The sequence below is a fragment of the Nocardioides luteus genome, assembly GCF_000960475.2.
GTDB lineage: Bacteria > Actinomycetota > Actinomycetes > Propionibacteriales > Nocardioidaceae > Nocardioides > Nocardioides luteus_A.
The window spans coordinates 111601-168310 of record NZ_JZDQ02000009.1 but is presented as its reverse complement, the minus strand read 5'-3'; the positions used below and the strand labels follow the sequence as shown (position 1 = coordinate 168310).

Below are 56710 nucleotides of genomic sequence, written 5' to 3'. Positions count from 1 at the left end.
AGGGGGAAGCTCGTCGCGCGAACCAGCTGCCGAGGCTGGCTCAGACTGACGAGAAACGGCGTCGAGCCGGCTCGTCATGACGAGCCGACTCGACGGGGAGTTCGGTCAGAACGAGCCGACTCGGCTTCAGCCGAGGAGGTCCGAGACGGAGGTGCGTACCTGGTCGAAGGCGAGCCAGGCGAAGAGCAGGGCGCAGATGATGAGGCCGATGTTGGAGACCCACTTGTTGCGCCACTCCGCGGGCGTGTGGCCCGTGTTGAGCAGCCAGAGCAGGGTGACGGCCAGGAACGGCATGAAGAAGGCGCCCAGCACTCCGTAGATGAGGATCAGCCAGGCGGGCTCGTCGGCGAGCAGCAGCCAGATCATCGGGGGGAAGGTGAGCCAGAGGATGTAGGAGCGGTACCAGATGCCGCCGCTCTGCGCCTCGGGCTGGTCAGCGCGGCCACGGATGGTCCCCATGAAGTCGGCGAACATCAGGCTCACACCGTTCCAGACACCGACGAGCGAGGACATCGCCGCGGCCCAGAAACCGATCAGGAAGAGCTTGCCGAACCAGTTGCCGTAGCGATCGGCGAGCACCTTCGACAGGTCGAGCATGCCCTGGTCGCCGGTGCCGATCGCGATACTGGCCGAGTAGAGCAGCTCGGCGCCCACGATGAGGGTGGCGATCACGAAGATGCCGGTCACGACGTACGCGGTGGTGTTGTCGAGGCGCATGACACGCATGAAGCTCGGGGTGCTCCAGCCCTTCTCACGCAGCCAGTAGCCGTAGGCGGCCAGGGTGATCGTGCCACCGACACCGCCGGCTACCGAGAGGAGGTTGACCAGCGAGCCCTCGGGGATGGTCGGGACCAGGCCGAGCAGGATCTCGGGGAGGTTGGGCAGCGTCACCAGGGCGGCGCCGACCATCGTGACGAACATGATCCCGACCAGAACGGCGAGGAACTTCTCGAAGAGGCCGTAACGGCCGGTCCACACGATGGCGAGACCGATCAGCCCGGAGGCGATGCCCCAGACCTTCACCGAGGCGAACGAGAAGAGCGCTGCCAGAGCCAGGCCGGTGCCGGCCATCGCGGCGGCGCCGTAGATGAAGCCCCAGATGACGATGTAGGGGCCGAAGTAGAGCGTCGTCCAGATGCCCAGACGCCGCCAGCCCTGGAAGATCGTCTCGCCGGTGGCCAGGCTGTAGCGCCCGGCGCCCTCGACGAGCACGACCTTCAGCACGCAGCCGACGACCACCGCCCACAGCAGGGCGTAGCCGTACTTGCTGCCCGCGATCAGGGTGGCGACCAGGTCGGCGGCGCCGACACCGGTCGCGGCCACGACGAGGCCGGGACCCAGGATCCGCCAGCGTGGGGTTTCAGTCGTCTCTGTCCTCGCGGCTTGTGACATGGGGCACAGGTATACCCGCTTTTAGGTAAGGTCCGCGAGCTTTTGCCGAAGGACGGCACGCTCTCGCTCGTTCGTGCACATCTCCGCCGCCCGCTCCAGCTCCGCGCGCGCCTCGACGGTCCGGCCCAGACGGCGCAGCAGCTCGCCGCGTACGGTCGGCAGCAGGTGGGTGTGGTCGAGTCGTTTGTCCTCGGCGATCCGATCGACGATCTCCAGCGCTCGCAGCGGCCCATGAGCCATCGCCACCGCCACGGAACGGTTGAGGTCGACGATCGGGTTGGGCGCGATGCGGCCCAGGGCCTCGTAGAGGACGATGATCCGCTCCCAGTCGGTGTTCTCGACCGAGTCGGCGACCGCGTGGGTCGCGGCGATCGCGGCCTGGAGCCCATAGGGGCCGAGACCACGTGGGGTCGCCTGGTCGAGGGCGGCCAGGCCGCGGCGTACGGCTCCCTGGTCCCACCTGGTGCGGTCCTGGTCCTCGAGGAGGACCGGGTCGCCGGCAGCGTCGGTGCGTGCCGGGAAGCGGGAGGCGGTCAGCTCCATGAGCGCGAGCAGCCCGTACGCCTCGGGCTCGTCGGGCAGCACGCCGATCAGCACGCGCGTCAGTCTCCGTGCCTCGCGCGCGAGGTCGGTGCGGATCAGGTCCTCGCCGGACGTGGCGGTCGAGCCCTCGGTGAAGATCAGATAGAGGACGTTGAGCACGCCGGCGAGCCGCTCCCGACGCTGGTCGGGCGAGGGCACCTCGAAGGGAATCTTCGCGGCCGCGATCGTCTTCTTGGCGCGGGTGATCCGGGCCTGGATCGTCGGCACCGGCACCAGGAACGCCCGAGCGATCTCCTCGCTGCTGAGTCCGCCGACGACCCTGAGCGTCAGGGCCACCCGGGCCTCCTTGGACAGCACCGGGTGGCAGGAGACGAACATCAGCGCCAGGACGTCGTCGTCGATCCGCTCCACGTCCAGGTCGTCGGCGTACGCCTCGTCCTGGTCGTGGGCGATGGCCTCGTACTTCTCGCGCTGGACCCCGGCACGGCGGATCGTGTCGATGGCCCGCCGCTTCGCGGTGGTCATCAGCCAGCCGACCGGGTTGGCCGGCTGCCCGTGCTCCGGCCAGGACACCAGGGCCTCGGCGAGAGCCTCCTGGGCGGCGTCCTCGGCAAGGGCGAAGTCGCCGGTGTAGCGCGCGAGCGCGCCGACGATGCGGGCGGACTCGATGCGCCAGATCGCCTCGACGGCGCGCGTCGCGTCACTCATCGGTGTCTCCTCGGTGACGTCGGACCTCAGAGCTGCCCGTTCTTGGTCCGCCAGTCGAGCTCCTTCTGGATCCACGGGTTGTCCTGCGGAAACTCGTCGATCGTCGGCACCCGGCGGACCTCGACGGCCGAGCCGGGGAAGTAGCTGAGCCGCTTCGCCCACTCGATCGCCTCCTCCTTCGAGGCGACCGAGATCAGGTAGAAGCCTCCGAAGAGCTCCTTGGTCTCGCCGTAGGGACCGTCGGTGACGACCGGCGCCTCCTCGGCATCGGCGTAGGTGACGACCGTGTGCTCCTCGGGGTCCAGGCCCTCCATGGCGAGCAGCACACCCGCCTTGATGAGCTCGTCGTTGAGCTGACCCATCTTCTCGAGCATCTGCTCGAAGGGGATGGCGGCCATCGCGGCGTTCTGCTTCTCCTCGTCGACGGTGCGCCAGATCAGCATGTACTTCGGCATCTCGGTATCTCCTGTGTCTGTGGGGCCGTCTGCCGGCCCGTTCACCCCTTGGTCGAACGAGGTCTACGCGGGATCGACAACGCTGCCAAGAATATTTCTGGGGTCTCGGTAGGTTGGGAACGTGAAGATCTCGCTGTGGCCCAACCTCGTCTTCCCCACCGCCGACATCCTCGCCGAGGCGCAGGCCGCCGACCAGGCCGGTTGGTACGGCGTCTGGGTCGCGGACCACTACATGCCCAACACCGGCTCCGAGGAGGTCGACGACGGGCCGATGCACGAGGTCTGGGGGATCCTGCCGGCGCTGGCCGCGACCACCCAGAACGTACGCATCGGGCCCCTCGTCTCGCCGACGACCATCCATCACCCGGCGCTGCTCGCCAACCGGTCCGCGACCATCGACCACATCGCGGGCGGCCGCTTCGTGCTCGGCATGGGTGCCGGCTGGCAGATCAACGAGCACAAGGCGTACGGCTTCGACCTGCCGGGGGCGAAGGTGCTCGTCGACAGGTTCGAGGAGGCGATCGAGGTCACCCGGTCGCTGCTCGACAAGCCGCGCACGACGTTCGAGGGCACGCACTTCCAGCTCACCGACGCCCCGTGCGAGCCGAAGCCGGTGGCCTCGCCGCTCCCGATCCTCGTCGGTGCCAAGGGACCGCGCATGCTGCGGGTCGTCGCCCGGCACGCCGACGAGTGGAACACCTGGGGCACGCCCGAGAGTGCCGGTGCGGTGCGGGCCAAGCTCCTGGAGGCGTGCGAGCAGGTCGGCCGCGACCCGTCCACGATCAGGACGACCACCAACCTCATGCTCGACCTCGACGGCGCGAACCCGGGCTTCGCGAGGACGCAGACCGGTTCGGCCGGCGAGCTCCAGGACCTGATCGGGCGCTACGTCGAGGCCGGGTTCGACGAGTTCATCATGCCGACGTGGAACCTCGGTGAGACCGGCGCGGAGCGGATCGAGCGGGCCGCCCAGATCAAGGCCGAGGTGCTCGACCCGGCTCTGTAGGCCGGGCGAGGATGGCGCTGTTGATCACGTCGGTCCCGGGAGCGTCGACCTCGGGGTCGGCCTCGTCGACCACGGTCAGGCCGGCCAACGCCTCGGGGCCGACCCGCGGATAGAGCAGCGTACGCAGCCCCCGGGCGCTCCGGGCCAGGACGAGACCGTTCGGACCGAGGTGGGTGACCGCCTTGTCGAGCACCGCGGCCTTCGCGGCGTCGTCGGCGCCGACCAGGCCGGCGAGGAGCACGACGTCGACGGGTCGCGGCGGGTTCGCGGCCGCGGCCTCGGCGTGCTCGAAGGTCACGCCGACGGCTCCCAGACGTCCGAACGCGGCGGAGGAGAGCCTGATCGCCTCGGCGTCGTGGTCGACGCAGTGCACCGCGATGCCGTGCTCGGCCAGGCAGAGCGCGGTCAGCGGAAGCGGCCCCGAGCCGAGGAGCAGCACCTGTCGTGGCGTGGTGCCCTGGCGGCGTACGGCCTGCAGCTCCATCTCGACGAGGAGCCGGTAGTTCTCGCGGTAGGGGAAGCGGGCGAACGTCTCCGCGGGGTCGGGCGAGCTCGCGATCCGATCGGCCCAGACCCGCTCGAGGGCGTGCTCACCGGCCGACGCGACGGCGCGGAAGACGGCCGGGGGACGCGACGGCGGCAGGGCCGCCAGCACGGTCTCGGCGGCGGACTCGGGCACGCTCAGGACCGCGGTCACCAACCGGTTGAAGAGTGCGTTGACGACGATGCCGGGTGCCAGCGACTGCTGGTCGAGCAGGTCGTCGAGGGTGGAGACCAGGCGTTCGTCGACGGCTTCGAACGCTCCCGGATTCACATCGGGCAACCCTTCCACATCGGCGGCGCCCGCTGCAGGGAGTTCCGTCGAGGCGACTCACTCCGCGGCACGGATGTTTCTGGGACGATGTAGAACCACGCCGGCCGGCTACGACGTACCCCCGTAAGCACGCCTACGGAAGGCGCCCAGCAGGCGCCGTTGAAAGGGAAGTCATGAAGTACGTCATCCTCATCCACTCCAACCCGCAGCCGTGGGGTCACCCCACGGGTGACTTCACCCCCGAGATCCAGTCGCTGCCGCAGGAGGCGAGGGAGAAGCTCAACGCGGCCTTCGAGGGGATCTTGGAGGAGCTCTCGGCCAACGGAGAGCTCCTCGGCGGGCAGCCGCTCGCGGACCCGGCCTCGGCCAAGCTCTACCGCTGGGACGCCGGCGAGCCGATCGTCACCGACGGTCCCTACTCCGAGGCGAAGGAGCACCTGGCCGGTTTCTTCCTGATCGACGTCGAGTCCCAGGAGCGGGCCGAAGAGGTCGTACGCAGCTTCAGCGGCCCCGGTGAGACGGTCGAGCTGCGGCCGGTGGCAACCTACTGACATGACGGTGACGGGAGTCGAGGATGTGTGGCGGCAGGAGTCCGCCCACGTCCTCGGCGCCCTGCTGCGGGTCCATCCGGACCTGCCCGACTGCGAGGACGCCGCCCAGGAGGCCCTGATCGCGGCCAGTCAGCAGTGGACTCGCGACGGCCTGCCGGCAGACCCGCGGGCGTGGTTGATCCGGGTCGCCCACCGGCGGCTGATCGACCAGATGCGGTCGGATGCCGCCCGGACCCGACGCGAGGTCGCCGACGGGATGGCCCGGCGGCTCGACGACCCCGACCCGGCCGCCGTGGAGATCGGCTCGGCCTACGACGACTCGCTGCGGCTGATGATGATGTGCGCCCATCCCGCGCTGCGCCGCCCTTCCCAGGTGGCGATCACCTTGCGGTGCGTGGGCGGCCTGACGACGGCGGAGATCGCGGCTGCGTACCTGGTTCCGGAGGCGACCATGGCGCAGCGCCTCAGCCGGGCGAGGGCGACGTTGAAGGACGAGGAGTTCTGCTCGCCCGCCCCCGACGAGCTGCCCGAGCGGATCGCGTGCGTGCTCGACGTCTGCCACCTGATCTTCAACGAGGGCCACACCCGCACCAGCGGCCCGGACCTGCAGGGCATCGAGCTCACCGACGAGGCGATCCGGCTGACCCGGATGGTGCGCGGCATCCTGCCCGAGCACGACGAGGCCACCGGCCTGCTGGCGCTCATGCTGCTGACCCAGGCGCGCTCGTGCGGGCGCGTCGACCACCTCGGTGACCTCATCCCGCTCAAGGACCAGGACCGTTCGCAGTGGGACCGCGAGCTGATCCGAGAGGGTGTCGCGCTGCTGGAGGAGGTCCTCCCCGAGGGGCCGGTGGGCCGCTACCAGCTGCAGGCGGCGATCGCCGCGGTCCATGCCGGGGCCGAGTCGTACGAAGCCACCGACTGGCTCCAGATCAACCTGCTCTACGGGATGCTCGCCCAGGTCGCGCCCTCGCCCGCGGTCACGCTCAACCGGGCCGTCGCCGTGGCGATGAGCCTCGGCCCCGAGCACGGGATCGAGATCGTACGCGAGCTGCTGGAGCACCCGGCGATGCAGCGGCACCACCGGGCCCATGCCGTGCTGGCCCACCTGCTCGAGCAGTCCGGCGACCTCGCCGCGGCCCGGGAGCACTACGTGCTCGCGGCCCGGCTGACCCAGAGCGTGCCCGAGCAGCGCTATCTGAACCGCCGGGTCGAGGCCCTCGATCACCGCTGACGGCCACCCGGCTGAGCGATCAGAGCTGACGGATCACATCTGCAGGGCCCCGTCGATGACGAGGATGATCCCGAAGACGGCGAACAGGGCGGCGGCGCCGTACTTGATCACCTTCTCGGGGAGATTGCGGCCGAGCAGGGCACCGACCCCGATCGCGAGGGCGTCGGCCGCGACCATCCCGACGGTGGAGCCGATCCAGGTGCCGAGCCAGCCCTCCTGGGTGGCCAGGGTGATCGTCGCGAGCATCGTCTTGTCGCCGAGCTCGGCCAGGAAGAACGCGATCCCGACGGCGAAGATCGCCATTCCCCGGCTGTTGCGGGCCTTCTTGGCCTCGTCCTCGGTGAGCTCGTCGCCTCGCAGGGTCCAGCCGGCGAAGAACAGGAAGGCGATCCCGGCGACGATGGTGATGTAGTGCTGGTGCTCGGCGAAGGCGTCTCCGATGAGCGCGCCGATCCCGACCGAGGCGAGATGGACGATCGCGGTGGCGGCCGTGATCCCGAGGATCACGTCCCGGGCCCGATAGCGGGTGGCGAAGGTCATCGCCATCAGCTGGCTCTTGTCGCCGAGCTCGGCGACGAAGATGACCGCGGTCGAAAGCAGGAAGGCGTACACAGGGTTCCTCTCCGGCACCGGCCGGAGGCATCCGCAGACGGGGTGGACATCCTTCGACCAGCACCGTCACGTAGACATACGGGTGCTTGGTCGAAGGTCTCGTCCGCCACTCGCGTGGCCGATCGCGCCGGGCCCGGGGGCCAGTGTGTCGACGCGACTGTTGAGGACTACTCCCCTTCGTGGTCCTCAGTCTAGGCCACGGCCCCGGCGCCGCCCGATTCGGGCCGCCGAGGCCGGTTCGGCGAATTCCCCCGGTGAGGATCCGATCCTGGTTAGGCTGAGGTCATGGAGGAGGCCGGGGTGCGCGCGCTCCTCTTCGACCTGCAGGACACCCTTGTCCCGAGCGGCCACCCGGCCGAGCACGCCGCGGTGTCCCGGGCGATGGGAGCCGATCTCGGCGTCGACCCGGACGCTTTCGCGGCCGCGGTCTCGGAGACGTTCGACGAACGCGTCCGCGGCTTGATGGCCGATGTCCACCACACCGTGCGCTATCTGGCCAGGCGGGTCGGCGGGTCACCCACCGAGTCCCAGGTGGAGAGCGCGATCGCGCGGCTGTACAACTACTCGCTCTCGCTCCACGCCGCGACCTGGGCGCTGCCGGCGCTGACGTCGTTGCGCACACGCGGCTTCAAGCTCGGCCTCGTCGCCGACTGCTCGGCCGAGACCGTCGCGATCTGGCCCCAGAGTCCCCTTGCCGACCACCTGGACGCCGTCTCGTTCTCCTGCCAGACAGGTGTACGCAAACCCGACTCGGGCGCCTACCTCGTCGCCGCGGCCGCGCTGCAGGTGCCGACCAGCGAGTGCGTCTACGTCGGTGACGGCGCCGACCGCGAGCTGAGCGGTGCCGAGGCGGTCGGCATGCGGGCCGTCCGGTTCCGAGGTGGCGCGCTCGAGGAGCCCGACGTCGACCTCGATCCGGACTGGAGCGGGCCGACGATCAACGACCTGGGTGACCTCGTCGGGATGATCGGGGTCCCGATGCCGCGCAAAGGGTCCGAATCGCGGACGTTCGTCTCCGGCAATGTGGTGCCGTGGGGATCGAAGAGATCCTCTCGGTGATCTCTGGCTGATCTTCGGGCCGTGCGCTGTTGACCGGCTGCCGGTGCGTGGGAGGGTGATGAGCTCGGGTCAGGGTGCCACTCCTGGGGGTCGGTGTCAGCCGAATCGGGGATCCTCCCGGCTTTCGGTCCGCTCCTCGGCACGGTTCCGGATCGCCATCGGAACGGTGTCCGATATCACACCAGACCTGTTACCTGTCCTTTGACAGATTATCCGTCCGTGTGGCTCGTCACCTTCTCGAAGACATCGCTCCATCAGGCGGCACTGCGAGCGTGAATTCGGCAGCAAATGGTCCTTCACCCCTAGCCAGTTCCCGCCGAAAACGGTAAGAATCGATCGACCGACAGGGAAGATTTCCTCCGACTCCGACCCCACATTTCGGACTCAGGTTTCCAACAGTCTTGGTTTGCCCCCGACGCCCTTGACCGACATGCTTACCTGTCAGTCGACAGGTTAATCATGCTTCAAGGAGGACCCGGGTGGCGCCAGTTGCAGACCACAGCACGGACACGGTGCTGAACGCACGGGCGGATGCTCGCGCGCAAGGGGGGCAGGTCAGCGACTGGATGCCGTACCTACCGGCGTCGACGAGTCCGTTCTGTCCGGACGACGTCGACCCGGAGAGCCTGACCTGGGCCGAGACGGTCGCGCCCGGCAGCTACACCCACAAGGTCCTCGCGCGGGGCACGCGATTCCGGCTCGAGGACCCGACCGGCGAGGCCTGCGCCCACACGCTGGTCTACAACGCCCTCGAGCCGACCGAGCGCCTCAACGTCGCCGACACCCAGAAGATCCCCTGGCAGGCCTACCTCGGCGCCGGTCACCCGCTGCTCTCCGGTGACGGCCGGGTGCTCGCCACGATCCTCACCGACACCTCCGGCCGGCACGACGCGTTCTGCGGGACGAGCACCGCAGCCTGGAACGCGCTGCGCTACGGCACCGCGCTGCCCGAGGGGCCGGCGCCCGCCGGCCGTGACCTCTTCGTGAAGGCGGCCGCCAAGCACGGGCTCGGGCCGGCCGACGTACCTCCGTCGGTGTCGTTCTTCCAGGGGGTCCGGGTGGCGGAGGACGGGAGCTTCGACTGGTTCGGTTCGTCGGGCGCCGGGACCTCGGTCGAGCTCGTGGCCGAGCTGCCCCTGATCGTGCTGATCGCCAACGTCCCGCATCCACGGGACCCACGTCCGGAGTACATCGTCGGGCCGCTGCGCGTGCACGCCTGGCGTACGCCGGAGACCACCCCGACCACCCCGGCGGACGAGCGTTTCGACGCCTCTCCCGAGGTGCGGCGGGCATACCTGAACACACTCGACTATGCGGAGGCTCGGGGCCTGTGACCACGACGATCGACAACCCGGTGATGAGGCCTGTGACGACCATTCCTGTCCCTGTGACCACCTACCTGACGCCCGACGGACAGCTGGTCTCCAGCGTCCCGGTGGGGGCGTCGTACGCAGACGGCAGCCCACTGGAGTGGGGTGACCCGCTGGTGCCGGGTGCCGTCGTGCTGGACGAGCAGGTGGCTCCGCGGGCCTCGTGGTCGGGTGTCGTACGTGCCGGGCAGGTGTTGACGATCGTCGACGTCGGGGGCAACCAGTCGGGTGACTGCCTGCTCTACAACGCCCACCACACCGACGAGCGCTACAGCGCGCCGGACACGCTCGCGTGGCAGGACAACGCCTACATCCGCACCGGGACCGTGCTGCGCAGCAACCTCGGTCGTGCCCTGATGACCGTCGTCGGCAACGAGATCGACCGCCAGGACACGATCGGGGGCGCCTGCTCGCGGGAGTCCAACACGCTGCGCTACGGCCACCACGTGATGTATCACCACGGCTGCCGGGAGAACTTCCTCACCGAGGGTGCCAAGCACGGTCTCGGCATGCGCGACATCGTCTCCAACATCAACTGGTTCATGAACGTGCCCGTCGAGGAGGACGGTGCCCTCGGCATCGTCGACGGCATGTCGGCGCCCGGCAAGCGGGTCGCGCTGCGTGCCGAGATCGACACGCTCGTGCTCATCTCCAACTGCCCGCAGATGAACAACCCCTGCAACGACTTCAACCCGACGCCCCTGCGGATGATCGTGTCCGAGCCGGACGTGGACTACGAGGCCGACGCATGACGTCTGGCCCTGAGAACGGACCGTCCTACGACACCGTCCTGGTCGCCAACCGAGGGGAGATAGCCCGCCGGGTAATGCGCTCCGCGCGCGAGCTCGGGATGCGTACGGTCGCGGTCTTCTCCGAGGCCGACCGGGCGGCACCGCACGTGCGCGAGGCCGACGAGGCCGTCTGTCTGGGCTCCGCGCCCGCGCGGGACTCCTATCTGCGCGGCGACCTCATCATCGAGGCGGCCCTGCGCACGGGCGCGGGGCTGCTCCATCCCGGCTACGGCTTCCTCTCCGAGAGCGCCGCCTTCGCTCGGGAGGTGGAGGCGGCGGGACTGCGGTTCGTCGGCCCGACGCCCGAGCAGATCAGCGCCTTCGGCGAGAAGCACTCGGCCCGTCGGCTCGCCGAGAACGCCGGGGTGCCGATGCTGGCCGGCACCGGCCTGCTCTCCGGTCCGGACGAGGCGGCCGAGGAGGCCGCCCGGATCGGGCTTCCGGTGATGGTGAAGGCGACCGGCGGTGGCGGTGGCATCGGGATGACCGCGTGCAGCTCGGAGTCCGACGTGAGGGTCGCCTTCGAGCGCGTCGCCCGGCTCGCCCAGACCAGCTTCGGGACCGCCGGGGTGTTCCTGGAGCGTCTGGTGCGGCCCGCCCGCCACGTCGAGGTGCAGATCTTCGGCGACGGCGAGGGCCAGGTCGCCGTGCTCGGCGACCGCGACTGCTCCCTGCAGCGCCGCAACCAGAAGGTGATCGAGGAGGCGCCCGCGCCCGCCCTCCCCGAGCACGTCCGCACCGTCCTGCACGACTCCGCGCGTCAGCTCGCCAAGTCCGTCTCCTACCGCTCGGCCGGCACCGTGGAGTTCGTCTACGACCCGGGCCGCGAGCAGATCTCCTTCCTGGAGATGAACACCCGCCTCCAGGTCGAGCACGCCGTCACCGAGCAGGTGATGGGCATCGACATCGTCGCGCTCATGCTGCGGCTGGCCCGCGACGGCGTCACCGCCCTGCCCGACGAGCTCTTCCGCAAGTGCCCCGCACCCCAGGCGTACGCCGTGGAAGCACGGGTGTACGCCGAGGACCCGGCCAAGGACTCGATGCCGTCGTCCGGCCTGGTCACGCGCGCCGTGCTCCCGACCGCGAGCGACACCGTCCGGGTGGACTCCTGGATCGAGACCGGGCTCGAGGTCTCGCCCCACTACGACCCGCTGCTCGCCAAGGTGATCGCCACCGGCGCGACCCGCGACGAGGCGCTGGACACGCTGGGTGAGGCGCTCGCGCAGACCCGGATCGACGGGATCGTCACCAACGTCTCGGCGCTGCGCGCGATGACGACCTATCCGGAGCTCCGATCGGCCACGCACTCGACCTCGACCCTGGCCGAACGTGCCCGGGCCGGCAGCGGTGGCGACCCCGATCCGCGCATCGACGTGCTCGACCCGGGTGTGCTCACGACCGTCCAGGACCTTCCCGGCCGGGTGGGCTACTGGCAGGTCGGCGTCCCGCCCTCGGGTCCGTTCGACCCGGTCTCCTTCGCCGAGGCCAACCTGGCCGTCGGCAACCACCGGGGTGCTCCGGGCCTGGAGGTCACGGTGCCGCTGGCGACGGGCCGGACGACGGCCGTGGGGCCGACGCTGGTCTTCTCCGATCCCGCCGTCGTCTGTGTGACCGGGGCCCCCATGCCGGTCAGCGTCGACGGCGTCCCTGCCCCGCAGTGGGAGCCGATCGAGCTCCCCGCGGGGGCGACGTTGACGCTCGGCCGCACCGACGGCCCGGGGCTGCGGACCTACATCGCGGTCCGAGGCGGCCTGGACGTACCCGAGTATCTGGGCAGCGCCTCGACGTTCACGCTCGGCGGGTTCGGCGGGCACGCCGGACGTACGCTGCAGCGCGGGGACGTGCTCCGGCCCGGGACCGCGACCGACCCGCAGGCGCAGCCGGCGGCGACGCCGCTCTCGCGACGGCCGGCCCTGACCAACAGCTGGGAGATCGGCGTCACCGAGGGCCCGCACGGTGCCCCGGAGTTCTTCACCCGCGCGGACCTGGACCAGCTCTACTCGGCGAGCTACCGGGTGCACCACAACTCGGCTCGCACCGGCGTACGTCTGATCGGGCCGAAGCCGACCTGGGCCCGGGCCGACGGTGGCGAGGCCGGTTTGCACCCCTCGAACATCCACGACACCCCGTACACGGTGGGGTCGCTCGACTTCACCGGCGACACCCCGATCATCCTCGGCCCCGACGGGCCGTCGCTGGGCGGCTTCGTCTGTCCCGCGGTGGTCGCCAGCGGTGAGCTGTGGAAGATCGGACAGCTGCGCCCGGGCGACACGGTGCGGTTCGTGCCGGTGCGGGAGGGCAAGGCGGCCGGCCTGGTCAACCATCGTTCCTCCTTCACGGTGGAGTCGACGGGTGGCGACGGAGACGACGGGGTCCTCGGCCGACTGCCGGAGACACCGGCGCGACCCGAGGTCACCTACCGGCGCAGCGGCGACAACTCCGTGCTCGTGGAGTACGGGCCGATGACGCTCGACCTGGGTCTCCGGATGCGGGTGCACGCGCTGCAGTCGGCCCTGGCAGAGCACGCGCCCGCGGGCATCATCGACGTCACGCCCGGGATCCGGTCGCTCCAGGTGCACACCGACTCCTCGGTGCTGCGGGCCGGCCAGGTCGCCGGGCTGCTGCGTGAGCTCGAGGAGGACCTGCCGGCCACCTCGGAGCTGACCGTGCCCTCGCGGCGGGTCCGGCTGCCGCTCTCCTGGGACGACCCGGCGACCCGGGAGGCGATCGAGCGCTACACCGCAGGCGTACGCAACGACGCGCCGTGGGCGCCGTGGAACATCGAGTTCATCCGCCGGATCAACGGGCTCGCCTCGGTCGAGGAGGTCCATCGGACCGTGTTCGACGCGACGTACCTGGTTCTCGGGCTGGGGGACGTCTATCTGGGGGCGCCGGTCGCGACGCCGCTGGACCCGCGGCACCGGCTGGTGACGACGAAGTACAACCCGGCGCGCACCTGGACGGCGGAGAACTCCGTCGGGATCGGCGGTGCGTACATGTGCATCTACGGCATGGAGGGGCCGGGCGGCTATCAGCTGGTCGGCCGGACGACGCAGGTCTTCAACCGGTTCCGGAGGTCGACGTCGGCCGGTGGGCTCTTCCACGAAGACCCGTGGGCGCTGCGGTTCTTCGACCGGATCGAGTGGTACCCGGTCTCCGCCGACGAGCTCCTCGAGCTGCGGGCGGAGGTCGACGCCGGTCGCGGTGAGTTCGAGACCGAGGAGGGCACGTTCTCGATCAAGGAGTACGACCGCTTCCTGAGCGCCAACGCGGACTCGATCGCGGCCTTCCGCGACCAGCAGTCCACCGCCTTCGAGGAGGAGCGTGAGCGGTGGCGGGTGGCCGGCGAGTTCGACATCTGCGATCGCATCGACGCGCGCGGCGAACCCTCGGAGGTCGAGGTGCCGGATGGCTGCGTGCAGGTGACCGCGCCGTTCACCTCGACGGTCTGGAAGGTCGTCGCGAGCCGAGGGTCGCGGCTGGCCCAGGATGCGCCGCTGATGGTCGTCGAGGCGATGAAGATGGAGGCGACCGTCCCCCTCCCTGTCGCCGGCGAGCTGGTCGAGATCTACGTGAAGCCGGGCGAGCAGATCGTCCCGGGCCAGGTCATCGCCGCGGTACGGCCCGTCGACGGGGCCGCGTCTTGATCCCTGCGATCCCCGGCGGTGCGGTCTCCCGCGCCACCGCGGCTCTCGACCGGATCGAGGCGTCGGACCGGCCGGAGATCTGGATCTCGCTGCGGACGCGTGCCGACCTGCTCGCGGAGGCCGCTGCGATCGACGCGAAGGTGGCCGGTGGTGACGTGCTGCCGCTGGCGGGACGCCTGCTGGCGGTCAAGGACAACATCGACGTCCGCGGCCTGCCGACGACCGCCGGAGCGCCCTCGTTCGCCTACAAGCCCACCGCCGACGCCACTGCCGTCGCCCGGCTGCGTGCGGCCGGAGCGCTGGTCGTGGGGAAGACCAACCTCGACCAGTTCGCGACCGGGCTGGTCGGCACCCGCAGTCCGTACGGAGCGGTCCGCAACGCCTGGGACCCGGACCGGATCTCGGGCGGCTCCTCGTCGGGCTCGGCGGTCGCGGTCGCCCTCGGTCTCGTCGACCTCGCGCTGGGGACCGACACAGCGGGCTCCGGACGTGTGCCGGCAGCGCTCAACGGCATCGTCGGGGTGAAGCCGTCGCGCGGGCTGGTGCCGGTCACCGGCGTCGTGCCCGCCTGCTACACGCTCGACTGCGTCACCGTCTTCGCCCGGGACCTCGGGTCGGCGCGGGCGGCCGCGGAGCTGATGGCCGGTCCCGATCCGTCGGATCCGTTGTCGCGTACGCTGCCGGCGGATGCCCCGCTGCCGCCGGTTCCGCGGGTGGCGGTGCCGACCGGCGAGCATCTCGACGGGCTCGCCCCGGGCTGGGCCGCCGCCTTCGCCGCCGTCGTCGAACGGCTCGCGTCCGCAGGCGTCGAGATCGTCCAGACCGACATCTCGCCGCTGCTCGACGCCGCCAGGCTGCTCTACGAGGGCGCCTTCGTCGCCGAGAGGTACGCCGCGGTCGGCTCGCACCTCGAGGCCAACCGCGACCTCGTCGGGACCGACCTGGACCCGACGGTCGCCGAGATCGTGCTCGGCGGGGCATCGGCGACCGCGGCCGACTGGGCGCGGGACGTCGCCCTGCTGGCGCGGCTCGGAGCGGCAGGCAGGGAAGCGCTCACCGGCTGCTCCGCGTTGCTCACGCCGACGACGACCTGGCATCCCACGCTGGCCGAGGTGGCCGCCGACCCGGTCGGTGCCAACGCCCGCCTGGGCCGCTACACGAACTTCGCGAACCTGCTCGACATGGCCTCGCTCGCGGTCCCGGCCGGCCAGGTCGACGGACTGCCCTTCGGGGTCATGCTGACCGGCGCGGCCGGGAGCGACCGCACCCTGGCTGCGCTCGGACACACGCTGCTCAGTCCGGCCGTCGATCTGTTCGTCGTGGGTGCTCACCTGTCGGGGATGCCGCTCAACCACCAGCTGGTCGAGGCCGGCGCGACTCTGTTGCGCCCGGTGTCGACCTCGGCCGACTACCGGCTGTTCGCGCTGGACACGGTGCCGGCGAAGCCCGGCCTGGTCCGGGTGGGCGATCACGGGACGAGCGGTCCCGGGGCCGGGGTGCGGATCGAGGGCGAGCTCTGGCGCGTGCCGGCCGCGGGCTTCGGGACATTCGTCGGTGGCGTACCTGCTCCGATGGTCATCGGAAAGGTGATGCTGGAGGACGGCTCGTCGGTATCGGGATTTCTCGTCGAGCCGATCGCGGTCGAGAAGGCCGCTGATATCTCCGCGTACGGAGGGTGGCGACGTTACCGGTCTGAGCAGGGCCTTTAACGTTTATCGCGGATATCGGTTACGGGACCGGGGTCATTCCTCCTGATGGCACACGACCCTGTTCAGGCGGAGGAATCGCCGTCACACTGGGCAGAATTCCGCCAGCATTATCGCCCCGGGAGGATGCTGTGCCATGTCTGATGGATCGTCACGCCATACACTTTGTTGACAGGGAATTCAACCCTCCCGTGGGACTTTCGACTCTATTCTTTAGGGGAACAAGACTCTTTCGAATCTTCCCCGAAACTCGGGAGGCCGCTTAGATGGCGTACATGACAACTAGGCGTTCTCGGCCCGGCCGCCCCAGGCATGTGCCCGATTCGGGTACTGCCTCACCACGTGACCAGATCCTCGATGCTGCTGCGCGACTCTTCGTGTCCCAGGGCTTCGCGGCGACGTCCACCCGCGAGATCGCCGACCAGGTCGGCATCCGTCAGGCCTCCCTCTACTACCACTTCGCAGGCAAGGACGAGATCCTCGTCGAGCTGCTCCGTAAGTCGGTCCGCCCGACCACGGACAAGGTCGACAAGATCCTCAACCAGGTGCCGCCGCTCGACTACGAGACGGCTCTTTATCTGCTGGTTCTCGTCGACGTACGGACGCTTGCCGATGTGCCGCACAACGTCGGCATGCTCTACATGCTGCCGGATGTGACCAAGGGCGAGGTCTACGACGAGTTCCGTAAGGAGCACGAGGAGCTGGCCGCGGCCTATGCCGATCTCGCCAGCAAGGTGGCCTCGGAGAAGGTGCTGGAAGGCGTCAGCCTGAAGCAGCTGGGCAACATGCTCATCCAGCAGGTCGAAGGCGTCATCAACATGCGCACCGAGATGCTCAACGAGGACTCGGTGCGGAGGATCTCGTGCCCGGAGGCATGGGCGATCGCCTCCTCGTGCCTGCGGATCTGCGGGGTCAGCCAGGAGAAGATCCAGGCCGCGAACGAGGTCGCCGTCGACATGCTCGACGACTTCCTCGAGGACAGGGTCCGCGAGCTCGCCTGACAAGGCAGGCTGACAAGACGGTAACTGGTGGGTAGGGCTTGCGCGTGTGAGTTGCCCTGTTGAGGCTTGAACGACACACTTTCCGAGCCCGTTGCCCGCTTCCCCACCGCGAGGACCCCACACGTGTGCATTGACCCTTCCGGAGGCCACTGATGGCCCGGAAGCAGACAGCCATCCTCTCCGTCACCCGCGGGGTTACGACGCTCAACGGCCTGGTGGTGGATCGGCCGTGGGGGGAGGACCCGCACCAGGCCGGCATCCGCGCCGTGCGCGAGCAGCTCGCCGGCCCGAGCCGCAAGCCCGTCCAGGTGGTCGCCACCGACGACGAGGCCCGGGTCCGGATGGTCGTCCATCCCGACGGCATGGTCACCGACGTCGAGACCCTGGAGGTCTTCGGGAGCTACGGGTCCCCCGACGACGTACCCGGCTCGGCCTGGCTCCCGGACTCCGCTGCGCCGATGGTCATCCAGGCCGTCGTCGAGCCGATGGACGAGCCCGAGGAGCCGGAGCCGTACGTGCCGCCGGTCCTCGCTGTTCCGGCGCCTGTTGTCGAGACGCCTGAGCCAGAACCGTCGCGCGAGCCGGAGCCTGAGCCGGAACCCGAGCCGGAGCCTGAGCCCGAGCCGGAACCCGAGCCGGAACCCGAGCCGGAACCCGAGCCGGCTCCGCCGCCTCCGCCGATGCCGCCGCCGGCACCTGCGCCGGTGCCCGAGCCCGAACCGGAGCCTGTCCCCGTCGCCGAGCCGGTTGCCGAGCGGATTGCCGAGCCGGTTGCCGAGCGGCCGGCGGGACCGCTGGTGCCGCTGCACCACATGGAACCTGGCCCGTACCGGCGGTCGCGGATGACCCGTCGGGGTCGGATCGTGCTGGTCGTCCTCGTCGTACTCCTGCTGATCCTGATCTATGAGCTCGTCCGCGTCGTGACGTCCGACGCGGAACCCTCGAAGGAGCCGCAGAGCCAGCAGTCGCCGAGTGCCGGGGCGAGCGACGAGGTCATCGAGCCGCCGTCGCCGAGCCCGTCGGCGTCCTCGGTACGCGTCGAGCCGACCCCGAAGCCGACACCGACGCCCAAGCCGACCAAGAAGCCGGCACAGGAGCCGACCAGGACGCTGTCGGTGAAGGCGATCGCGATGACCGAGGCCATCGGGCTGCGGATCGACGCCAGCAGGCTGCCGGTGACGGCCACGATCGCGATGGATCCGTGGGGTGCGCCGGAGCGGTTCACGCGTACGGTCACCATCACCGAGCCCAACCAGCTCGTCGTCATCAAGCCGGTCGCGTCCGGGCATGCGGCCTGGAGCGTGCGGGTCGAGGGGGCGCCGAAGGTCAGCGGCTACACGCACTCCTGGCCCAAGGGCGACCGCGAGTTCGTGCAGCGCTGACCCGCGCGACCGAGGCAGTTCGATACAGGACTGAATTGCTACCACGGTCGGATGTGTGGGACTTCCGTCCGGCGTACGCTGCACAGGAACGTGTTCCTGCGCCTCGGAGGTTTGGTATGCCGCTCAAGATCACTCCGCCCGCCGGCTCCCGCACGATCCCGGGCCGGACGCTGGGCCGGGCGCTGGGGACGGTCGAGCACACCGCCAAGCAGGGCGTGCGCTGGGCGCTGGGGCACGGGTTGCCGCGTACGGCCATCGTCCGTTCCGCCAGGAAGGGCGATCTGCAGGGGGACCTGATCTTGAGCGGGCCGGGCTCGCACACCTTCGATCTGGTCGACCTGTTCGAGGAGTTCCGTCGGCGCGGGCCGCTCTACCAGGGCGGCTTCAGCCTCCTCGCGGTCGACCACGAGGTCATCAAGGAGGTGCTGACCAGCAACGACTTCGTCACCGGGTTCTTCGCGCCCGACGAGTCGGGCACCGGCCTGCTGGCCCGAGCGGCGTCCTGGTCGGCCAGCGACGTGTTCGCGCCGCTGCAGCCGCCGTCGCTGCTGGCGACCGAGCCTCCGGAGCACACCCGCTACCGCAAGCTGGTCACCCGTGTCTTCACCGTACGTGCGGTCGAGAAGCTGCGCGCGCGCACCGAGGAGATCGCCCGCGAGCTGCTCGACGACCTGGAGAAGGAAGCCGCGTCCGGCGCCGACGTCGACCTGGTCACCCGCTACTGCGGGCTGCTGCCGATCACGGTGATCTCCGAGGTGCTCGGCGTCCCGGTCGAGCTGCGCGAACGCATGCTCGAGCTCGGCAAGGGCGCGGCGCTGAGCCTCGACATCGGGCTGGGCTGGCGCACCTTCCGGGAGATGGAAGCCTCGCTGGAGGAGTTCGACACCTGGCTGCGCGGCCATCTGGAGTACCTCGCCGACCACCCCGGCGACGACCTGCTCAGCCAGCTCGTCGCCCTCCGCGACGACGGCGACCGGCTCAGCGAGCGGGAGCTGCGCGCCATCGCCGGTCTGGTCTTCGCGGCCGGCTTCGAGACCACCGTGAACCTGATCGGCAACGGCATCGCGCTGCTCCACGACAACCCCTCGCAGCTCCAGACGCTCCAGGCGCAGCCCGAGCTGTGGTCGAACGCCGCCGACGAGATCCTGCGGCTCGACCCGCCGGTGCTGCTGACCGGCCGGGTCGCGCGTCGCGACTCCACCATCGCCGGCCAGCCGATCCCGCGCGGCACGATCATCAACACCGTGCTCGCCGCGGCCAACCGGGACCCGGACGTCTTCACCGACCCGCACACCTTCGACGTCACCCGCGAGAACGCCCGCGACCATCTCTCCTTCTCCAGCGGCCGCCACTTCTGCCTCGGTGCCGCGCTGGCCCGGATGGAGGGCGAGATCGGTCTCCGGCTCCTCTTCGAGCGCTTCCCGGACCTGAAGCTCCGCGACGACCGCGAGCGCCACCCCACCCGCATCCTCCGCGGCTACTCGCATCTTCCGGCACGGATCGCCTGACCGCCGAGGCGTCAGGTACGTCGGCCGAGACGTCACTCCCGTCGGCCGAGGTGGCACCCGGGTGCCGTCTCGGCCGACGCCGGTGACGTCTCGTCAGTGCTGGGCGGCGTCGAGGAGTCGTTGTCCGAGCTCGGCGACGCAGCGGCGTACCTCGTCGCCCTCGACCACGCGGAACGGGACGGCCTGGCGGGCGAGCTCCTGGGCGTACCAGCCCGGGCTGTTGGTGCTCCCGACGAGACGGCAGCGGTCGTCGTCGAGGGGTTCGAGACGGCCCAGGACGCGCGGCAGATAGCGGTCGACCTGGGCGAACGGCGCGTCGAAGACGACCTCGACCGGATAGGCCCAGCCCTCGCCGAGGTGTTCCTCGACCTCGGTGACGGGGTCGATCTCGGGACGTACGAAGGTGGTCTCCTCGATGTCGACCGCACCCATCCGGTCGACCCGGAGCACCCGGCGGGCCTCGGCGGTGTGCGACCAGCAGAGCAGGTACCAGCGGGCGTGGCGTACGACGACCGCCCACGGGTCGACGACCATCTTGCGCTCGTTGCCGTTCTCGGTGGTGTAGGCGATGGTGGTGCGCCGCCGGGAGTCGCAGGCCTGGACCAGGCTGGTGGTGATGTCCGGGTCGGGGGAGACGGCGCTCTGGTCGGGAACGGCCGAGATCGTACGCCGCACCGCGGCCACCGTCTGGGCCAGCGACTCGGGCAGCACCCGGCCGATCTTGCCGACGGCGCTGCCGACCGGGCCGGTGGCGTCGGCGATGTCGTGGTGGCCGTCGAGCAGGGCCATCACCAGACCGAGCGCCTCCGCGGTGGTGAAGATGAGCGGGGTGCGCATCCCGCGGCCGAGCCGGTAGCCGCCGTAGGGGCCACGCTCGGACTCGACCGGGATGCCGGCCTCGCGCAGGATCGCGACGTAGCGACGGGCGGCGCGCTCGGTCACTCGCAGCCGCTCGCCCAGGCGCTCGGCGGTGATGCCCGGGGAGGACTGCAGCAGCTCGAGGGTGAGCAGTGCTCGAGCGGTCGGGCTCTCGTCATGTCCCATCGTGGCGGCTCCCGGAAGTAGGTCGTCCGGATTCAGATTAGTCGGTGACTTCAGGCGAGGTGGGTCCCGTACCCTTACCGGCATATGAGACTTCTGCTGATCAGACACGGCCAGACCCCGAGCAACGTCTCCGGGGCGCTCGACACCGCTTTCCCCGGGGCCGGGTTGACCGAGCTGGGCCACTCCCAGGCCGCGGCGGTGCCGGACGCGCTGGTGGGGGAGCGGATCGTCGGGCTGTACGCCTCGCGCCTGGTGCGCACCCAGCTGACCGCCGCGCCGCTCTCCGCCCGGCTCGGGCTGCCGGTCGTGGTGCAGGAGGGCTTCGAGGAGATCAACGCGGGTGACCTGGAGATGGCCACCGACAAGGAGTCGGTGACGGCCTATCTCGAGGCGCTCGGCGACTGGATCGGCGGCACGCTCGAGACGCCGGTCCCGGGCGGTGAGGCGGGCCACGAGTTCCTGGCGCGCTTCGACGCCGCTGTGCAGTCCGTCGTCAAGCAGCACGAGCCCGACGACACCGTCGCGATCGTCTCGCACGGCGCGGCGATCCGGATGTGGACCGGGTTGCGCACCGCGCAGTCGCCCGCCTTCGGCGACGACAACCGGATCCGCAACACCGGGCTCGCGATCGTCGAGGGGAGCCTGGAGGAGGGCTGGACGACGGTCTCCTGGAACAACGACCCGCTCGGCGGGGCGCACCTGATCGGCGAGGGTTTTTGATCCTCCGCTCCGTCCTGCTCTTCGTGCTGGCCGCGATCGCCGAGATCGGTGGTGCCTGGCTGGTCTGGCAGGGGTTGCGGGAGCATCGCGGCTGGCTCTGGGTGGGTGCCGGATTCATCGCGCTCGGCCTCTACGGCGTCGTCGCGACGCTGCAGACCGACGCCCACTTCGGGCGGATCCTGGCGGCGTACGGCGGGGTCTTCGTCGCCGGCTCGATCGCCTGGGGGATGGCGATGGACGGCTACCGGCCCGACCGCTGGGACATCGCCGGGGCGACGCTGTGCCTGGCCGGGATGGGCGTGATCATGTACGCGCCGCGTGGGTGAGGATGGGGCCATGGCCCTCGAGGAAGACTCCCCGCGCACCTTCGTCCCCGTCCCGCCGGCGGAGCGGCCGCGCCGCAGCCGGAGCACCGCCCGCGTACTCCTGATCGACGACCGCGACCGGATCCTGCTCTTCGCCGACTCCGACCCGGGGATCCCGGGCGTGCGCTGGTGGATCACCCCGGGAGGTGGCATCGACGACGGCGAGAGCGAAGCGGTCGCCGCGGTGCGTGAGGTCGAGGAGGAGACCGGTCTGCGGATCACCGAGGCCGACCTCGTGGGGCCGACGATGCGGAGGCGGGTGGTGCACGGCTACAGCGACGTGGTCATCGACCAGCAGGACGTCTTCTACGCCTGCTGGGTGCCCGCGTTCGAGGTCTCCACTGCCGGCCACACCGAGGAGGAGCAACTCACCATGGCCGCCCACCGCTGGTGGACCCGCGAGGAGCTCGCCACGACCGATGAGGAGATCTGGCCGGCGGTCCTCCTCGACCTGTGGAAGGACGCCGACGTACGCCGCGACGCGGCCGCCTCCGCTCCCGCCGATGGCGGCCGGGTCGAGGAGTCGACGGTCCCGGCCTGAGGGCTGACCTGCAGAGACGCCGCAGCCGACCATCCCCCTCGATGGTCGGCTGCGGTCTTGCGAGATCTGGTCGACATCCCTCGGTGCGACGAGATCTCTCGCGTGTGTCGTCTGCGCGAGCGTGAATCCCCCGATCCGCTCGTGCGACGACACTCAGTCCGTGGAGCGGCCCCCCGACCGCGCCCTGGGCCTCCCCCTCAGCAGGCCCAGGGCGTCCAAGCACAGCCTCAGGCTGTGAACGACGGACCGAAGATGAAGGCGCATGATCAGCGGAAGGCGCCGAGCGCGACGATGCCGGTGGCGGCCACGGCGGCGATGCCGAACATCGTGGTGCCGACGGCCGGCGGCATCCCGCCGCGGTGCTTGTGCTCGGACGGGTCGTTCTTGCGGATGCTGCGGACGGCGTCGAGGACGTTGTTGCGGATCGACTCGACGGCGGTCAGGTCACTGCGGTGACGTGCGGTGATCGTGGTGGTAGCCATGGTGATTCCTCTTCTCGGCGGTCGGCGCTGGCCACCCGTCGTCGGCGGCCTTCACGTGAGTGGAACGGGGTCGCGGCGAGGTCATGACGCGGCTTTGCGCCACTTTGGAGTTACGAAATATCCACAACCGAGAAACATCGCGTCGAGCCGTACGCTGCGAGACCGTCATCGAGCGCAGCCGGCGTGCACGGCCTTCGAGATCGGTGCGCTGTTGTACGGCGCTGGGTTCGTGATCATCCTGCTGATGCAGGCGTTCGGGCCGTCGTTCGTGATGAACCTCGACGGCGTACTCCTGCTGCTGTGAAGCGTGGCGTGGTGCTCACGCTCCTGCTCGCGGCAGGGGTCGGCGTCGTCGTCGCGCTGGCCGGCGGGCCGTTGCCCTAGAGGTAGAGCCCGCCCGAGGAGTCGCCGTGGTCGTGCTGACCCGGCTGCTGGGGGCCACCCTGGCCCGGGGCGGGATGGCCCTCGGGGGAAAGGGTTGCGCCCGGCGGCAGGCCCTTGCGGATCTGCTCGAACTGGGCGCGCGCGGCCACCTGCTGGGCGTAGATCGCGGTCTGGATGCCGTGGAAGAGGCCCTCGAGCCAGCCGACCAGCTGGGCCTGCGCGATCCGCAGCTCGCCCTCGGACGGGGTCTGCTGCTCGGCGAAGGGCAGCGAGAGCCGCTCCAGCTCCTCGACCAGCTCGGGCGCGAGCCCGGACTCGAGTTCCTTTATCGAGGCCTGGTGGATCTCACGCAGCCGGTTGCGGGAAGCCTCGTCGAGCGGGGCGGCCTTCACCTCCTCGAGCAGCTGGCGGATCATCGATCCGATCCGCATCACCTTCGCGGGCTGCTCCACGAGGTCGGTCACGTCGCGCTCCTCGTCCCCGGCGGCCTCGGGCGCGGTGGCGTCCTTGAGTACGTCGGCGGGCACCGCGATCGGCTGCCCGTCGGGTCCGATGACCACGACTTCCCCGGTCTGCTCCTGCGTCATGCGCTCAACCCTACCTAGCCCGCGGTGGTCAGCAGGATCTTGCCGGTGTGCGTGCCGGACTCCATGAGCCGGTGCGCCTCGGCGGCCTCTGCCAGCGGAAGTACGTCCTGCACGACCGCCTTCACCTCGCCGGCCTCGACCATCGGCCAGATGCGCTCGACGACCTCGGCGCAGATCGTGGCCTTCTGCTCGACCGGGCGCCCGCGCAGGTTGGTGGCGATCACCGCGGCCCGCTTGCGGAGCAGGGCGTTGATGTCGAGCTCGGCCTTGGTGCCGCCCTGCATGCCGATGATGACCAGGCGGCCCTCGGGGTTGAGGGCCTCGATGTTGCGGGCGAGGTATTTCGCGCCCATGTTGTCGAGGATGACGTCGGCGCCGCCGTAGACCTTGGCGACCTCGACGAAGTCCTGGTCCTTGTAGTTGATGACCACCTCGGCGCCGAGCGACGTGGCCAGCTCGGCCTTCTCGGCCGAACCGACCGTCGTGATCACCCGGGCGCCGATCTGGCTGGCGATCTGGATCGCCATCGTGCCGATCCCGCCGGCGCCGCCGTGGACCAGGAACGTCTCGTCGGGGGTCAGCCCGCCGACCATGAACACGTTGGACCACACGGTGGTGGTGACCTCGGGGAGCGCCGCGGCGGTGACCAGGTCGACGCCCGCGGGCACCGGCATCACCTGACCGGCCGGGACCGCGACCTTCGTCGCGTAGCCACCGCCGGCCAGGAGCGCGCACACCTCGTCGCCCACCTGCCACTCCTCGACGCCCTCGCCGACCGCGGAGATCACGCCGCTGCACTCCATCCCGATGATGTCGCTGGCGCCCTTCGGCGGCGGGTAGAAGCCCTGCCGCTGCAGCAGGTCGGCCCGGTTGAGCCCCGCGGCGGCGACGTCGATCACGACCTCGCCAGGTGCCGGCTCCGGGTCCGGACGGTCGGTGACGGTGAGGACCTCGGGCCCTCCGGGCTGCTCGGCTACGACGGCTCGCATGGGCCCAACACTAGGGGCCTGTCGTAGGGGTGGCTGAGGGGCTGGCGGCGTGTAACACGTCGTTCGTAGGTCTTTCCGGTCGTTCAGAACGACCGGAAAGACGGTGTAACAGCGTGTTACAGCTGGCTCGCGAGCCGCCCGAGGCGATCCCTCAGAGCGACTTCAGGTCCGTCCAGGTGTCGATGTCGCGGTGCTCGTCGCCCTCGGCGGGGACCTCGACGAGGTCCAGATCGGCCAGCAGCGTACGCAGCGGCATCCCGTGCTGGCCCTCGTGGTCCGGGCGGACCTCGGCGAGCCGGGCGGTGGAGAGCACCAGGGCGAGCTGCCGGCGCTGGTCGGGCCCGACGAGCACGGCGCCGTCGCGGCCGAACGCCGCCTCCCGGAGCCGGGACAGCGTCCGCGGACGCAGGAAGGGCATGTCGACGGCGATCACGCCGACGTACGCCCTCGGGGTCAGCAGCGCGTCCACCCCGGTCAGCAGGGCGGCGACCGGACCGCCGAAGCGGGGGTCCTCGCGGACGAAGGTCACCGGGCGCTCGGTGTGCACCGGGTCGCCCACCACGACGACCTCCATCGCGTCGACGACGGCGTCCAGCGCCCAGGCCAGCATCGTGCGGCCGCCGAGCTCGATCCCGGACTTGTCGATCCCGTCGAGGCGGGAGCTGCGTCCTCCGGCGAGCAGCACGGCAGCGTACGGCTCCCATTCGTCCCAACCAGTCACATGGCAGACCCTAGTCTGGAGCCGTGACCACCTGGAACAGCCTCCGGATCAGCCTCGTGCAGCAGGCCTCGGGTCTCGAGCCCGACGCCAACAGGAAGCTCCTGGCCGAGCTGACCCCGAGCGACAGTGACCTGGTCGTCTTCCCGGAGGTCTTCGCGCGCGACTTCGGCAAGCCCGGATCCGACCTGAGCCCGTACGCCGAGAGGCCGGACGGGCCGTTCGGGACCGAGCTGTCCCGGGTCGCCGGGGAACGTGGAGCCACGGTGGTGGCCGGGATGCTCGAGACGAGCGGTGATCCCGGCGGCCGGCCGTTCAACACGCTGCTCGTGCGGGGCGGCGCGGAGGCGGCGTACCGGAAGATCCATCTCTACGACTCCTTCGGCTACAAGGAGTCCGACGCGCTGGTCGCGGGTGCGATCGAGCCGGTGGTGGTCGACATCGACGGGGTGCCGACGGGGCTGATGACCTGTTACGACCTGCGCTTCCCCGAGCTCGCGCGAGGCCTGGTCGATGCCGGTGCCGAGCTGATCGTGCTGCCGGCCGCGTGGGTGGCCGGGCCGCGCAAGGTCGACCACTGGCGCACGCTCGTGCGTGCCCGCGCGATCGAGAACACGGTCTTCATCGCGGCGGCCGCCCAGTCGGCGCCCCGCTACTGCGGACACTCGATGATCGTCGACCCCCTCGGGGACGTGCTGGTCGAGGCCGGCGACGGTGACGAGATCGTCTCCGCGACGATCGATCGGGCCGTGCTCGAGGACGCCCGCCGGACCAACCCGTCCCTGGTCAACCGCAGAATGTGACCCTGGTCAACAACTCCTCGTCACAGCGGTAAACGGATATCGATGACTCGTTAGGTTCACCCCTTCCCCGGTATCCTCGCCTGTTATGGACCGAGCCCCCCGCCGTCGCGCTGACAAGAGCAAGCGTGGCCGTCGTGCAGCCGGTCGCAGCGAGCCCACACCCGCCTACGTCGAGCCCAGCTCGAGCGAGGCGCTGGCCTATGACCAGTGGGCGGAGAACGACTGGTCCACCGGCTACGAGGAACCCGGCCAGCCCTACGGAGGGCAGAGCAACAGCCAGGGTTGGAGCGAGACCGGCTGGGCCGACGAGACGTGGTACGACGAGCGCCAGCCGTCCCAGGATCCGCCCACCCCGGGTGGTGGCCGCCGGATCGCGGGGCGCACCGAGCCGGAGCAGTTCGACGAGCCGACCGGTTACACGGGCAAGCGCGCCCGCCTGACCTCGCCGGAGCCCCCAGCCCCCGCCGGTCGTGGCTACGACGCCGACGGATTCAGCGGTGGCTACGCGGACGCCCCGGTCCGGCCCGCGCCCACGCCGGAGCCCGCGCTGAGCGGTCGGACCGCGCCGCCCCCGAGCGCGCGGCAGGCGCCGGCCTACTCCACGACGGGCACCTACACGGTCATGCCCGGCGTGGTGCAGGCGCCGCCGCAGACGCCGTCCCACATCCAGCAGCCGGCCTACCAGCCGGATCCCTACCAGGCCGACCCCTACCAGTCCGACCCGTATCAGTCGGGCCACCTCGAGCCGGTCTACGAGCCGGTGGCGCCCTACGAGTCGGAGTCCGCCGGCCGGCCCGCGACCGCTGCCAAGGTGACCTCGTTCCTCGCCCAGCCCCGGGTCCCCGGTGCCGGCGCCGCCCGCGCAGGCCTCGGGATCATCGAGAGCCTGACCGCCGGCACGGTCCGGGCGATCTGGATGGTCGCGCTCGCGGTCGGCCTGCTCGGCCTCGGGATCAGCGCCTTCGATCTGGGCCCGGAGATCTTCGGCGGCCTCGGTGCCGCCGTGGTCGGCACCGCCTACACCTTCGCGCTGGCTCACCGCACCGGTGGCCGGCCGCTGATCTTCGGTGCGCTGGCAGGCGCCGCCGGGCTCGTCGTGGTGCTCACGGACAACGAGGCGCTGCGTACGGGTGCGGCGGTTCTGGTCGCCTCGGTGGCGGCGGTCCTCGCAGTGATGGGCACGGTCCCCTCACGTCGCTTCCCGAAGACGATCCGGGAGACGTTCATCGCGGTCGGCATCGCCGCGCTCGGAAGCTTCGCCGCGCTCGGCTTCGAGCCGGTGGTGATGGTCTCCCGGTTCGAGTACGCCACGCTGGCCTGCTCGCTCGCGATCGCCTTCTTCGCGGTCTACCGCCTCGGTGCCGGCCTGCACGGCCTCGGTCGGCGCGGCGCGATCGTGGTCGGCATCGGTGGCCTGATGCTCGCGCTCACCCTGATCTACGCCGAGATGCTGCGCCGCTACGGCAGCACCGGCCTGATGGACTCGATCGACGAGATGCAGCGCTGGTGCCGCATCCACCTCGGCGGCTACCCGCACCCCATCCAGGCGCTCTTCGGAGTCCCGGCGCTGGTCTGGGGCACGCACATGCGCGCCCGGCGCCGCCAGGGCTGGTGGGTCTGCCTCTTCGGTGTCGCGCTCACCGCGCCGGTCGCCAGCACGTTCCTCAACCCCGATGTCGGGCTCGCCGAGGCCGCGCTCTCGGTCGTCTACAGCATCCTCATCGGCCTGGTGATCGCCTTCGTCATCATCCGCATCGACCTCGCGCTCACCGGCTCGACCGCTGCCGGCAGCGGCCGCAGGGCGGCGCGCGAGGCCGACGAGGCCAGTGCCGTACGCCCCGAGCCCGGCCGCACCCATGCGCTGCTCTGAGCCCGATCCGGCTAGGGATACCCTCGGGTAACCCCTACGTTCTCGGATATGAGCCGCAGAACCCCCACCACGATCGCTGCCGAGATGGTCGCGAACGTCATGAGCGTCGGAGTGCAGCCCGGAGACACGGTCGCCGCCGGGGACACCGTCGTGCTCCTGGAGTCCATGAAGATGGAGATCCCGGTCCTCGCGGAGGCGCCGGGCACCGTGGTGGCAGTCAAGGTCGCTGCAGGAGACGTCGTCCAGGAGGGCGACATCCTCGTCGAGTTGAGCGCCTGAGGTTCGGGCGCACTAGACTCGGCCACGCGCCCACGGGCGCATGGAGGGATGCCGGAGTGGCCGATCGGAACCGCCTTGAAAGCGGTCGTAGGGAGACCTACCGCGGGTTCGAATCCCGCTCCCTCTGCCAGAGCTAGACCTCTTGCAGGTGTCGATCCACGTCGATCATCAACCGCCGCAGCTCGAGGAGGAGATCCTCGAGGTCGGTGCGGTCGAGCACGTCGTCGGCGAGGACTGCGAGCCGGCTGAGCAGCGTGCCCCGGTCACGGAGCGCGCTGACGTCGGTGAGGGCATGCCACTCCTGACCCGTGTCGAGGACCATCAACGCCTCACGTACACCCCCGAGGCGCTGGCGCACCGACCAGCGCCAGAGACCGACGTTGGCCCCAGGACGGGGAGCGGCGATAGCGGTATCCAGGGCCCGAAGAGCATCCGACATATTGGGAAGCACACCTGTCATGAACGAATTGTGACCTAGGTCACGTAAAGGAGCAAGCCGATGCGGCTCCCGGCGCTCGTGTCGTCCACAATGGAGAGCGTGTCATCAGCTGAGCTCACCTACTACCGCCTCGCTCCCACCGTGCAGGCCCGCCTCCTCGGTGCCGCCGTGGTCGGCCTGGCGCTCCTGGTCTTCGCCGGCACGGCCGTCGTGATCGCGGCCCGGATCGACTTCGCGTGGCTCTTCATCCCGCTCGTCCTCGGCGTCGCCGCGGTGGCCGGGTTCGGCTGGTGGCTGCGCAACAAGGCGTACGTCCTGCGCGCCAGCGCCCAGGGCTACCGGATCGCCTTCGTGCGGGGCGCCGGTGTCCGTGAGGCCCGCTGGGCGGACATCCAGGAGGCGGTGACCACCATGCCCGCCGGCACGCCCTGTCTGGAGCTGCGGCTCAAGAAGGGCGGCGCCACCACGATCCCGGTGACCATCCTCAGCATCGATCGCGAGCAGTTCGTACGCGAGCTCCAGGGCTATCTGAAGTCCACCATCAAGCCCCTCGACCCGACTGCGGGAACTACCGAAGGGCCCTGATTGGTCCCAGGAGCGCTGGTCTTGTAGCCTGTTCGCGCAGTATGGAGGCGTCGCCTAGTCCGGTCTATGGCGCTCGACTGCTAATCGAGTTTGGGGCTTAAACCCCATCGAGGGTTCAAATCCCTCCGCCTCCGCTGGTTTCAATGAGTTTGGCCCCCTTCGCGAGGGGGCCAAACTGCTTTCTGACCTGCAGTTTTACGCACTGCAAAAGTCCGTACGACGGAACTTGGGTTACCCGAAACGCCTCAACCTGCACAATAATCATCCCGTAGGCCTCTCGGCACCAGAATCGGCCTCGAGACCAGGAAGGAACGACATGAAGCACGTACGCAAGGTGGTGGCGCTCGCGCTGGCCTCGGCAGCTGCGGTCGTCGCCATGGGTGCTCTTGGAAACGCTACGACGGCTTCCGCCGATTCGAGCTGGGGCATCACGGCTGTTGACGACTCCAGCTGGGGTGTCGCCCGGCGCTGATCTCCGGAGCGAAGCCTACTTTCTGGGACCTCGGACGGCCTGTCCGTCCGTCATCGGATCGTCCTTCCCGCTACGGCCGATTTCGTAACCCAGCTGGAAGCGGGTGTCTACGTCGAATTCTTCTTTGAGGTCTGAGACGTATCCCGCGTACGTTCGCGGGCTGACCCCGAGTCGCTTCGATGCTGCTGGATCGGAGTGTCCTTCGATCAGCATGCGAAGCGTCATCGCGCGCTGCTCGTCGGCGATGTCACGCAGCGTCGACGAGTCCGAGCTGGAGAACGGTCGGGCTCGTTCCCATGCCCGCTCGTAGACGTCGACCAGATAGGCCACGACAGAGGGTTCACGAATGGCCAAGGCGGTGTCCACCCCATCCGGGCTGGGGATCACGGCGATACGGCGGTCGAAGATCATCATGCGGTTGAAGAACTCGTCCAAGGTGCGCACCTCGCCGCCTGCTCGGGAGACAGCGGCAACGTATTCACGGGTAGCACTGTTCCGGCGTGCCGCATGCTGGTAGAGCGTGCAAACCCGCACGCCACGCTCGAGGAGGGCCGTGTCCTTCTCGATCGCCGCTGCAAGCTTGCTCCCTGTGTCGCGTCGTGTCTGCGGCTGGGCCGTCAGCATCTCGTTCTCGCACTCGGCGACGAGTGAGTCGATGAACGGCTGAATCGCCGGGGAGTGCACGTAGGCGAACGGTCCTTGCTGGTCTGCTGGTGCCGAGCGACGCCACGCGTTGCGCAGGGCGGCGAAATCGTTGGCCCACTCTGCTGACTCCTGGAGGAGGCGGACGCCTTCCTGGGTCATCGGTGTGACGACCCGGGCTTGGACCGTCGCCGGGTCGACGGTCACCCAGGTGTCCGGTGCGTCTTCAGGGTTGCGGACGAGGCCGAGCTCGGCGAGAGCGGACAGCGCTTCTGCGAACTCATCGTCCTCGCTGATTCGCGGGTCTGATGTGGAGATCCCGCCGTGGTCTGCGATGAGCTCGAAGAGCTCGATGCCCTTGGCTTCGAGCAGTGCACGCGTCCTGGGCGTGCGTCCCTCGTCCGTCACGTTCCTCTCCTCGCCGGATGGCGTGGGTTGACGCTTGCTCACGCTCCACCTCCCCGATGCTGTGGCTAGCGCCAGATCTTCTCACACGTCTCGATTTCTGGTCACGGACCATCTTCCGCTACTGTTCTACACGTTGCTTCGGTAACACTGCGCCTGTAGCTCAACGGATAGAGCATCTGACTACGGATCAGAAGGTTTGGGGTTCGAATCCCTACAGGCGCGCAGAACACAACCGCCTCTGAGTCAGCCGAAATGCTGGTTCGGAGGCGGTTCGCATTTCTGCTGAAATCCGGGACGGCCAGATCATCGTCGGCCTCAGGCGGGCCAGGTCAGCGGATCGAGCAGCAGATAGAAGCGTTGCCTCTCCTGGTCGAGGTCGATTCCATACAGGTCGGAGAACTCGTCGTCGGCCTGGCGAGCGGTCAGCTCGTCCGGCCACGTCTCGCGGGCGTTGGCCAGGAGGAGTGAGATGTCGGCGTACGGGTCAGCGACGCCGAGGCGGCCGAGGTCGATGAGTCCGGTGACGCCCATCGTGTCGGGGTCGATGAGGATGTTCGGCAGGCAGAGGTCGCCGTGGCAGACGACTCGCTCGGTCTCCTCCTGGCGCTGGCGCTGCGGCAGCTGGTCCTCGAGCTGGGCCAGGATCCGTGCCGGGGGCACCTGCTGGAGCGACACCGGAAGGAACTCGGTCTGGACCCGGTGCTCGGCAACGGTCGTACGTGCCAGCGGCATCATCGATCCGAGGCCTCGGTCGAAGGGGCAGTCCGGCGCGGGGAGGGCGTGCAGCTGCCGTGCGATCGCCGCGATCGCCGGCCAGGCCCGCCGGAGCGCTGCGGCATCGAGCTGATCGGCAGGGACACCGGGGACGGTCGTGGTGATCAGGCAGGCGCCCTCGTCGGTGGCCCGCCATGCGAGCACGGTCGCAGCGGGGAGGCCTGCCTCGCCGAGCCAGATGATCCGGTCGCGCTCCCCAGCCAGGTCACCGCTGTCCGCGGCGCGGACGAGCTTCGCGTAGCGCGCACGGTCACGATCGTGGAGCACGACGGCGCCGGATTCGCCGGCCGTGACCGGCTCCCAGCTCGTGCCGTCGGCGGGCAGCAGCCCGGCCACCGAGGAGATGTCGACCGACATGGATCCATGGTCTCCGCGCGGCCGCGCGGGGTCCAACGGTTTGCCGCGCGGATCGTGCGGCCCCGGCCGAGATCCGACCCCATAATGTCCCGGTGACCCTTCCCCAGAACCTCGGGCGTCTGCGCCAGGTCAAGCCTCTCGGCTCCGGCGGTTTCGCCGAGGTGTGGCTCTACCACGACCCGGTCCTCGACTCGCCCGTCGCGGTGAAGGTGCTCAGCGCCCAGTGGACCCAGGCCGCCGACATCCGCGAGCGGTTCCTCCAGGAGGCCCGCTTCCTCCGGTCGGTCGACTCGTCCCACGTCGTCTCGGTCCACGACATCGGCGAGACGCCGGAGGGTGCGCCGTACTTCGTGATGGCGTACGCCGACGCCGGCAGCGTCGCGGAGCTGATCACCCAGCACCCGCAGGGGATGCCCGTGCAGCTGGTGGCCGATCTGGTGACGCAGGCGGCGTCGGGGCTCGACGCACTGCACGCGCGCTCGATGATCCACCGCGACGTGAAGCCGGCCAACATCCTGCTCGCCGGTGGGTCCGACGGCCGGCTGCGTGCGATGGTCGCCGACCTCGGCGTCGCGCGGGCGCTCGACCAGCACACGGAGGTCACCAGACAGATCGGGACGCCCGCCTACATGGCGCCCGAGCAGTTCGACGAGTCGCTGCCGATCGACCATCGTGCCGACGTACGCAGCCTGGGAGCGGTCGCGTGGGCGATGTTCGCGGGCCGCTCGCCCGCGCCGGCGCTGACGGTCGCGTCCCGGGTGCCTGACCTCGGCACCGTCGCGCCCGTCCCGGCGACGGTCTCCGCGGTGATCATGCGTGCCCTCGAGCCCAGGGCCGAGGACCGCTGGCCGGATGCGGGCAGTTTCGCCGCGGCGCTCACCGCTGCGGCTGAGGGGAAGGCGGTCGCCGTACCTCCTCCGTCGGACGCGGCGACCGTGCTCCGGTCGCCCGGCCCGACCCAGCTGAGGCATACGTCGGAGCCGGCACCGCCGGCGACGCAGCCGCAACCAGGCGAGCCCCGCCGGGGCAAGGCGCTCCTCGTCGGGGTCGCCGTCGTCGCCGCCCTGGTGCTGGGCGGTGCCGCGACCTGGTTCGTGGTGCGCGGCGGCCCGGCCGAGGACCCGGCCGGCGGCGAGGAGACCGCCGAGGGGAAGCCGGTCAGCGGCGCCGAGACGGCGGCCGTCCGGTTCGTCGACGCCCTTCAGGCGGGTGACTGCGAGGCCGCGGGCCTCTACATCCCCGACCTCGCCGACCCGGCCGCGTGGAACTGCACCGATGACGCCAACGGCGGGGACGGTTTCTACTACCACCTGCTCGAGGACCTCGACGCCGACGGCGAGCGGCGGGTCGAGGACCTCGGCGACGGTCTCTTCCGGGTCGTCTGGGTCGACCAGGGATACGTCAACATGCAGCGCCAGGAAGACACGTTGTTCACGGTGCAGCAGGTCGTCTGCTGCTAGGCGCAGTGCTCAGACGCCGGCGCTCGTGGTCAGCTCGCGGAGCCGGGCGAGCATGTCGGCCGCGGATCCGGCGGGGTCGGTCACCGCTGCCTGGACGTGGCGGACCGTGCCGTCGGGGTCGAGCAGGAGCGAGACGCGCTTGAGCCGGTCGGCACCGCCGGCCCGGAAGACCGGGAGGCGGTAGGCGCTGCTCGCCACGCCGTCGGCGTCGGAGGCCAGGTCATAGGGCAGCGCGGCGTGAGCGGCGAACGCGGCGAGCTGGTCGGGCCGCTGCGTGCTCACGCCGACGACACGGGCGCCCGCGGCCGCGAGCTCCTGGTGGTGCTCGGCGTAGGTGAGGCACTCGAGGGTGCATCCGCGGGTCCCCGGGATCTCGCTCCACCCCGGCGGATAGCCGTGACTCTCCGGAGCATAGGCGCCGGGGAAGAAGAAGGCGACGGTCCACCTGTCGGTGTCGGTCAGGCGGAGGCTGTCGCCCCGATGGGAGGCGAGCTCGACGCTCGGGGGCGTCGTCCCGAGGAGGCTGTCGAGGCGGTGCTGCTCGTCGGTGCCGGCCACGGCGGTGACGCCTCCGTCGCCCATGACGTGCTGCGTACCCCACTCCTGCAGGGCCACCAGCACCGGCAGCAGTCCCTGGCCCCTCCTGGTCAGGCGGTAGTCGTAGCGGGCCGGGCGGTCGGAGTAGACGTGCTTGGCCAGGACCCCGTCGGCGACCAGGGTGGCGAGGCGCTCGGTGAGGGCTCTGCGGCTCAGGCCGAGCTCCTTGACCAGGCCCTCGAACCGGGTGACGCCGGCCGCGCACTCGCGCACGATCAGCAGGCTCTGCCAGTCACCGATGACGGCGAGCGCCTGCGCGATCCCGCAGTCGGCCTCGGCGAGGTCCTCGCGGCGCATCGGCGGCTCCTTCGGCAATCAGGTGGCGGGTTCGGCAGGACCATGGTTGCATACAGTTCCAAAATGGAACTCACTAGAGGAGGCGGGCGAGATGACAGACGTACGCGCGGCGGCGAGGTCGTTCTGGCTGTACTGGTCTGCGGGGACCTTGAGCGGGGTCGGCACGGCGGTGACCGCGGTCGCGCTGCCGCTGACCGCCGTGACCGTCCTGGACGCGAGCGCGTTCGAGATGGGGATGCTGGCCGCAGCGGCGTACCTGGCCTGGATCCTGGTCGGGCTCCCGGCGGGGGCCATCGTCCAGCGGCTTCCGCTGCGCCGGGTCCAGGTCGTCGCTGATCTGGTACGTGCCGTCGCGGTGCTCAGCGTGCCGATCGTCTGGTGGGCCGGCGGTCTCTCGTTGGCGCAGCTCCTGCTGGTCGCGCTGGCGGTGAACTTCGCCGAGGTGTTCTTCTTCGCCGCGAACACGACGTTCCTGCCGAGCGTGGTGCCGAAGGAGCAGCTGACCAGCCGGAACAGCCTGATCTCGGGTACGCACGCGGCGACCCAGCTGGGTGGCCCCTCGCTCGGTGGGCTGCTCGTCCAAGTGGTCGGTGCGGTGCCTGCGCTCGTCGTCGACGCGCTCTCCTACCTCGGGTCGGCCCTACTCCTGCGACGGCTTCCGGAGCGGAGGCAGCCGCAGCCGGACGAGCCCGTGTCGATGGCGGCGATGATCGGTGCCGGCTGGCGCTTCGTCACCCGCCATCCCGTGATGGCCCCGGCGACCTGGTGGGCCTGTGTGGTCAACTTCGTCTGCGGCGTCCAGCTGGCGCTGTTCGCCTACTACCTCGTCCACGAGCTCCACACCCCGCCCGGTCTCGTCGGACTCCTGCTGGCCGCCGAGGGGGTCGGCTCGCTGGCCTTCGCGGCGATCACGCCGTGGCTGGTCGACCGGATCGGGTCCGCGCGGGTGCTGCTGTTCGAGGGTCTCCTGGGAGCGGCCGGGGCCGCGGTGATCCCGCTGGGTTCCGGCTGGGTCGGGTGGGTGTGCTTCGCGGTCGGGAACCTGCTCTTCGCCGGCAGCGTCGTCCCGGGCAGCGTCGTGACCCGGACCTACCGCCAGGTGGCGAGCCCGCCCGAGCTCCTCTCGCGCGTGATGGTCACCGTCCGGTTCGTCTCCTGGGGCGCCATCCCGATCGGCGGTCTGCTCGCCGGGTTGAGCGCCGAGTGGATCGGCTCGCGGGCGACGCTGCTCGTCTCGGCGGCGCTGCTGCTGATCGGCCCGCTCCTCGTCTGGGCCAGCCCGATCAGGCACCTGCGCGACCTCGAGGACTTCGAGGAGGTGCCGGGACGTACGCCCGAGGTCGCGGCGGCACGGTCTTCCAGCGGGGAGTGACCTACTCCTCGCGCAGGATCTTCGGCGGGCCGGCGGGGGTGGCCTCGCCGCGGTCGACGGCGGCGGTGTGGCTGGCGAGGGCGCGCTCGAGGAGCTCCATGAGCGGGGTCTCCTCGCGGGCGAGCTGCAGGTACTTCGGGCCGAGGGAGACGATGATGTCGCGCTCGGCGAGGAGGGCGTTGTGGATGCGCTCGCGCTCGGCGGGATCGGCGGTGTACTCCGAGTCGAGGTAGGCGGCGGCGTGGCGACGGGCGTTGGCGATGGCGTTCTGGGCGCGGCCGCGCTTGCTGAAGAGGGAGGCGACGATCGTGACCACCAGTACGCCGAGGATGACGCTCAGCGACAGGCCGGTGCTGATCTCGACCACGTGCACGGCCTCGCCGTCGTTGATGAACGGGATGTTGTTCTCGTGGAGCGCGTGCAGGATCAGCTTCACGCCGATGAAGGCGAGGATCGCGGCCAGGCCGTAGGACAGGTAGATGAGCCGGTCGAGGAGGCCGTCGAGCAGGAAGTAGAGCTGGCGCAGGCCGAGCAGCGAGAACGCGGTGGCGGTGAAGACGATGTAGACGTTCTGGGTGAGGCCGAAGATCGCCGGGATCGAGTCGAGGGCGAAGAGGATGTCGGTGCCGCCGATGGCCACCATGACCAGCAGCATCGGCGTCAGGATGCGCTTGCCGTCCTCCACCGTGAAGAGCTTGTCGCCGTCGTAGTGCTCGCTGACGTGGAACAGCCGCCGGGCCAGCCGGACGACGAAGTTCTCCCCGTGGGAGTCGTCGTCGGGCTTGAGCATGTTGCCGGCCGTCATCAGCAGGATCAGCCCGAACAGGTAGAACACCCAGGCGAAGGTGTTGATCAGCGCCGCGCCGACGAAGATGAAGCCGGTGCGGGCGATCAGCGAGAAGGTGATCCCGAAGAGCAGCACCTTCTGCTGGTCCTCGCGGGGCACCCGGAAGCTGGTCATGATGATCAGGAAGACGAACAGGTTGTCGACCGAGAGTGCCTTCTCGGTGATGTAGCCGGCGAAGTACTCCCCGCCCATCGCGCCGCCGCCGATGACCAGCACGCCGACGCCGAACAGCAGCGCGATCGCGACGTAGATCGCCGACCACGTGGCCGATTCCTTGAGCGTGGGCGTGTGGGCCTTGCGTACGTGGAAGACGTAGTCGAACCCGAGCAGTCCGAGAATCGCGACGACGGTGACCAGCCACACCCATGTCGGTGCGCCCATAGTGACAACCCCCTGAGAGTCGACCCGAGAATGGGATCGGCTTCAGCCTAGGCGGAGCCCTTCGGGATGGACAGACCATCGATGATCTGGGGGAGCGCGTCGTCGAGAAGCCGGTCGGCGCGAGGGTCGTCGGGTCGGATCGTACGCATCGTGAGGCTGTGGAGGAACACGCCCATCATCGTCTGGGCGAGGAGGTCGGTCGGCATCGTGGAGGTGCGGTCGAGGCGGTCCAGGGCGAGCGCGACGACCTCGACGAGCTGCTCGCTGAGGGCCGTGAAGGTCGCCGAGCCGATCTCTCTCGCGTCCGGGTTGCGCAGGCTCAGCAGCACGACCTCGCTCTGCAGGACGAACCAGCGGTCCTGCAGGGGGCGGACCGCGTCGAAGGCGGCTCCGATCAGCGATCCGCTCGACTCGGCGTCGCTGTGCTCCCCGACGGCGGTGCGTACGGCGTCGATCAGTCGCTCGGACTCCTCCTTGAACGCCTCGAGGAGCACCTCGTCGACGCTGTTGAAGTTGGAGTAGAAGGCGCCGCGCGTGTAGCCGGCGGCGCTGACCAGGTCGTCGACGGTGACCCGTCGGGCGCCGCGCTCGACGAAGACATCGACGGCGGCGCTCAACAGTCGGGCGCGGGTGTTCGTACGTCGTCTGGGGGCCTTCACCTCGGTCATGTAGCCATCCTCACATACGCGCGACGATACATTTCTGTATTGGATGCGTTATTGTATCGAACTGTGTCCTCCTACCTCTACCGACTCGGCCGGCTGGTCGCCCGCCGCGCCAAGACCGTGCTGGCGCTCTGGCTCCTTCTCGCCGTGCTGCTGGGCGCGCTGACCGTCTCGCTCGGCGGCAAGCTGCAAGACGACTTCACGATCCCGGGCACCGAGTCCCAGCAGGGTCTGGACGCGCTCACGCAGCGCTTCCCGGAGGTCTCCGGGACCTCGGCCCAGCTCGTCTTCGTCGCTCCCGAGGGGGAGAGGATCGAGGACCACCGCAAGGAGGTCCGGGCGGTGCTCGACGCGGTCGAGAAGGTCGACCACGTCGCGACGGTCACCGACCCCCTGGCGAAGGACAGCCGGACGGTCAGCGACAACGGCCGGGACGCACTGGCGACGGTGCAGTTCGACCTCGATCTCGACGAGCTCCCCGACGGGGTCACCGCTGACCTGGAGAAGGCCGCGGAGCTCCCGTCGGGGTCGTCGCTGGAGCTCCATGTCGGCGGGGACGCGTACTCCGTCACCGGGGTCCACGTCAGTGCGACCGAGGGGATCGGGATCCTCATCGCCCTGCTGGTGCTGGCGATCACGTTCGGGTCGCTACTGGCGGCCGGCCTGCCGATCCTGACCGCCCTGCTCGGCGTCGCGATCGCGATGGCGGGGATCTTCTCGGTCGCCTCGATCACCAACATCTCGGCGACCACTCCGACCCTCGCGCTGATGATCGGGCTCGCCGTCGGGATCGACTACGCGCTGTTCGTGATCGCCCGGCACCGCAGCCAGCTCGCTCACGGCCTGGGGGTGGAGGAGTCGATCGCTCGCGCGGTCGCGACCGCGGGAAGCGCGGTCATCTTCGCCGGCGTCACCGTCATCATCGCGCTGTGCGGCCTGGTGGTCGCGGGCATCCCGTTCCTCGCGGTGATGGGGTACGCAGCGGCCTCGGCCGTCCTGGTCGCCGTGCTCGTCGCGCTCACCGCGGTGCCGGCGCTCCTCGCGATCGCGGGTGAGCGGCTCCGACCGAAGCCCGGGTCTCGGGCCCACCGGCGTGAGGCTGTCGCGGAGGGGCGGCCTCACGCCACCACCCTCGGAGCTCGCTGGGTGCGGCTGGTGACCAAGGTGCCGGTCCTCACCGTCGTGGTCTCGCTCCTGGTCATCGCCGTCCTGGCGATCCCGGCGCGCGACCTCGCGCTGGGGCTCAACGACAACGGCAGCGCCGATCCGGGGACCGCGCCGCGGGAGACGTACGACCTGATCAGCCGTGACTTCGGGCCCGGCTACAACGCACCGCTGTTCGTGACCGCGGACATCATCGACACCACCGACCCGGTCGGGGTGATGGACTCGCTGGGCAAGGCGCTCGGGGGCTACGACGGGGTGCAGAAGGTCGCGCTGGCGACCCCGAACCGCACCGCCGATCTCGGGCTGGTCGTGATCTACCCGACCACCGAGAAGAGCGACCCGGCGACCGCGGCGCTGGTCAAGTCGATCCGCGCTGATGGTGGCGCGCTGGAGAAGCGGTTCGGGATCGAGGACGTCCGGGTCACCGGGCAGACCGCGGTCGCGATCGACGTCAGCGCGCGGCTCTCCGGGGCGATCCTGCCCTTCGGGGCCGTCGTCGTCGGGCTCTCGCTGATCCTGCTGACGGTCGTGTTCCGCTCGATCGCGGTCCCGCTGAAGGCGACCCTGGGCTACGTGCTCTCGGTGGCGGCCTCGTTCGGGGTGGTCGCCGCGGTCTTCGAGTGGGGCTGGGGCGCCGACCTGTTCAACGTCGCCAAGGTCGGCCCGGTGATCGCGTTCTTCCCGATCATCCTGATGGGCGTGCTCTTCGGGCTGGCGATGGACTACGAGGTCTTCCTGGTCTCCCGGATGCGGGAGGACTACGTCCACACCGGCGACGCGCGGGCATCCGTGGACAGCGGTTTCGTCGCGAGCGCCCGCGTCGTCACCGCGGCGGCTCTCATCATGATCGGAGTCTTCGCGGCCTTCGTCCCCCACGGCGACCCGATCGTGAAGCCGATGGCGCTCGGTCTCACCGTGGGTGTCCTTGTGGACGCGTTCCTGGTGCGGATGACGCTGGTGCCGGCCGTCCTCGCCCTGCTCGGGCGCGGCGCCTGGTGGCTGCCGCGCTGGCTGGACCGGCGCCTTCCGGTCCTCGACATCGAGGGCGAGGCGCTCGTCCACCACCTCGAGCACGCCGACTACGTCGCTGCTCACGGTGAGGTCGCGATGCGGGCGCACGAGGTCGAGGTGCCCGGGGCGCTCGCGCCGCTCACGTTCGACCTCCGCCCGGGCGGGCTCGGGATCGTCCACGGGGCCGATCCGGTGGCGCGCTCGGCTGCGCTCGCCGCGATCACCGGGCGGCTCGGGTTCACCGGCTCTTTGGTCGTGCTCGATCGCCTGCTCCCGGAGGAGGCGGGCGCGGTGCGGTCCCGGGCCGCTCTCGTCGACGACGTCTCGGAGGCGGTACGCCTCGCCGGCGCCCGGCGCGTCCCGGCTCTCGTCGCGATCGACAGCCCCACCTCGCTCGACCCCGGTCAGCTCGCGGCCCTGTCCGCGCTGACCTCACGGGGCACGACGGTCCTGCTCGGGATGCCGTCGGTGCCCGCCGTGCCGCAGGTGGCGGATGCGCTCGTGCCTGTTCGCGCACTTCCTGTGCTCACTGACCCCGCGGCTTCGGTCGCTGACCTGGAGACAGTTCGATGACACGTACGAAATCATGGTGGTCGGGCCGCCGCCTGGTGGCCGCCGCGATCCTGCTGCCGGTCGTGGTGACCGCGCTCGCACTCGCGGCCCTCAGCGACCGAACCGAGAACCTCGACAAGGTCCCCGCCGCGGTGGTGAACCTCGACAAGCCGGTGACGACGGGGAGCGGCAAGGACAAGAAGACGATCTACGCCGGGCGGGCGCTCGCCGCGGACCTGGTCTCCTCCTCGGGCTCGGGCTCGTCCGGGCCGACGCTCGGCTGGGAGCTCACCGACGAGGAGGACGCTCGGGAGGGCTATGCGGACGGGAAGTACGCCGCGGTCATCACGATCCCCGAGGACCTCTCCAAGACGCTGTCCGGGGTGCAGGGGAGCGACCCGAGCGCCGGCCGGGTGAGCGTGGAGGCGTCCGACGCCACCAGCGAGGTCACCGCCGAGATCGCCCGCCAGGTCGCTCGGCAGTCGGCATCGACCCTGGGGCGTACGGTCACCACCACCTACCTCGACGGGGTCCGCGACGAGACCGGGAAGCTCAAGACCAGCCTGACCGATGCCGCCGACGGTGCCGGCCGGCTCGCCGACGGTACGGCTGAGGCCGACTCGGGTGCCGGCAAGGTCGCCGACGGGGCGCGCGCGCTCAGTTCCGGTGCCTCCGGCGCCGCCGACGGTGCCTCTCAGGTCGCCGGTGGCCTCGACTCGCTCGCCGGCGGGACCGCGCGGCTCGAGACCGGTGCCGACTCGCTGGCCGGCGGTGCGGGCAAGGCGTCGAAGGGCGCGTCCTCGCTGGCCGCAGGTGCGGACGAGCTCAGCGGCGGGCTCGACCGGCTCGAGAGGTCGACCGCCGACCTGCCGTCGCAGACCTCGTCGCTGGCGAACGGGGCGTCCCAGGTGTCGAAGGGCGTGGACGGCTACACCCAGCTCGCGAAGGGCTGGGCGCAGGCGTGCGCTAGCGACCCGGTGCTCGCGGCCTCCAAGCCGCAGCTGTGCGGCGCGACCGCGCAGGCGGTCGGCTCCGGTGGTGCGCAGGCCGACCAGCTCGCCGCGGGGGCGGCCCAGGTCGCCTCGGGTGCCTCCGCCCTCTCCCAGGCGGCTCCCGAGCTGGCCGGAGGGATCTCGTCGGCGGCGGACGGTGCCGGGAAGGTCTCGTCGGGTGCGTCCCAGCTTGCTTCCGCCAACGCGCGGGTGGCCGCCGGGGCGCGGGAGCTCTCCGCCGGTGTCGGTGAGGCGAACGACGGCGCGACCGCGTTGTCCTCCGGGGCATCCCGGCTCGCGTCCGGAACCAAGCAGCTCGAGACGGGGTCGGCTTCGCTGGCCTCCGGGGCCGACGACCTCTCCGACGGGACCTCGTCGCTGACCGAGGGTGCGTCCTCCCTGGCCTCGGGCCTCGACGACGGGGCCTCGCAGATCGCGGTCCCGGGGAAGAAGCAGGCCGACGTGGTCGCCGACCCGGTGCAGGTCTCGGTCGCCTCCGCGCCGTCGACCTCGGGGGCGACCCGGCTGGCGCCGACGGTGATCGCGCTGGCGCTGTGGCTCGGCGCGCTCGCGATCTACCTGCTCCGTCCGGCCTTCCCCGCCGGTCGGCTGCGGGAGGCGCTCAGTGCACGTCGGCTCACCGTCGCCGGGTTCTGGCCGGCAGCGGTGGTCGGGTTGGCGCAGGCACTGCTGCTCGTGGGCGCTACCCGTCTCCTCGGTGCCGACCTCGCGCAGCCCGTCGCCACAGTCGCGATCGCGGTGCTCGCCGCGGCGGTGTTCGTCGCGCTCCACCAAGCCGTCGTCGCGCTTGCCGGACAGCACCGAGGGTGGCTGATCTCGCTCGGCTTCCTCGCGCTGCAGCTGGTCTCCATCGGCGGGCTGCTGCCGGTCGCCACGGCGTCCGAGCCGTTCGGCGCCCTCACCGGCATCCTGCCGGTCCCGCTCGCCGCCGAGGCGCTGCGTGGGGTCGTGGTCGCGCAGAGTGGCGCCGCGGTCGGTGCGCCCGTCGGAGGACTGGTCCTCTGGCTCCTGCTCGCGGTGGCGGTCAGCGTCTTCGCGGCGGGTCGGGCGCAGCGTACGTCTGTGGCGGAGATCCGCGGGGTTGCGACGGCCGGCTGAGCGGGCGCCGCACGTGTAACACGTCGTTCGTAGGACTGTTCGGTCGCTCCGATGGGGCGAGAAGTCCTACGAACGACGTGTTACAGCTCGTCGCGGCGGCTCAGAGCGAGGTGTCGTGCAGCACGATGTGCTCGTCGAGCGGGGCGCGACCGATGTCGAGGCGGTTGACGGAGGCCTCGGGGTCGGCGGTGCCGAAGGAGATGCCGTAGAGCAGCTTGAGGTCGGCCGGCAGGCCGAGGTGGGCGCGGACGGTGTCGGCGAACAGGCCGTGCATGCCCTGCGGGACGCCGTGGTAGCCGCGGGCGGTGAGGGAGAGCAGGAAGTTCTGGGCGTACATGCCGACGTCGTTGGCAGCGCGGACGACATCGCCGAGCTCGGGCACGAAGAGCAGCGCCACGTGGGGAGCACCGTAGAAGCGGAGGTTCTCGGCGATGGCCTTGGTGCGGCCGTCGGTGTCCTCGCGGGCGATGCCCATGGCGCCGTAGAGGACGGCCCCGGCCTGCTGCGACCGCCGGACGTGCACGCTGTCGTCGGCACCGTACGTCGTGGTGAAGTCGGGGCTCATCTGGCCGGCCTCGAACGCCTTGAGCATCGCCGCGCTGAGACGGTCGCGGGCGTCGCCGGAGAAGACGTGGACCTCCCAGGGCTGGGTGTTGCTGTGCGACGGGGCGCGCTGGGCGTCCTCGAGCACACCGCGGATGTCGTCGGCGGGCACCGGGTCGGGCAGGAAGGCCCGCGCGGAGCGGCGCGAACGGATCACGTCCGTGAAGGTCTCGACGGCGGTCGTGCTCACAAGAAGGGTTCCTCTCAGGTCTGCCGAGGGCTGATGACCTCGGTCCACTCCTGGGGCAAGACGGAGGGACTCTCCGGTATTCCTGGGACGGGGTCGGGGTGGCCCATCACACATGGCGGAGACCTACCCGGTTCAGGTGATACCCCGGGTCGGGACGCGGCCCCCGGCTCGGCGAGTCGAAGACTCGAGTTCCGACCTATCTGAGGGGGAAACCCATGATTCGAAAGCTCGTCTGTGCCGTCGCGGCGGGGGTCGCCGCGGCGGCGCTCTGGTCGATGCCGGCTTCAGCGGCGCCGCTGCTGCAGCTCTCCGGCGCGATCTTCACGACCGACGTCTCCGGCGCGCCCGTCAACCTGAACCACTACGCCGCCAAGGAGGACGTCTATCTCAACGGCGGCCCCGGCATCAACGCGCCCGACGACGCGGCCGGCCTGCCCGCCGGGATCTACGCCTTCCAGGTGACCGACCCGTCCGGCAAGACGCTGCTCTCGACCGACCCGGTCGCCTGCCGTCGGGTCGAGGTCGACGCCAGCGGCCGCTTCGTGAGCGTCGCACCGAGCGGCGGCTGCGCGCACGCGACCGGCACCGATGCGGAGGACGGCGGCATCACCGTGCAGCTGTTCCCCTACCTCGACACCCCGAACAACGGTGGCGAGTACAAGGTCTGGCTGACGCCGTACGACGCGCTCGACTCCACCGCTCCGGGCAACCGGCACGGCTTCGTCCCCGCCGACAGCAAGACCGACAACTTCAAGGTCAAGGCGAAGGCGATCGTCGAGATCGACACCCGGTTCTCGCGGCACGGTGGGCCGTTCATCGACGGTCTGGCTGCTCACTGGACCGACACCCTGGGTGCTCACAACGTGAAGTACTCCGAGTACAACCCGGCGGTCCTCGCGTTCCACGAGGCGCACGTCGAGGCCGCCGAGGCGGGTCTGCACAAGATCACCGTGAGCGACCAGGCCGGCTGCGAGATCGACGACGTCCACTTCGACGGGGCGACCTTCCTCCCCGACGCGAGCGGCACCGTCACCGTCCCGGTTCAGGTCAAGAAGTTCATGACCGGCGAGCACACCTACTGGGTGGAGGTGCACTGCCTCTGAGGCGCTGCGTCTGACCCTTCTGATACCGGTCACCGCGATCATCAACCTAGCATTTGCTTGGTAGGCGCTCTAGACTGCCGGACGTGGCAGTAGAGATCGACTTCAGCGGCAAGGTGGTCGCGGTGACCGGTGGTGCGCGCGGCGTGGGCGCCGGGATCGTCGCGCGGTTCCTCGAGGCCGGTGCGGAGGTCGAGATCTGTGGCCGGTCGGCTCCCGCCGAGCTGCCGGTGATCGACGGGCGCAAGCCGGTCTTCTCCCAGGTCGACGTGCGCGATCCCGAGCAGGTCGCGGCCTGGATAGCCGCCATCACCTCCCGGCTCGGTCGCCTCGACGTGGTCGTCAACAACGCCGGGGGCGCGCCCTACGCCGACTTCGCGACCGCGTCGCCGCGCTTCCACGAGAAGATCTCCGCGATCAACTTCCTGGCCACCGCCTACGTCTGCCAGGCGGCGTACGAGGCGTTGAAGGCCTCCCGCGGATCCATCGTGAACATCAGCTCGATCTCGGCACGCCGGCCCAGTCCCGGGACCGCGGTCTACGGGGCCGCGAAGGCGGCCGTCGAGAGCCTGACCGGCTCGATCGCGGTCGAGTGGGCCCCGGACGTACGCGTCAACGCCATCTCCTGCGGGATCGTCGCCACCCCCGGGTCCGAGGACCACTACGGCAGCCCGGAGCAGCGGGCCGCGGTGGCCGCGACCATCCCTCGCGGAGTCTTCGCGACCCCTGAAGAGGTCGGCGATGCCTGCCTCATGCTCGCCTCGCCGCTCGCCGCGCACATCACCGGTGCCGTCCTCGCCGTCGACGGCGGCGGTGAGTGGCCCGCCTTCCTCCAGCACACCCCCAACTCCTGAGGAGAACCCGTGCCCGAAGCAGTCATCGTCTCTGCCGCCCGTTCGCCGATCGGCCGCGCCTTCAAGGGGTCGCTGAAGGAGCTGCGTCCCGACGAGCTGGCCGAGCAGATCGTACGCAGCGCCCTCGCCTCGGTTCCCGAGCTGGACCCGACACAGCTCGACGACCTGATGATGGGCTGCGCCCAGCCCGCGGGGGAGCAGGGCTACAACATCGGCCGGGTCGTCGGCGTACGCCTGGGGCTGGACGCCGTGCCCGGCACCACCGTCCACCGCTACTGCGCCTCGTCACTGCAGACCACCCGGATGGCCTTCCACGCGATCCGCGCGGGCGAGGGGGACGCGTTCGTCTCCGCCGGCGTGGAGTGCGTGTCCCGCTACGAGCGCGGCAAGGCCGACGGGATGCCCGACACCAAGGCCGAGGAGTTCCTCAAGGCGGGCGAGCGCGGGGCCGCTCGGGTGGCTGCGGGTGAGGCCTGGGCCGATCCTCGCGAGTCCGGCGAGCTGCCCGACTACCACCTCGCGATGGGCGAGACCGCCGAGAACGTCGCCGAGATGTGCGGCGTCACCCGGGAGGCACAGGACGCGTGGGGCGTACGTTCCCAGAACCGCGCCGAGGCCGCTGCCGCCCGGGGCTTCTGGGAGCGGGACATCACCCCGGTGACGCTGCCGTCGGGTGAGGTCGTCTCCACCGACGACGGTCCGCGGGCCGGGGTGACCCTGGAGAAGGTCGCCGGCCTGGCGCCGGTGTTCCGCGAGAACGGCACCGTCACCGCCGGCAACTGCTGCCCGCTGAACGACGGTGCGGCCGCGCTGGTGATCATGAGCGACACCCGGGCCGCCGAGCTCGGGATCACGCCGCTCGCCCGCATCGTCTCGACCGGCGTCTCCGGGCTCTCGCCCGAGATCATGGGCCTCGGGCCGGTCGATGCGTCGCTGCAGGCGCTCGCCCGCGCCGGCCTCTCGGCGTCCGACATCGACCTCGTGGAGATGAACGAGGCCTTCGCCGCCCAGGTGCTCCCCAGCATCGACCGGATCGGTCTCGACCCCGAGCGGGTCAACGTCAACGGCGGCGCGATCGCTCTCGGCCACCCGTTCGGCTCCACCGGCGCCCGGCTCACCACCACGCTGCTCCACGGTCTGCAGGAGACCGGTGGTCGCTACGGCCTGGAGACGATGTGTGCGGCGGGTGGCCAGGGCATGGCGCTCGTCATCGAGCGGCTGGGTTGATCTCACTGGTGCCGCAGGGGATGTAACACGTGTTACACGACCGCCGGCCGCCCGAGCAGCGGCCTCAGATGCTCCGCCGGCCCAGGTGGATGACGGCGACGGTGACGCGGCGCTCCTCGACCACGTAGATGATGCGGTAGCGGCCGACGCGGAGGCGGTAGCGGTCCTTGCCCCAGGCGTAGGCGCCGACGTCGCGCGGGGTCTCGGTCAGGGTGTCGACGGTGTCGAAGACCTGGATCAGGCCGATGGGGTCGTCGTCGACGTACGCCTCGGCCGACTGCAACGCCTCGTCGGCCCAGACGACTTGATAGGTCACTCGCTGGCGATGCGGTCGAGACCGAGGGCGCGGCGGGCCTCGGCGTGCGGGGTGTAGCGGACCTCGCCGAGCTCGCGGCGCAGGGAGTAGCGCGCGAGCGCGAGATCGTCCTCGAGATCCTCGATGCGCCGGTCGTGGTCGTTGAGGTAGGCGCGGATGGCCTCGCGGGCGATCTCCTGCTTGGACCGGTTCTCCGTCCGGGCGCGGTCGGTCAGCAGCCGGTCGTCGGCCTCGCTGAGTCGCAGAGTCATAGCCATGGCCCCAGCGTAACCCGAGGTGGTATCACGCGGTATCGTACGTGTGGCCGAACCGTCGGGCTTTACTTTGGGGGACGTCCATATGTCGCTGACCGCGCTCTATCTGCTTGTCGCACTGGGAGCGGGGCTGATCGCGATGTTCCTCAAGCTCCCGCCGTTGGTCGGCTTCCTGGCCGCCGGGTTCGGGCTGCACGCCGCCGGCGTCGGCGAGCTGGAGGGCCTGCACACGCTGGCCGATCTGGGTGTCACGCTCCTCCTGTTCGGCATCGGCCTCAAGCTCGACGTGCGATCGCTGCTCCGGCCCGACGTGTGGCTGAGCACCTTCGCCCACCTCGGGCTCAGCGTCGTCATCGGGGTGGGGCTGCTGGCCGGCATCGCCCCGCTCGGCTTCGCGCTCCTCACCGACGCCGACCTGGGGGAGATGGCGTTGATCGCGTTCGTCCTCTCCTTCTCGAGCACCGTCTTCGCGATCAAGGTCCTCGACGAGCGCCACGACAACAACACCCTCTACGGCCGGATCGCGATCGGTGTGCTGGTCATGCAGGACATCGTCGCGGTGGCGTTCCTGACCATCTCCAAGGGCCACTGGCCCTCGCCATGGGTCTTCGCGCTGGTGCTGCTCCTCCCGGGCGCCTGGCTCGCCCACCGGGTCTGGGACCGGATCACCTCGGCCGAGCTGACCGCGCTGTTCGGCCTGGCGATCGCGCTGGTGCCGGGTCACTGGCTCTTCGAGACCGTGGGGCTCAAGGGTGACCTCGGGGCACTGGTGGTCGGCGTACTCCTCGGGTCGCACGCCAAGGCGCCGGCGCTGGCCAAGCTGCTGTTCAGCACCAAGGAGCTCTTCCTCATCGCGTTCTTCCTCAGCATCGGGCTGACCGGGGTGCCCTCGCTGGAGGACCTGGCGCTGGCCACCGTGCTGCAGGTCCTGCTGCCGATCCAGGCGGCGGCGTACGTGGTGATCTTCGCCTTCATGGGGCTGCGTTACCGCACCGCGACGCTGGCCTCGTTCACGCTGACCAACTACTCCGAGTTCGGGCTGATCGTGATCGTCATCGCCTCGGCGACCGGGCTGGCCTCGGCGCAGTGGCAGACCGTCCTCGCAGTCGCGACCTCGCTCTCGTTCCTGGTGGCCGCCGTCTTCAACGCGTACGCCGCGAAGCTCATCAACCTGCTCAACCGGCTGCTGCCGGAGCGCCGGCCCGAGCGGCTCCAGGAGGCCGACCGGCCGATCCTCCTCGGCGACGCCAAGGCGCTGGTGGTCGGGATGGGCCGGGTGGGGCGGACGACCTACGAGGAGCTGCGCGACACCCAGGGCTACCACGTGCTGGCGGTCGAGCACGACTCGCTCCGGGCCGCCTCGCTCAAGGAGGAGGGCTTCGACGTCGTCGAGGCCGACGCCACGGACCAGGACTTCTGGGAGCGGGTCAAGAAGGGCGCCGGCATGGAGCTGGTCGTCCTCACGATGCCCTTCCACGGCGACAACCTGCTCGCCATGGACCTGCTCCGCAAGCTCGGCTTCACCGGCACCGTGGCGGCGATCGCCCTGCGCCCCGAGGAGCGCGACGAGCTCAAGAAGCGTGGCGCCCACGCCGTCCTGAACCTCTACGCCTCCGCTGGTTCCGACCTGGCGGAGAAGGCGCTCCGGGTCAACCAGGAGCGCCAGCTCTCCGCGTGAGTTGTGAAGCCGAGAGTGACCTATGGGCCACTCTCGGCTTCACAACTCGGGTCAGCCCAGCAGGTTGTAGCCCGAGAGCGCACCCAGGTAGGTGCGGGTCACGCCGGTGCCGGCGCTGTTGCGCTCCAGCGCATAGATGTAGCTGCCCGACCGCACGATCAGGTCGCCACCCGAGCCGGCCCGCAGGTCGCGTACGCCGAGCACCGCGTCATAGCCCGACAGGTTGATCGACAGCGTCTGTGTGGAGACCAGGCCGCCAGGCCCGTTGCTCTCGTGGACGACGGTGCTGGTGCCGTTGACGAAGAGCACGTCGGGGGTGTTGCCGCTGTTCCAGCGCCCGACGCCGACCAGGCGGGTGCCCGCGGCCGAGGACTTCATCACGATCGAGGCGCCGACCTTGGTCGAGCCCGTGCCCGGCCACAGCTTGATCGTGCCGTCGGAGGTGCGACCCATCAGGTCCGGGTAGCCGTCGCCGGTGATGTCGCCGACCGCGTCGATGACGCTGACTGTGCCGAGGCCGGTCGCGATCGTGACCGGGCTGGCGAACTTGCCGGTGCCGTAGCCGCGGTAGAGGCGGACCGAACCGTCCGACATCTTCGCCAGGAAGTCGCCCTTGCCGTCGCGGTTCCAGTCGCCGGCGTTCATCAGCGCGGTGGCGCTCGTCAGCGTGATGCCGCTGTCGACCGGCGCGGCCAGGCTGACCCGACCGCTGTTCGGCTTCACGTAGAGCGTCGAGCCGGACTTCATCACCAGGTCCGGGAGGCTGTTGCCGAGGAGGTTGACCGCGCCGACGAGGGTGCGGTTGACGTCCGCGTACGGACCCAGCGGCTTGCCGAAGCCCGAGCCGGAGGCGGGGTAGATCCAGCCGCGGTTGGACGAGTCCCGGCCGATCAGGTCACCACGCCCGTCGCCGGTGAAGTCGCCGTAGCCGGAGATCTGGACCAGCGATGACCACGACGGGCTCTGCGTCGAGAGCTTGACCGGCGAGCCGAACGTGCCCGAGCCGGAACCCTTGAAGTAGTAGAGCGCGCCGGACTTGCGGCCGATCAGGTCGCGCTTCCCGTCCTTGTTGACGTCACCCGTCGCGGCGAGCTTGTCGAAGCCGCTCAGCGAGCGCGTCGTGCCCGCCCGGGTGAATCCGCCGGAGCCGTTGCCCGTGTAGCGGACCAGGTAGCCCTTCGCGTTCTTGCCGATCAGGTCGTTGGCCGAGGTGCCACCGATGTTGCCGGTCGCGGTGATCTTGGAGACGCCCGAGAACGTGCTCCTGCCGAGAGTCTTGAAGACCGCCGCGAAGGTGCCGTCGCCGCGGCCCTTGCGGATGCCGGCCGAGCCGTCGTCGCGGACCTGGATCAGGTCGGCCTTGCCGTCGCCGGTGATGTCCGGGGTGACGACGGCCTCGCGCACGGTGCTGCCGACCGTCGAGGACTTCCTGGTCGAGCCGAACCCGGCGAACCCGCCCGTACGCAGCGTGAAGATCCGGCCGTCCGAGGCCCGGCGTGCCACGAAGTCGGAGTGGCTCGTGCCGGCGATGTTGGACTCCAGGTCACGCCCGGACCAGCTCTTCTGCAGGCTCGCGGCCAGCGAGCGGATCTGGGGAAGCTTCGCCTCGAGGTTCTCACCGGGGCAGATGGTCGCCGTCGTGTTGGCGTCGCGGTGGCCCTGGATCGCGTACGGGAAGACCGTCTTGGTGCCGTCGGTCTTGGTCAGGGTCACGTCGGTGGCGTTGGCGGTGACGCCGTGGAGGGACAGCTTCCAGGCGTAGAGGGAGCCGTACGCCTGGATCATCGCGTCCGTCGGCTGGTTCTGCGTCGCGCCGGTGTCGTCAGGACAGCCGGCCGCGACCGTGTCGAAGCAGCCGAGCGCCGCGGCACCGAAGCTGTCGTAGTTGTAGCCGCTGGTGTGGGCGCCCTCGACCGGCAGCGCGACGCCGCCATAGCGTCCCTCCCAGATGCGGCCGAACTTGTCGACGAAGAAGTTGTAGCCGACGTCGCGGTAGCCACGGGTCTTCACGTGGTACTCGAAGATGCCTCGGATGATGCCGGGGACGTCGGTCTCGGTGTAGTCGTTGGTGCCCGCGGCGTGGTGGACGAAACCGCCGTGGATCTGGCGGTAGGTCGGGGCGCTCTGCTCACGGATCGACTCGTCGGCACCCCACTGCGCACGGCTGTAGATCGTCGGGCTCGCGGTGTAGGTGGACGCGACCAGGTTGAGGTCGGAGTCCTTGTTGCCGCTGTGGGCGCTGGCCGCGGTCGGCTTGTTCTTGTCGGTGTGGATCTCCGGGAGCTCCTCGACCGTCTCGGCAGGCTTGCCAGGCTCGATCACCGCGAGCTCGAGGGCGCCGGGGATCTCGGCGGCGTCGGGGACGATGATCCTGGTCTGCACCTGGTCGACGTGACCGGCGAGGAACTCGTCGGTGCCCGGGCGGACGCTCTTCGCCTCAGCGGTGCCGGCGTCCGGACCGTGGTCGTCGACGTCGACCGACATCGGGGTCCACGACGACCACACGTCGTCCTTCAGGGTGCGGATCTCGGGGCGTACGCCGTCGGCGATCTCGCCGGACCAAGTGACGCCGACGACGCCGAAGCCGCTGACGTCCTGCGGGTCGCTCTTGATCGCGTCGGTGTGGGGCTTGTCGACCTTCGTCGCGTGCTCGGTCGCCCTGCCGCTCGAGGTGGTCAGCGCGACCTTCTCGACATGCGCGTCGACCGGGCCGGCGGGGACCTTCAACGGCTCCCGGTTCGCCGCCGCGAAGGCGGCCAGCGGGCCGGACGTGGTCGGTTCGGCGGTGGCGGAGTTCAGCGTCAGGGGGATCGCTACTGCGGTCGCACCGAGAGCGAGGATGGTGCCGGAGAGGGACGCGATCTTGGCGCGTCGGGGCATCGAAGCCTCCGTGGGGGAAAGTGAAGACGGGCTCCGGAAACCTATACCCCCGCGGGGTGGGGTGTCTCACAGATATGTCTATGTGTCGCGCAGGTCCGTCTTGAGGACCTTGCCGCTGGCGTTGCGCGGGAGGCTGTCGACCAGCACGTACGCCCGCGGCTGCTTGTAGTTGGCGAGCCGATCCTTGAGCCAGGTCGCGATCGTGTCGGGGTCCAGGTCGTCGCGGACGACGACGAAGGCCTTGCCCACCTGGCCCAGCCGGGCGTCGGGGATGCCGATCACCGCCGCCTCGACGATGCCAGGGTGCCCGGCGAGGGTGTTCTCCACCTCGGCGGGATAGACGTTGAAGCCGCCGACGGTGAACATGTCCTTGATCCGGTCGGTGATCTTCAGGCAGCCGTGCTCGTCGAGATAGCCGACGTCGCCGGTGTGGAGCCAGCCGTCCTCGTCGATCGCCTCGGCGGTGGCCTCAGGGTTCTCGAAGTAGCCGAGCATGACGTTGTCACCGCGGATCCAGACCTCCCCGTCCTCGCCCGGCTCGGCGTCCTCGCCGGTCGCGGTGACGGTGCGGATCTCCAGGCCCTCGACCGCGGGGCCGACGACCTTGGCGACATGCTCGGGGTCCTCGCCGGGGCGGGTGGTCGTGGCGACCATGCACTCGGTGAGGCCGTAGGCGCCCTTGACCTCGTCGATCCCGAGGATGTCTCGCATGTCGGCGAAGAGGCTCTCCGGGACGCTCGCGGCGCCGGCGATCGCGAAGCGCAGCGAGGAGAGGTCGTACGCCTTCAGGTCGGGGTGGTTGATGAGCGTGGTGAAGATCGTGGGAGCGCCGGGGAGGACGGTGATCCGCTCGTCCTGGATCAGCTTCAGCGCCTGGGACGGGTCATAGGTCGCGATCGGGTAGACCGTGCTGCCCGCGGTGAACGCCGCGATGAAGCCGGCCTTGTAGCCGAAGCCGTGGAAGAACGGGTTGACGATGGCGTAGCGATCCTCGGGGGAGAGCGCGGCGCCGCGGGCCCAGACGTCGGCGACGCCGATCGTCTGGCGCTGGGCGCTCATCACGCCCTTCGGCTTGCCGGTGGTGCCGGAGGTGAACAGCAGGTCGGCGAGGGTGTCGGGGGTGACGGTCGCCTTGGCGTCCTCGAGGCGCTGATCGGTCGTGCTGTCGCCCCTCGCCAGGAACTCGTCCCAGCCGTCGGCGAGGTCGACGATGGTCAGCAGGTGCTCCGGGAGCGGGCCGGCATCGTGGAGCATCTGCACGTAGTCGGTGCCGAGGAAGCCGTTGACCGTCACCAGCGCGGTGGCACGGGACCGCTCCAGGATCTCGCGCGCCTCATGGCCCCGGTATCGGGTGTTCAGCGGCACCACGGCCGCCCCGATCGTCTGCGCACCGAGGACCGCGACCGGGAACTCCCAGCGGTTGGGCGCCCAGATCGCGACGCGGTCGCCGCTGCGTACGCCACTGGCGAGGAAGGCGCGCGCGGCCTTCTCCGCCGCGTCGGCGAGCTCGGTGTAGGTGAGCGTCGTGGGGCCGTCGACGATCGCCGGGTGGTCGGCGTACGTCTGCTCGGCCTTCTCGATCAGGGCGGGGATCGTGCGGGGGGTCACCCTCGCAAGCGTAGTTGAGCAACTGCTTGTTTGGTAGACTCTGCCCATGACTGACACGGGGGTTGCGCCGAGAAGGCGGGGGACGGCGTCGGGGTCGTCGCGGCGGGCCGAGCTGCTCACGCTGGCCGGCGAGATGTTCGCGACCAAGGGGTTCTCCCAGACGACCGTACGCGACATCGCCGATGCCGCGGGGATCCTCTCGGGCTCGCTCTACCACCACTTCCGCTCCAAGGAAGCGATGCTGACCGAGCTGCTCTCCGGGTTCCTCGACGGGCTCAACGCGCGGTTCACCGAGATCGTCGAGTCCGGTGTGGACCCGCAGGCCGACCTGGACGGGCTGATCGCGGAGTCCTTCCGGACGATCCACAACGAGCGGCTCGCCGTCGCGCTCTACCAGAACGAGGCCGCCTTCCTGGCGACCGTCGAGGGCTTCGAATTCGTCGCCGAGCGTTCCCGTGACAACGAGGCGCTGTGGATCCGGGTCCTCGAGGCCGGCCAGGCGGCGGGCGTCTTCCAGGCCTCGCTCGACCCCGCGCTGACCTATCGGTTCATCCGTGACGGCGTCTGGTCCACGGTCTCCTGGTATCGCCCCGGCGGCCGCCATACCCCCGAGACGCTCTCGGAGCAGTATCTGAAGCTGCTCCACGCCGGGATCCTCGCCTGACGCCGAGTCGGCTCGTCCTGACCAAGAATTCCGCCGAGTCGGCTCGTTAGGACGAGCCGACTCGGCACGGATCTCGGTCAGGACGAGTCGACTCGACGGACAGGTCAGGGAACCTCTTTGAAGCGGAGGCCCTTCGGGTCTTCTGCCTCGATGATCTTCAGCTCGTCCGCCGTGGGCTCGCGGGTGAGGGGGGCGTCGGCGGCGTCGATCGGGAAGCCGGTGGCCTCCTGAAGCTCCTCGGGGGTGACACCGGGGTGGATCGAGACGACCTTGACGAGTCCAGCGTCGTCGTAGCCGAAGACGGCGAGGTTGGTGACGATGACGCCGAGGTCGTGGAACCGGCCGGCGGTGCCGGTGGCGCGGTCGTTGCCGACGCCGCTGGCGACGTCGACGCGGTCGACGAAGATCCGGGCGGAGTGCTTGGCGACCCAGTAGTCGACGCGGTGGTTGACGGTGTTGCCCGGCGCCCCGCGTACGCCGATCAGCTGGCGCTTCGGCCTGCGCCAGTCGCCGATCGAGGAGATGTTCTGGTTGCCGTGGCGGTCGATCTGGCTGGCGCCCATCATCGAGTGCCGGCGGCCGCTGGCGACGATGTCGAAGATGCTGCGGAACGGCACCCACGCCTCGGGGGTGCCGCCGGCCGCCGCGGTCTTCAGCAACGGCGGGGCCGCGGCCATCATGAACGCCTCGCCGTCGCTGAGCGCGAGCTCGGGGGTGTGGGTGGCCTTGGCCAGGCGTACGCCGATGGCCGGCACGATCCCGACGGCGTGGGCGAGCACCTCGCCGGACCCCTTGAAGGCATCGGAGACGGCGGCGACGCAGACGTCGGCTCGAGTGATGGTCTGGGTGGTCACAGGTAACGCTCCTCGAACTCGGTCCAGTCGCTGTCGGAGTCGGACTTGGCGGCGGCCACGTACGACTTCTGGAACTCCTCGTCGCGTCCGTAGTCGGGATCGCAGCTGGTGAAGTGGGCGCCGCCCGGGGCTTCGACGACGTGGTTCACGAAGATCCGCGGGACCAGGAGGGTCTGCGGCGGGGCCTTGGCGGTCAGGTCGTCGGTGGAGACGATCTGCTCGACCGACAGGATCGTGGTGTCGGCGGCCATCGCGAAGAGGTCGTCGAAGTAGGGGTCGGGGCCGAGGTACTGGCCGTTTCCGGCGGCGTCGGCGCGGTTGAGGTGGATGAGCGAGACGTCGAGGCGGAGGCCGGGGACGGCGACGTACTCCTCGTCGTCGTAGGGCGACCTCACCGTCTTGAGGTCGGGGTTCATCGCCATCACGTCGCTGCCGAGGCCGGCGCGGATGGGCTGGAACGAGAGCCGGTTGGCGCCCGCCTTCAGGCCGGCGACGAACATGCCTTCGTCGTACTCGCTCGTCTCCGGGATCTCGCCGCGCTCGCGGGCGCGGGTGAAGTTGGGGTCGAGCGGGATCGAGTCGAGGCTGACGAAGCCGTAGACCAGCTTGCGGATCTTCCCGGCGCGGGCGAGCAGGCCCACGTCGGGGCCGCCGAAGGCGACCACGGTCAGGTCGGTGACGTCGCTGCGGAGGATCTCTTTGACCAGCGCCATCGGCTTGCGCCGCGAGCCCCAGCCGCCGATGCCGATGGTCATCCCGGACTCGAGCTTGCCGGCGACCTCGGCGAGGGGGAGGGTCTTATCTAGCATGAACGTCCTTCCAGAGCTGGGCGGTGGCGTGGGCGCGCTTGAAGTAGAGGTGGGCGTCGTGCTCCCAGGTGATCGCGACGCCGCCGTGGAGCTGGATCATCTCGGCCGCCACCTGCGAGAACGCGTCGGAGCACCAGGTCTTGGCGGCCTGGATGAGGCGTCGATCTGGTGCTGGCTGGGTCAGCTCCCAGGCTGCCGCCCAGCTCATCGTCCTGGCCGTCTCGACCTGGACGAGCAGGTCGGCACACCGGTGCTTGAGCGCCTGGAACGAGCCGAGCGGGCGGCCGAACTGGTGGCGCTCCTTGAGGTAGGCGACCGTACGCTCCAGCGCCTCTCGTGCCGCCCCGGCCTGGAGTGCGGTCATCATGGTGGCGCCGACCGTGGTGACGTACGTCGGATCGATGCTGCCGAGCCGGGTTGCCTGCGCGTCTGCGAGTCGGATCTCTCCCAGCTGAAGGGTCGGGTCGAGCGCCGGCGTGGCGCTGACCGTGCATCCGGGCGCCGTCGGGTCGAGCGCGAAGAGCTGGTCGGCGACGACGAGGAGGATCGTGTCGGCTGTGGGCGCATCCAAGACGGCCGGGATGCTGCCGGTCAACCGATCCCCGGAGGCGGAGACCCGGGCACCCGACAGCCCGGCGGTCGCGGCCGTGACGAGCCGGGTTCCCTCGGCGATGTCGGTCAGGAGCTGGGCGGCAGGCTCGGGTAGTCCAGGGAGTTTCCGTCCATTACTCGTCGGTAGACCGACGGAAACTCCCTGGACTATCTCGCTGGCCAGCACGGTGCCGATCAGCGGCGAGGGCGTGAGCGTGGCGCCGAGCTCCTCGAGGACGAGATGGGCCTCGAGGTAGGTGCAGCCGACGCCGCCGTACGCCTCGGGGACGGCGAGCGCGGTCACGCCGATCTGCTCGGTCAGCGTCTGCCACAGGGTGGTGTCGTAGCCCTCGGGTGTCGCGATCGCCGCGCGCAGATCCATCG

52 protein-coding genes and 3 tRNA genes (1 of these 55 cut by a window edge) are annotated in these 56710 nt (G+C 70.1%); 31 read left to right on the top strand and 24 right to left on the bottom strand.

Translation table 11 applies throughout. From position 1 onward, the window contains the following. Window positions 1-126 precede the first annotated feature (126 nt). From UG56_RS08465 to UG56_RS08455, 3 genes are read right to left on the bottom strand one after another with little or no spacing between them, the layout of a single operon-like run. Entirely contained in the window at window positions 127-1392 is a 1266-nt protein-coding gene (locus UG56_RS08465; RefSeq protein ID WP_045550556.1) for an Nramp family divalent metal transporter, read from the bottom strand. Window positions 1393-1413: 21 nt separating this feature from the next. Further along, entirely contained in the window at window positions 1414-2643 is a 1230-nt protein-coding gene (locus UG56_RS08460; RefSeq protein WP_045550555.1) for an RNA polymerase sigma factor, read from the bottom strand. Between the two features lie 26 nt (window positions 2644-2669). Beyond that, on the bottom strand, window positions 2670-3098 hold the full coding sequence (locus UG56_RS08455; protein ID WP_045550554.1) for a YciI family protein: 429 nt from the start codon (window positions 3096-3098) through the stop codon (window positions 2670-2672). Between the two features lie 121 nt (window positions 3099-3219). Between UG56_RS08455 and UG56_RS08450 the strand changes: the two genes are divergently transcribed. After that, window positions 3220-4104 (top strand): LLM class flavin-dependent oxidoreductase, encoded by an 885-nt coding sequence (locus UG56_RS08450; protein ID WP_045550553.1) that lies wholly within the window; start codon window positions 3220-3222, stop codon window positions 4102-4104. Here the strand turns inward: UG56_RS08450 and UG56_RS08445 are convergent. Further along, window positions 4073-4918 carry a nicotianamine synthase family protein gene (locus tag UG56_RS08445; protein WP_052693939.1) on the bottom strand — a complete coding sequence of 282 codons (846 nt, stop codon included), beginning with the start codon at window positions 4916-4918 and terminating at the stop codon, window positions 4073-4075. The genes UG56_RS08450 and UG56_RS08445 overlap by 32 nt on opposite strands. Window positions 4919-5091: 173 nt before the next feature. On the opposite strand from UG56_RS08445, the gene UG56_RS08440 reads away from it, so the two are divergent. Both UG56_RS08440 and UG56_RS08435 read left to right on the top strand, forming a co-directional pair. Beyond that, on the top strand, window positions 5092-5469 hold the full coding sequence (locus UG56_RS08440; protein WP_045550552.1) for a YciI family protein: 378 nt from the start codon (window positions 5092-5094) through the stop codon (window positions 5467-5469). 1 nt (window position 5470) lies between these two features. Then, window positions 5471-6703 carry an RNA polymerase sigma factor gene (locus UG56_RS08435; protein ID WP_045550551.1) on the top strand — a complete coding sequence of 411 codons (1233 nt, stop codon included), beginning with the start codon at window positions 5471-5473 and terminating at the stop codon, window positions 6701-6703. Window positions 6704-6736: 33 nt separating this feature from the next. Here UG56_RS08435 and UG56_RS08430 read toward each other — a convergent pair whose 3' ends face one another. Continuing rightward, the gene (locus tag UG56_RS08430; RefSeq protein WP_256206510.1) at window positions 6737-7333 is read right to left on the bottom strand and encodes a TMEM165/GDT1 family protein; all 597 of its coding nucleotides are present in this window, start codon (window positions 7331-7333) and stop codon (window positions 6737-6739) included. Window positions 7334-7600: 267 nt separating this feature from the next. Between UG56_RS08430 and UG56_RS08425 the strand changes: the two genes are divergently transcribed. From UG56_RS08425 to UG56_RS08390, 8 genes are all read left to right on the top strand, one after another. Then, window positions 7601-8374: an HAD family hydrolase gene (locus tag UG56_RS08425; protein ID WP_052693935.1), complete on the top strand. Its 774-nt coding sequence runs from the start codon at window positions 7601-7603 to the stop codon at window positions 8372-8374. 566 nt (window positions 8375-8940) lie between these two features. After that, window positions 8941-9708, top strand: coding sequence for an urea amidolyase associated protein UAAP1 (locus UG56_RS08420; protein ID WP_256206509.1), 768 nt, complete (start codon window positions 8941-8943; stop codon window positions 9706-9708). Beyond that, on the top strand, window positions 9705-10496 hold the full coding sequence (locus UG56_RS08415; RefSeq protein ID WP_256206508.1) for an urea amidolyase associated protein UAAP2: 792 nt from the start codon (window positions 9705-9707) through the stop codon (window positions 10494-10496). The genes UG56_RS08420 and UG56_RS08415 overlap by 4 nt, the downstream gene beginning before the upstream one ends. Further along, complete coding sequence (gene uca, locus UG56_RS08410) at window positions 10493-14182, top strand: urea carboxylase (protein WP_045550548.1); 3690 nt, start codon at window positions 10493-10495, stop codon at window positions 14180-14182. Before UG56_RS08415 ends, uca begins: the two co-directional genes overlap by 4 nt. Then, on the top strand, window positions 14179-15891 hold the full coding sequence (gene atzF / locus UG56_RS08405; protein WP_084100730.1) for an allophanate hydrolase: 1713 nt from the start codon (window positions 14179-14181) through the stop codon (window positions 15889-15891). Before uca ends, atzF begins: the two co-directional genes overlap by 4 nt. Window positions 15892-16154: 263 nt before the next feature. Next, window positions 16155-16889 (top strand): TetR/AcrR family transcriptional regulator, encoded by a 735-nt coding sequence (locus UG56_RS08400; protein ID WP_084100727.1) that lies wholly within the window; start codon window positions 16155-16157, stop codon window positions 16887-16889. Window positions 16890-17041: 152 nt separating this feature from the next. Beyond that, entirely contained in the window at window positions 17042-18271 is a 1230-nt protein-coding gene (locus UG56_RS28280) for a hypothetical protein (RefSeq protein ID WP_052694035.1), read from the top strand. Window positions 18272-18387: 116 nt separating this feature from the next. Continuing rightward, on the top strand, window positions 18388-19779 hold the full coding sequence (locus UG56_RS08390) for a cytochrome P450 (RefSeq protein WP_084100724.1): 1392 nt from the start codon (window positions 18388-18390) through the stop codon (window positions 19777-19779). 93 nt (window positions 19780-19872) lie between these two features. Here the strand turns inward: UG56_RS08390 and UG56_RS08385 are convergent, their stop codons facing one another. After that, window positions 19873-20823, bottom strand: a complete 951-nt coding sequence (locus tag UG56_RS08385; RefSeq protein ID WP_045550959.1) for a helix-turn-helix transcriptional regulator — start codon at window positions 20821-20823, stop codon at window positions 19873-19875. Window positions 20824-20907: 84 nt separating this feature from the next. On the opposite strand from UG56_RS08385, the gene UG56_RS08380 reads away from it, so the two are divergent. The 3 genes from UG56_RS08380 to UG56_RS08370 are packed head-to-tail and all read left to right on the top strand — an operon-like array spanning window position 20908 to window position 22449. Further along, the gene (locus UG56_RS08380; RefSeq protein ID WP_045550958.1) at window positions 20908-21543 is read left to right on the top strand and encodes a histidine phosphatase family protein; all 636 of its coding nucleotides are present in this window, start codon (window positions 20908-20910) and stop codon (window positions 21541-21543) included. Continuing rightward, entirely contained in the window at window positions 21540-21869 is a 330-nt protein-coding gene (locus UG56_RS08375) for a YnfA family protein (protein WP_045550957.1), read from the top strand. Before UG56_RS08380 ends, UG56_RS08375 begins: the two co-directional genes overlap by 4 nt. 10 nt (window positions 21870-21879) lie before the next feature. Further along, complete coding sequence (locus UG56_RS08370; RefSeq protein WP_045550956.1) at window positions 21880-22449, top strand: NUDIX hydrolase; 570 nt, start codon at window positions 21880-21882, stop codon at window positions 22447-22449. Between the two features lie 266 nt (window positions 22450-22715). Here UG56_RS08370 and UG56_RS08365 read toward each other — a convergent pair whose 3' ends face one another. The 4 genes from UG56_RS08365 to mobA form a co-directional block, all read right to left on the bottom strand. Further along, entirely contained in the window at window positions 22716-22931 is a 216-nt protein-coding gene (locus UG56_RS08365; protein WP_045550955.1) for a hypothetical protein, read from the bottom strand. 380 nt (window positions 22932-23311) lie between these two features. Next, window positions 23312-23902, bottom strand: coding sequence for a bacterial proteasome activator family protein (locus UG56_RS08360; RefSeq protein WP_045550954.1), 591 nt, complete (start codon window positions 23900-23902; stop codon window positions 23312-23314). A 14-nt stretch (window positions 23903-23916) separates the two neighbouring features. Next, complete coding sequence (locus UG56_RS08355; protein WP_045550953.1) at window positions 23917-24891, bottom strand: NAD(P)H-quinone oxidoreductase; 975 nt, start codon at window positions 24889-24891, stop codon at window positions 23917-23919. Window positions 24892-25042: 151 nt separating this feature from the next. Beyond that, window positions 25043-25612, bottom strand: coding sequence for a molybdenum cofactor guanylyltransferase (gene mobA, locus UG56_RS08350; protein ID WP_052694034.1), 570 nt, complete (start codon window positions 25610-25612; stop codon window positions 25043-25045). 23 nt (window positions 25613-25635) lie between these two features. On the opposite strand from mobA, the gene UG56_RS08345 reads away from it, so the two are divergent. The 4 genes from UG56_RS08345 to UG56_RS08330 all read left to right on the top strand — a co-directional run bounded on the left by UG56_RS08345 (window position 25636) and on the right by UG56_RS08330 (window position 28691). Continuing rightward, window positions 25636-26412, top strand: coding sequence for a carbon-nitrogen hydrolase family protein (locus UG56_RS08345; RefSeq protein WP_045550952.1), 777 nt, complete (start codon window positions 25636-25638; stop codon window positions 26410-26412). 85 nt (window positions 26413-26497) lie between these two features. Further along, window positions 26498-28282 (top strand): hypothetical protein, encoded by a 1785-nt coding sequence (locus UG56_RS28810; protein WP_256206507.1) that lies wholly within the window; start codon window positions 26498-26500, stop codon window positions 28280-28282. A gap of 48 nt (window positions 28283-28330) precedes the next feature. Further along, on the top strand, window positions 28331-28561 hold the full coding sequence (locus UG56_RS08335) for a biotin/lipoyl-binding carrier protein (RefSeq protein ID WP_045551670.1): 231 nt from the start codon (window positions 28331-28333) through the stop codon (window positions 28559-28561). A gap of 42 nt (window positions 28562-28603) precedes the next feature. Continuing rightward, a tRNA-Ser gene (locus UG56_RS08330) sits at window positions 28604-28691 on the top strand. 3 nt (window positions 28692-28694) lie between these two features. Here the strand turns inward: UG56_RS08330 and UG56_RS27845 are convergent. Beyond that, window positions 28695-29000, bottom strand: coding sequence for a hypothetical protein (locus UG56_RS27845; protein ID WP_143054960.1), 306 nt, complete (start codon window positions 28998-29000; stop codon window positions 28695-28697). Window positions 29001-29090: 90 nt separating this feature from the next. Between UG56_RS27845 and UG56_RS08320 the strand changes: the two genes are divergently transcribed. The 3 genes from UG56_RS08320 to UG56_RS28275 all read left to right on the top strand — a co-directional run bounded on the left by UG56_RS08320 (window position 29091) and on the right by UG56_RS28275 (window position 30057). Beyond that, window positions 29091-29585, top strand: a complete 495-nt coding sequence (locus UG56_RS08320) for a hypothetical protein (protein WP_256206513.1) — start codon at window positions 29091-29093, stop codon at window positions 29583-29585. A 43-nt stretch (window positions 29586-29628) separates the two neighbouring features. After that, window positions 29629-29719: transfer RNA gene (locus UG56_RS08315), tRNA-Ser, on the top strand. Between the two features lie 182 nt (window positions 29720-29901). Beyond that, a complete protein-coding gene (locus tag UG56_RS28275) occupies window positions 29902-30057 on the top strand; it encodes a hypothetical protein (RefSeq protein ID WP_177191439.1) in 156 nt (51 codons plus the stop codon). Window positions 30058-30072: 15 nt separating this feature from the next. Here UG56_RS28275 and UG56_RS08310 read toward each other — a convergent pair whose 3' ends face one another. Then, the gene (locus UG56_RS08310; protein ID WP_256206506.1) at window positions 30073-31149 is read right to left on the bottom strand and encodes a LuxR family transcriptional regulator; all 1077 of its coding nucleotides are present in this window, start codon (window positions 31147-31149) and stop codon (window positions 30073-30075) included. A 107-nt stretch (window positions 31150-31256) separates the two neighbouring features. Here UG56_RS08310 and UG56_RS08305 point away from each other — a divergent pair. Beyond that, window positions 31257-31329 (top strand) — tRNA-Arg (locus tag UG56_RS08305). A gap of 93 nt (window positions 31330-31422) precedes the next feature. On the opposite strand, the gene UG56_RS08300 is transcribed toward UG56_RS08305, so the two are convergent. Beyond that, window positions 31423-32238 carry an APH(3'') family aminoglycoside O-phosphotransferase gene (locus tag UG56_RS08300; protein ID WP_045551674.1) on the bottom strand — a complete coding sequence of 272 codons (816 nt, stop codon included), beginning with the start codon at window positions 32236-32238 and terminating at the stop codon, window positions 31423-31425. Window positions 32239-32330: 92 nt separating this feature from the next. Here UG56_RS08300 and UG56_RS08295 point away from each other — a divergent pair, with 92 nt between their 5' ends. Further along, window positions 32331-33698 (top strand): serine/threonine-protein kinase, encoded by a 1368-nt coding sequence (locus UG56_RS08295; protein WP_071326959.1) that lies wholly within the window; start codon window positions 32331-32333, stop codon window positions 33696-33698. A gap of 9 nt (window positions 33699-33707) precedes the next feature. On the opposite strand, the gene UG56_RS08290 is transcribed toward UG56_RS08295, so the two are convergent. After that, window positions 33708-34592, bottom strand: coding sequence for a winged helix-turn-helix transcriptional regulator (locus tag UG56_RS08290; protein ID WP_045551520.1), 885 nt, complete (start codon window positions 34590-34592; stop codon window positions 33708-33710). Window positions 34593-34683: 91 nt separating this feature from the next. On the opposite strand from UG56_RS08290, the gene UG56_RS08285 reads away from it, so the two are divergent. Continuing rightward, complete coding sequence (locus tag UG56_RS08285) at window positions 34684-35964, top strand: MFS transporter (RefSeq protein ID WP_045551519.1); 1281 nt, start codon at window positions 34684-34686, stop codon at window positions 35962-35964. Between the two features lies 1 nt (window position 35965). On the opposite strand, the gene UG56_RS08280 is transcribed toward UG56_RS08285, so the two are convergent. Next, window positions 35966-37192, bottom strand: a complete 1227-nt coding sequence (locus UG56_RS08280) for a TerC family protein (RefSeq protein ID WP_045551518.1) — start codon at window positions 37190-37192, stop codon at window positions 35966-35968. Window positions 37193-37239: 47 nt separating this feature from the next. Beyond that, window positions 37240-37860: a TetR/AcrR family transcriptional regulator gene (locus tag UG56_RS08275; protein WP_052694160.1), complete on the bottom strand. Its 621-nt coding sequence runs from the start codon at window positions 37858-37860 to the stop codon at window positions 37240-37242. A 63-nt stretch (window positions 37861-37923) separates the two neighbouring features. Here UG56_RS08275 and UG56_RS08270 point away from each other — a divergent pair, with 63 nt between their 5' ends. Together UG56_RS08270 and UG56_RS08265 are read left to right on the top strand one after the other, a co-directional pair. Beyond that, entirely contained in the window at window positions 37924-40608 is a 2685-nt protein-coding gene (locus tag UG56_RS08270; RefSeq protein WP_045551517.1) for an MMPL family transporter, read from the top strand. Continuing rightward, on the top strand, window positions 40605-42698 hold the full coding sequence (locus UG56_RS08265) for a YhgE/Pip domain-containing protein (RefSeq protein WP_084100721.1): 2094 nt from the start codon (window positions 40605-40607) through the stop codon (window positions 42696-42698). The genes UG56_RS08270 and UG56_RS08265 overlap by 4 nt, the downstream gene beginning before the upstream one ends. Window positions 42699-42798: 100 nt before the next feature. On the opposite strand, the gene UG56_RS08260 is transcribed toward UG56_RS08265, so the two are convergent. Continuing rightward, a complete protein-coding gene (locus UG56_RS08260; RefSeq protein ID WP_045549166.1) occupies window positions 42799-43491 on the bottom strand; it encodes a nitroreductase in 693 nt (230 codons plus the stop codon). A gap of 215 nt (window positions 43492-43706) precedes the next feature. Here UG56_RS08260 and UG56_RS08255 point away from each other — a divergent pair, with 215 nt between their 5' ends. The 3 genes from UG56_RS08255 (at window position 43707) to UG56_RS08245 (ending at window position 46672) form a co-directional block, all read left to right on the top strand. Further along, window positions 43707-44594, top strand: a complete 888-nt coding sequence (locus tag UG56_RS08255; protein WP_045549167.1) for a hypothetical protein — start codon at window positions 43707-43709, stop codon at window positions 44592-44594. A gap of 83 nt (window positions 44595-44677) precedes the next feature. Beyond that, complete coding sequence (locus UG56_RS08250; RefSeq protein WP_045549168.1) at window positions 44678-45445, top strand: SDR family oxidoreductase; 768 nt, start codon at window positions 44678-44680, stop codon at window positions 45443-45445. A 9-nt stretch (window positions 45446-45454) separates the two neighbouring features. Beyond that, on the top strand, window positions 45455-46672 hold the full coding sequence (locus UG56_RS08245; protein ID WP_045549169.1) for an acetyl-CoA C-acetyltransferase: 1218 nt from the start codon (window positions 45455-45457) through the stop codon (window positions 46670-46672). A gap of 64 nt (window positions 46673-46736) precedes the next feature. On the opposite strand, the gene UG56_RS08240 is transcribed toward UG56_RS08245, so the two are convergent. Together UG56_RS08240 and UG56_RS08235 are read right to left on the bottom strand one after the other, a co-directional pair. Beyond that, window positions 46737-46988: a type II toxin-antitoxin system RelE family toxin gene (locus tag UG56_RS08240; RefSeq protein ID WP_045549170.1), complete on the bottom strand. Its 252-nt coding sequence runs from the start codon at window positions 46986-46988 to the stop codon at window positions 46737-46739. After that, a complete protein-coding gene (locus UG56_RS08235) occupies window positions 46985-47245 on the bottom strand; it encodes a ribbon-helix-helix protein, CopG family (protein ID WP_045549171.1) in 261 nt (86 codons plus the stop codon). Before UG56_RS08235 ends, UG56_RS08240 begins: the two co-directional genes overlap by 4 nt. A gap of 82 nt (window positions 47246-47327) precedes the next feature. Here UG56_RS08235 and UG56_RS08230 point away from each other — a divergent pair, with 82 nt between their 5' ends. Continuing rightward, window positions 47328-48920, top strand: coding sequence for a cation:proton antiporter family protein (locus UG56_RS08230; protein WP_045549172.1), 1593 nt, complete (start codon window positions 47328-47330; stop codon window positions 48918-48920). Window positions 48921-48971: 51 nt separating this feature from the next. On the opposite strand, the gene UG56_RS08225 is transcribed toward UG56_RS08230, so the two are convergent. Further along, window positions 48972-51800: an FG-GAP-like repeat-containing protein gene (locus tag UG56_RS08225; protein WP_052693607.1), complete on the bottom strand. Its 2829-nt coding sequence runs from the start codon at window positions 51798-51800 to the stop codon at window positions 48972-48974. A 78-nt stretch (window positions 51801-51878) separates the two neighbouring features. Next, window positions 51879-53408, bottom strand: coding sequence for an AMP-binding protein (locus UG56_RS08220; protein ID WP_045549173.1), 1530 nt, complete (start codon window positions 53406-53408; stop codon window positions 51879-51881). A gap of 46 nt (window positions 53409-53454) precedes the next feature. On the opposite strand from UG56_RS08220, the gene UG56_RS08215 reads away from it, so the two are divergent. After that, the gene (locus UG56_RS08215; protein ID WP_045549174.1) at window positions 53455-54072 is read left to right on the top strand and encodes a TetR/AcrR family transcriptional regulator; all 618 of its coding nucleotides are present in this window, start codon (window positions 53455-53457) and stop codon (window positions 54070-54072) included. A gap of 104 nt (window positions 54073-54176) precedes the next feature. On the opposite strand, the gene UG56_RS08210 is transcribed toward UG56_RS08215, so the two are convergent. The 3 genes in view from UG56_RS08210 to UG56_RS08200 are tightly spaced (each overlapping or abutting the next) and all read right to left on the bottom strand, a layout consistent with a single transcriptional unit that may run on beyond the window. Further along, the gene (locus UG56_RS08210) at window positions 54177-54926 is read right to left on the bottom strand and encodes a CoA-transferase subunit beta (RefSeq protein WP_045549175.1); all 750 of its coding nucleotides are present in this window, start codon (window positions 54924-54926) and stop codon (window positions 54177-54179) included. Then, on the bottom strand, window positions 54923-55735 hold the full coding sequence (locus tag UG56_RS08205) for a CoA transferase subunit A (RefSeq protein WP_045549176.1): 813 nt from the start codon (window positions 55733-55735) through the stop codon (window positions 54923-54925). Before UG56_RS08205 ends, UG56_RS08210 begins: the two co-directional genes overlap by 4 nt. Beyond that, on the bottom strand, window positions 55725-56710 hold the 3' portion of the coding sequence (locus UG56_RS08200) for an acyl-CoA dehydrogenase family protein (protein WP_045549177.1). 76 nt of this gene lie beyond the right edge of the window; 986 of the gene's 1062 nt are visible here — the last part of the coding sequence; the start codon falls outside the window, past its right edge; its stop codon occupies window positions 55725-55727. The genes UG56_RS08205 and UG56_RS08200 overlap by 11 nt, the downstream gene beginning before the upstream one ends.

Coding starts and splice junctions, on each gene's coding strand:
- UG56_RS08265 (WP_084100721.1), top strand. CDS start 40,605: ATGACACGTACGAAATCATGGTGGTCGGGCCGCCGCCTGGTGGCCGCC.
- UG56_RS08300 (WP_045551674.1), bottom strand. CDS start 32,238: ATGTCGGTCGACATCTCCTCGGTGGCCGGGCTGCTGCCCGCCGACGGC.
- UG56_RS08335 (WP_045551670.1), top strand. CDS start 28,331: ATGAGCCGCAGAACCCCCACCACGATCGCTGCCGAGATGGTCGCGAAC.
- UG56_RS08385 (WP_045550959.1), bottom strand. CDS start 20,823: ATGGGACATGACGAGAGCCCGACCGCTCGAGCACTGCTCACCCTCGAG.
- UG56_RS08390 (WP_084100724.1), top strand. CDS start 18,388: ATGCCGCTCAAGATCACTCCGCCCGCCGGCTCCCGCACGATCCCGGGC.
- UG56_RS08355 (WP_045550953.1), bottom strand. CDS start 24,891: ATGCGAGCCGTCGTAGCCGAGCAGCCCGGAGGGCCCGAGGTCCTCACC.
- UG56_RS08285 (WP_045551519.1), top strand. CDS start 34,684: ATGACAGACGTACGCGCGGCGGCGAGGTCGTTCTGGCTGTACTGGTCT.
- UG56_RS08435 (WP_045550551.1), top strand. CDS start 5,471: ATGACGGTGACGGGAGTCGAGGATGTGTGGCGGCAGGAGTCCGCCCAC.
- UG56_RS08320 (WP_256206513.1), top strand. CDS start 29,091: ATGGAGAGCGTGTCATCAGCTGAGCTCACCTACTACCGCCTCGCTCCC.
- UG56_RS08370 (WP_045550956.1), top strand. CDS start 21,880: ATGGCCCTCGAGGAAGACTCCCCGCGCACCTTCGTCCCCGTCCCGCCG.
- UG56_RS28275 (WP_177191439.1), top strand. CDS start 29,902: ATGAAGCACGTACGCAAGGTGGTGGCGCTCGCGCTGGCCTCGGCAGCT.
- UG56_RS08280 (WP_045551518.1), bottom strand. CDS start 37,192: ATGGGCGCACCGACATGGGTGTGGCTGGTCACCGTCGTCGCGATTCTC.
- UG56_RS08225 (WP_052693607.1), bottom strand. CDS start 51,800: ATGCCCCGACGCGCCAAGATCGCGTCCCTCTCCGGCACCATCCTCGCT.
- UG56_RS08460 (WP_045550555.1), bottom strand. CDS start 2,643: ATGAGTGACGCGACGCGCGCCGTCGAGGCGATCTGGCGCATCGAGTCC.
- UG56_RS08420 (WP_256206509.1), top strand. CDS start 8,941: ATGCCGTACCTACCGGCGTCGACGAGTCCGTTCTGTCCGGACGACGTC.
- UG56_RS08380 (WP_045550958.1), top strand. CDS start 20,908: ATGAGACTTCTGCTGATCAGACACGGCCAGACCCCGAGCAACGTCTCC.
- UG56_RS08255 (WP_045549167.1), top strand. CDS start 43,707: ATGATTCGAAAGCTCGTCTGTGCCGTCGCGGCGGGGGTCGCCGCGGCG.
- UG56_RS08455 (WP_045550554.1), bottom strand. CDS start 3,098: ATGCCGAAGTACATGCTGATCTGGCGCACCGTCGACGAGGAGAAGCAG.
- uca (WP_045550548.1), top strand. CDS start 10,493: ATGACGTCTGGCCCTGAGAACGGACCGTCCTACGACACCGTCCTGGTC.
- UG56_RS28810 (WP_256206507.1), top strand. CDS start 26,498: ATGGACCGAGCCCCCCGCCGTCGCGCTGACAAGAGCAAGCGTGGCCGT.
- UG56_RS08360 (WP_045550954.1), bottom strand. CDS start 23,902: ATGACGCAGGAGCAGACCGGGGAAGTCGTGGTCATCGGACCCGACGGG.
- UG56_RS08365 (WP_045550955.1), bottom strand. CDS start 22,931: ATGGCTACCACCACGATCACCGCACGTCACCGCAGTGACCTGACCGCC.
- UG56_RS08400 (WP_084100727.1), top strand. CDS start 16,155: ATGGCGTACATGACAACTAGGCGTTCTCGGCCCGGCCGCCCCAGGCAT.
- UG56_RS08275 (WP_052694160.1), bottom strand. CDS start 37,860: ATGACCGAGGTGAAGGCCCCCAGACGACGTACGAACACCCGCGCCCGA.
- UG56_RS28280 (WP_052694035.1), top strand. CDS start 17,042: ATGGCCCGGAAGCAGACAGCCATCCTCTCCGTCACCCGCGGGGTTACG.
- UG56_RS08290 (WP_045551520.1), bottom strand. CDS start 34,592: ATGCGCCGCGAGGACCTCGCCGAGGCCGACTGCGGGATCGCGCAGGCG.
- UG56_RS08215 (WP_045549174.1), top strand. CDS start 53,455: ATGACTGACACGGGGGTTGCGCCGAGAAGGCGGGGGACGGCGTCGGGG.
- UG56_RS27845 (WP_143054960.1), bottom strand. CDS start 29,000: ATGTCGGATGCTCTTCGGGCCCTGGATACCGCTATCGCCGCTCCCCGT.
- UG56_RS08235 (WP_045549171.1), bottom strand. CDS start 47,245: ATGGCTATGACTCTGCGACTCAGCGAGGCCGACGACCGGCTGCTGACC.
- UG56_RS08230 (WP_045549172.1), top strand. CDS start 47,328: ATGTCGCTGACCGCGCTCTATCTGCTTGTCGCACTGGGAGCGGGGCTG.
- UG56_RS08205 (WP_045549176.1), bottom strand. CDS start 55,735: ATGCTAGATAAGACCCTCCCCCTCGCCGAGGTCGCCGGCAAGCTCGAG.
- UG56_RS08465 (WP_045550556.1), bottom strand. CDS start 1,392: ATGTCACAAGCCGCGAGGACAGAGACGACTGAAACCCCACGCTGGCGG.
- UG56_RS08425 (WP_052693935.1), top strand. CDS start 7,601: ATGGAGGAGGCCGGGGTGCGCGCGCTCCTCTTCGACCTGCAGGACACC.
- UG56_RS08440 (WP_045550552.1), top strand. CDS start 5,092: ATGAAGTACGTCATCCTCATCCACTCCAACCCGCAGCCGTGGGGTCAC.